The organism is Streptomyces sp. NPDC001194 (genome assembly GCF_042896985.1).
In the GTDB taxonomy this organism is placed as follows: domain Bacteria; phylum Actinomycetota; class Actinomycetes; order Streptomycetales; family Streptomycetaceae; genus Streptomyces.
This window is the reverse complement of the sequence record NZ_JBIAXU010000002.1, coordinates 57,114-112,230: the sequence shown is the minus strand read 5'-3', so window position 1 is coordinate 112,230 and position 55,117 is coordinate 57,114. Positions and strand designations below refer to the sequence as shown.

The window sequence follows — 55,117 nt, the reverse complement described above, 5'->3', positions numbered from 1 at the left end:
GAGCCGGGGTCTCCGGGGCGGCCACGGCGCGGGTCGCACGGCGGCGGGTACGGGCCGGAGCGGCGGCCGGAGCGGCCTCCTCGGCGGCGGGGGCGGCCGGAGCGGCCTCGGCCTCGGTCACCGCGGCGGGGGCGACGGGCGTCCCGCCGGGCGGTCCCGCGGGCCTCGACGCGGCACGGCGACGCCTGCGCGGAGGCAGGTTGTCGCTCGGGCTGCCGCTGTCGGCGCCACCGGTGGTGTTGTTGGTTTCGTTGTTGAGCATGCGGGCGGTTCTCCCGTCACGCTCCCGGGCGCCGCGGCTGACTTCCGGTCCGGCTCGGTTCCGCGCCGATCAGCGCGGAACCGGCCTCCGGGGCGCGTTCGCCACACGGGAGCTGTAGTCCATGGCCGCCGGTTCCGTACGTCTTGTCCGTACGGCCTGGCGGAAGTCTTCAGGTCTGTGCGCGGCCCGACCCAGGTGGCTCCCGAGTGCCAGGGCTGCGCGACGACGACGATCCTTACGCGGCGGGACCTTCCGGCGCCTTCGCGTCGGCTGCTACGGCGGCCGTGGGTGGGGCGGCCGTGACAGCCTCGCGGTCGGGCGCGAGCGGGTCGGTCACCGTGCCGGACTCCTCGTCGAAGAGCCCCTGCGCCAGCCTGGTCACCGCTGCGGGGACCGGCGGCGCCAGGTCGGCCACAGCTTGGAGACCGGACAGGACGTCGTCGGGTCGAACGGCAGGTGTCAGATGCCGAACAACCAGCCGCAGTATCGCACAGGCATTGTCCGGCGTCCTATCAGCCGGCGCGGGAACCGTGACGAGGCTGACCACGGCGCCCCGGGTGTCGAAGGTGCGCATGCCGTTCTTGGTGCGGCGCTGCACCTCCACCGCCTCGGCTGCGAGGAAGGCCTCGACCGCCCGCTGGGCGTCGGCGCCCTCCACACCCTCGAGCCGCAGCTCCCACACGGAGGCGGTCAGCCGGTCGGCGAGCCCGCTGGTGCGGGCCTCGACGGCCTCGGTGATGTCGAGGCCGACCGGCATCGACTCGTCGAGCAGTTCGCGGAGCTTCTCGGGGTCGCGGGGCTCGGCGAGCGCGATCTCCAGGTACTCGGCCTCGCTGCCGGTGCCGGTCGGCGCGGCGTTCGCGTACGACACGCGGGGGTGAGGGGTGAAGCCCGCCGAGTACGCCATGGGCACCTCGGCGCGGCGCAGGGCCCGCTCGAACGCGCGCTGGAAGTCTCGGTGGCTGGTGAACCGGAGGCGGCCGCGCTTGGTGTAGCGCAGTCGGATGCGCTGCACCACCGGTGCGGGGGGCGGGCCTTCGGGCTGTCGCTTGCCCAGTGGTTCTTCTCCTTGTGCGGGGCTCCGCGGCTCGCGCGTCGCCCTGAGGTCCGGTGAGCCGGCGGACCACGCCGTGCCCTCTCGGCTCACCCCTGCTGGTGCAGGGAGCGCTCGGGGGCGGGCGGGTTGCTCGCGGCTGTCGTACTACCCAGAGTACGCGCCCGTGACCTCGCCGGTTCCCGGCCGTCCCCCCCGAACAGCGCCTTTCGCACTTCGGCCCGGACCTCGCGGGCGGTGGTGCGGACGCTGCGCCACACATCCCGTACGACATGTCCGACGGGTGTCAGTACGTACCGGTACACCTGCGCCGCGGGCCGGCCGACGAGCACGCGTCCGACCAGCCGGATCCCGCGCCACAGGGCCGAGGCGATCCGCCCGGCGACGTGCCAGGCCCAGACGAGCACCTGCCCGAGCGGCGCGAGCAGGTACCGGTACAGGGCGGCGGCCAGCCATGCGATGCCGAGCCCGACGGGCCGCAGCAGGTACCGGTAGAGGGCGACCACGAGCCAGGCGAGACCCAGTCCGACGGGCCGCAGCAGGTACCGGAACACCGCGACCGCCAGCCATACGAGGCCGTGCCCGACGGGGGTCAGCACGTACCGGTAGGCCGTCGCGGCGAGCCGGACCGCTCCGCGGCCCACCGGCTCGAGCACGTAGCGCCACAGCGCGGCCCACGGCCAGACGAACAGCGCCATGCCGAGGGCCCAAGCGATCCAGGCGACGCCCTTGGCGAGGGGCGCGAGCAGGTAGCGCATGCCGCCGGGGGCGAGCCAGGCCAGCGCCTCCCCGATCGGACGCAGCACGCAGGCGGTCGTGAACCGTCCGGCCGGCGCCAGCACCTGCCCGTACAGGCCCCGCCACACCCGGGCCGTCCCCTGTCCGACCGGGACGAGCAGGTACCGCCACAGGCCGGTCCAGGGCCAGACGAACACCAGCTTGAGCAGCACGGTCAGCACCCGGCCGAGGCCGCGCAGCACCGGCTCGAGGACGTACACGCGCAAGGGCCCGAGCACGTGCCGCCGAGCGGCCCGCCCGAACGCGACGAGCAGATCCCAAACCACCCGTACGGGCAGTACGACGATCAACGTCACGATCTTGACGGGCACCCGGACGACGCCCACCAGGCATCCTTCGCCGCCGTCACCGGGAGGCCGCTTGTCGAGTTCCATACCCGTAGGACACGGGCGAGGCCCCCATCCGTTGCGGGTGGGGGCCTCTCGTGACTCAAGGGTTACGTCTCTTTACTTCACGACCGTCAGGGGAAGGAGCTTCTTGCCCGTGGGGCCGATCTGGATGTGCGTGTCCATCTGGGGGCAGACGCCGCAGTCGAAGCACGGGGTCCAGCGGCAGTCGTCGACCTCGGTCTCGTCGAGGGCGTCCTGCCAGTCCTCCCAGAGCCAGTCCTTGTCGAGACCGGAGTCCAGGTGGTCCCAGGGCAGGACCTCCTCGTACGTGCGCTCGCGCGTGGTGTACCAGGCCACGTCCACGCCGTAGGCCGGCAGCGTCTTCTCCGCGGCCTCCATCCAGCGGTCGTACGAGAAGTGCTCGCGCCAGCCGTCGAAGCGGCCGCCCGACTCGTACACGGCGCGGATGACGTCGCCGATGCGGCGGTCGCCGCGCGAGAGGAGGCCCTCGACGATGCCCGGCTTGCCGTCGTGGTAGCGGAAGCCGATGGAGCGGCCGTACTTCTTGTCGCCGCGGATCTTGTCGCGCAGCTTCGTCAGGCGCGCGTCCGTCTCCTCGGCCGACAGCTGCGGCGCCCACTGGAACGGGGTGTGCGGCTTGGGCACGAATCCGCCGATCGACACCGTGCAGCGGATGTCGTTCTGGCCGGAGACCTCGCGGCCCTTGGCGATGACGTTGACCGCCATGTCGCCGATCTGGAGCACGTCCTCGTCGGTCTCGGTGGGCAGGCCGCACATGAAGTACAGCTTCACCTGGCGCCAGCCGTTGCCGTACGCGGTGGCGACCGTCCGGATCAGGTCCTCTTCCGAGACCATCTTGTTGATGACCTTGCGCATGCGCTCGGAGCCGCCCTCGGGGGCGAAGGTCAGACCGGAGCGGCGGCCGTTGCGCGTCAGCTCGTTCGCCAGGTCCACGTTGAACGCGTCCACGCGGGTCGACGGCAGGGACAGGCCCACCTTGTCGTCCGTGTAGCGGTCCGCGAGGCCCTTGGCGATCTCGGCGATCTCGGTGTGGTCCGCGGAGGACAGCGAGAGGAGGCCGACCTCCTCGAAACCCGTCGCCTTGAGGCCCTTCTCCACCATCTCGCCGATGCCGGTGATGCTTCGCTCCCGCACGGGGCGCGTGATCATGCCGGCCTGGCAGAAACGGCAGCCGCGGGTGCAGCCGCGGAAGATCTCGACGGACATCCGCTCGTGGACGGTCTCGGCGAGCGGGACCAGCGGCTGCTTCGGGTACGGCCACTCGTCGAGGTCCATGACCGTGTGCTTGGACACGCGGTACGGGACGCCCGACTTGTTCGGCGCGACGCGCGCGATGCGGCCGTCGGGCAGGTAGTCGACGTCGTAGAAGCCCGGCACGTAGACCTGGCCGGTCTTGGCGAGGCGGAAGAGGACCTCTTCGCGCCCGCCCGGACGGCCCTCGGCCTTCCACGTGCGGATGATCTCGGTCATGTCGAGGACGGCCTGCTCGCCGTCGCCGATGACCGCGCAGTCGATGAACTCCGCGATCGGCTCGGGGTTGAAGGCCGCGTGGCCGCCCGCGAGGACGATGGGGTGGTCGACCGTGCGGTTCCTGGCCTCCAACGGGATGCCCGCCAGGTCCAGCGCCGTGAGCATGTTCGTGTAGCCCAGCTCCGTGGAGAAGGACAGGCCGAACACGTCGAAGGCGCCCACGGGGCGGTGGCTGTCCACGGTGAACTGCGGCACCTTGTGCTCGCGCATCAGTTCCTCGAGGTCCGGCCACACGCTGTACGTGCGCTCCGCGAGCACGCCCTCGCGCTCGTTCAGCACCTCGTAAAGGATCATGACGCCCTGGTTGGGCAGCCCCACCTCGTACGCGTCCGGGTACATGAGCGCCCAGCGGACGTCACACGAATCCCACGGCTTGACGGTGGAGTTGAGTTCACCGCCGACGTACTGGATGGGCTTCTGCACATGCGGGAGCAGAGCTTCGAGCTGTGGGAAGACCGACTCGGACATCACGCGACTTTCGTGAAGCTGGCAGGGGGCGACTCTCAAGCGTAACCCGAGGCGCAGCCGCCCCTTGCCGCCGTGATCGCCGCCTAGGCGCCCAGCTCCGCCCGGAGCGCGGGGTCCGAGGCTTGCCCCCATACGTCCGGAAGCTCCCGCTCACCCTGTGCGGCCAGGGCCTCTTCACGGGCGTAGAGCACGCCCCAGGTGAAAGCGGACTCTCCCGCTCCGGCCGCCTGGGCGCCGAGGCCGCGCAAGGCCTCGCGGGCGACGACGCTGTCCTGGTGGTCGCCGAGCAGGCTCTGGACCGATTTCACGGCCTTGGCCAGCTGCTTCGCCGCCTTGCCGAGCTCGGCGGTGGCCGCCTCCGCGGCGTAGCGGGCGCGCTTGGCGGCCTTGCGGGCCTCGTGGAGGGCCAGGTCACGCCCTTCGCCCGGGTCCAGGTCGAGGGCCCCGGCGACGCGGGTGGCGAGCCGTTCGTAGTCCTTGAGGACGGCCTTGGGCAGGGCCTGGGCGGCCGGCTTGGCCGCGCCGGGGAGCAGGGGCGGCTCCGCCAGCAGTGCGTCGAGGGAGTCGAGCAGGGCCGCGTACCGCTTGGCGTCGAGGGCGGCCAGCGCGCGGCGCCGGGTCGCCGAGCGGCGGGCGTTGTTCCACGTCCGCAGGCGGCCGCGGACGGGGCCGACCACGAGGGTGCGGGGCAGCTCGGAGACGTGGGCCTGGATGCGGTCGAAGAGGACTTCCTGGTCGCGGTCGAGGCCGAGCTCGGCGGCCAGCCAGCGGAGCTCCTCGCCGATCGGATCGGTGACGGCGCGGTCGAGGACCTTGCGGAACGTCTTGAAGGCGCTGCGCGTCCGGCGGCAGGCGATCCGCATCTGGTGGACGGAGTCCGGCAGGTTGCGGCGGACCGCCGGGTCCTGGGCGACGAGCGCGTCGCGCTGTTCGCGCAGGTACGAGAGGACCAGCGCGCCCGCGGTGCCCTCGGCTCCGGCGGGCCCGGGCCGCGGCGGCGGCTCGGTGCCCGTCTCGGCGAGTGCCCGGGCGAGCTTGGAGGGGGCGTCGGAGACCTTGAGCCCGGCTTTGCGGAACCTCTTCTCGACGGCGTCGAGGAGCGCGGGGTCGACGCCGTCGGCGAGTTCGACCTCGACCTCCGTCCACGCCGCGGCGGCCTCGTCCCGCTCGGCGCGGACGGCGTCGGTCGACAGCTCCGCGAGGAGCGCGCCTTCGGAGTCGAGGAGGTGGGTCACGCGGCGGGAGGAGAGGAGCCGGACCTGCGGCTCCAGGGCGCCGTCGCGGACGCGGGAGCGGACGAGGGCGGCGAGGGCGCGCGGGAGGGTGTCGCCCAGCGGTGCGGTGACCTCGTCGCGGACGCCCGGGGAGACGGGCAGTTTGAGGTGCCAGCCGGCGTCCGCGCCGCCGGTGCGCCGCCTGAGGGTGAGGCCGTCCGCGGCGAGCCGCTGGTCGGGGGTGTCGTAGTAGACCGCGTCGAGGTCGATGGTGCCCTGGTCGGCGACGGCCGCGATCGCGGCCGTGCCGGTCAGGTCAGGGACTCCGCGGCGCTCGGCCTTGCTCGTCGTGAACTCGAATTTGCGCTCGATCTCGCGTTTCGTGTCCGCCATGCAACGAACTTAGTCCTGAACGGATCACCACGGCAGGGTGAACGGGAAAACGACGGCGGAACCGGCCGAAGATCGGCCCCGCTAGGCCGACATCGGCCGTTGCACCCTGATCGACTGCAGCAGCCCGACCGCCACCCACACCGCGAACATGGACGAGCCTCCGTAGGAGACGAACGGCAGCGGCAGCCCCGCCACCGGCATGATCCCGAGGGTCATCCCGATGTTCTCGAAGGCCTGGAAGGCGAACCAGGCGATGATCCCGGCGCACACGATCGTCCCGTACAGCTCCGTGGTCTCACGGGCGATCATGCAGGCCCGCCAGAGGATGATGCCGAGCAGGACCAGGATCAGACCGGCGCCGAGGAAGCCGAGCTCCTCCCCCGCCACCGTGAAGACGAAGTCGGTCTGCTGCTCGGGCACGAACTGGCCGGTGGTCTGCGAGCCCTTGAAGAGCCCGGAGCCGGTCAGTCCGCCGGAGCCGATCGCGATCCGCGCCTGGTTGGTGTTGTAGCCGACGCCGGCGGGGTCGAGGTCGGGGTTGGCGAAGGCCGCGAAGCGGTTGATCTGGTACTCGTCGAGCACGCCGAGCTGCCAGATCAGGATGGCCCCGGCCGCGCCGGAGCCCATCAGCCCGACCACCCAGCGGTTGGAGGCGCCCGAGGCGAGCAGGACGCCGAGCACGATGACGACCATGACCATGACGGAGCCGAGGTCGGGCATCAGCATGACGATGCCCATCGGCGCGGCGGCCAGGCACAGCGCCTTGACCACGGTGCGGTGGTCGGGGTGGGCGAGGTCGCCCGCGTCCACCCGGGTGGCCAGCAGCATCGCCATGACCAGGATGATCGTGATCTTCACGAACTCGGAGGGCTGGAGCGAGAACCCGCCGCCGATCACGATCCAGGCGTGGGCGCCGTTGATGGTGGCGCCGAGCGGCGTGAGCACGGCGAGGATCAGCACCAGGGAGAGCCCGTACAGGATCGGCACGGCGCCGCGCAGGGTGCGGTGGCCGAGCCAGACGGTGCCGATCATCAGCACGAGGCCGATGCCGGTGTTCAGGGCGTGCCGGACCAGGAAGTAGTACGGGTCGCCCTGGTTGAGCTGGGTGCGGTTGCGGGTCGCCGACCACACCAGCAGGGCGCCGATGAAGGACAGGGCGAGTGCCGAGAGGAGTATCGGCCAGTCGAGCCGGCGCAGCACCGAGTCGCGCGAGGTCAGCTTGGCCATCGCGCCGCGCTCGGGCGCGTACCGGGATACGGAGAACTTGTTCGCGGTCTGCATCGGGGTCTCAGTCCTGCCGCGCGGCGGGCGGGGCGGGGGGACCGGCGAGCGCGGGCGCCGGTTCCTCCGGGGACGGGGGCACGTAGGGCTTGATGTCGGGGGCGTCGATGGTGCCGTCGGGCCCGATGGTGGGGAGCTTCGCCTCCGGCTTGAGCAGGAAGGCCTTTTCGGTGTCCTGCTTGCCGGCCATGTTCAGACCGTAGATGGCGTTGTAGATGTTGCGGACGGCGGGTCCGGAGGCACCCGAACCGGTGCCGCCCTGGGAGATCGTCATCACGATCGTGAAGTCCTCGGTGTACGTGGCGAACCACGAGGTGGTCTGCTTGCCGTAGACCTCGGCGGTACCGGTCTTGGCGTGCATGGGGATCTGCTTCTGCGGCCAGCCGCCGAAGCGCCAGGCGGCGGTGCCGCGGGTGGCGACGCCCTCCAGGGCCTCGTTGATCTTACGGCGGGTGGCCTCCGTCATGGGCAGCTTGCCGTGGGCCTGCGGCGGGATCGGCTCGGTGTGCTTGCCGTCGGCGCTGATGACGGCCTTGCCGATGGTCGGGTTCCACAGGGTGCCGCCGTTGGAGATGGCCGCGTAGATGGTGGCCATCTGGATCGGGGTGACCAGGGTGTCGCCCTGCCCGATGGAGTAGTTGATGGCGTCACCGGCGCGCATGAGGTTGCCTTCGAGGCAGTTCTCGTACGAGAGCAGCTCCACGTAGGTGCCGCCCTTCTTCCCGGTCTTGCACCACATGTCCTTGTTGGCCTGCCAGAACTTCTGCTTCCACTCCCGGTCGGGGACCCGGCCCTTCTCCTCGCCCGGCAGGTCCACGTGGGTCTCGGCGCCGAGGCCGAACTGGTGGGCGGTCTTGTAGAAGATCTCGGCCGGGGGCTTCTTGGGGTGGAGTCCGCCGTCCTTGATCCACTGCTGGTGGCCGAGGGCGTAGAACACGGTGTCGCAGGAGACTTCGAGGGCCCGGCCGAGGGTGATGTTGCCGTGGCCCTGGGACTCGAAGTTCTTGAAGACCTGGCCGCCGATGGCGTAGGAGCTCGGGCAGGGGTAGTCCCCGTCGAAGTCGTACCCGGCGTTGACGGCGGCCGCGGTGGGGATGACCTTGAAGATGGAGCCCGGGGCGGCCTGGCCCTGGATCGCCCGGTTCATCAGCGGGACGTTGGACTCCTTGGCGGTGAGCTTGGCGTAGTCCTTGCCGGAGATCCCGCCGACCCAGACGTTCGGGTCGTAGGTGGGCATGGAGGCCATGGCCACGACCCGGCCCGTCTTGGACTCCAGGACGACCACGGCCCCGGCGTCGGCCTTGTACAGGACGCCGGTGTTGCGGTCGATCTGCTTGCGGGCCTCCAGCATGGCCGCGTTCAGCTCGAACTCGGCGACGCCCTGGACGCGGGCGTCGATGCTGGTCACGAGATGGGCGCCGGCGACCGTCGGGTCGTTCTTGGCCTGGCCCATGACCCGGCCGAGGTTGTCGACCTCGTAGCGGGTGACGCCGGACTTGCCCCGCAGGGTCCGGTCGTACGTCCGCTCCAGGCCGAAGCGGCCGACCTGGTCGGAGCGGAGCAGCGGCGAGTTGGTGTTCTTGGCCTTCTGGATCTCCTCGTCGGTGACCGGGGAGAGGTAGCCCAGCACCTGGCCGGTGTTGGCGCCGCCGGGCGCGGGGTAGCGGCGCACGGCGGTGGGCTCGGCCGTGATGCCGGGGTACTCCTCGGGGCGCTCGCGGATCTGCAGGGCCTGCTGGGTGGTGGCCTCGGTGGTGACGGGGATCGGCTGGTAGGGCGAACCGTTCCAGCAGGGCTTGGGGGTCTGGGAGTCGCAGACCCGGACCTTGTTCATGACGTCCTGGGGCTTCATGTCCAGGACGCCCGAGAGCCGGGTCAGGACGCCCTTGCCCTTGTCCTTCATCTTCATCAGCGCGGTGCGGCTGGCGGAGACGACCAGGCGGGTCTCGTTGTCGGCGAGCGGGACGCCGCGGGCGTCCAGGATCGAGCCGCGGACGGCCGGCTGGACGACCTGCTGGACGTGGTTGCTCTTCGCCTCGTGGTAGTACTCGGCGCCGTTGCGGACCTGGAGGTACCACAGGCGCCCGCCGAGGGTGAGGAGGAAGGAGAGGACGAGCACCTGCATGATCACGAGTCTGATCCGCACGCGGGACGTGCGGCCGGTCTCGGGGGCATTGGTCACGGGAGCTCCTCCCTCACAGCTTCTTGACGCTCTTCACACTCTTGATCGCCTTGACGCCCTTTATCCGGACGGCCTTGTTGGCGCGGCCGCGTGCGAGCCCCCGCCGCAGGCCGCCGCGCTGACTGCCGATGCGCAGCCCGGTGCCGCCGGCGAGCCAGCCGGAGGACACGTCGGCGGCCTGGGCCTGGCCGCCGCCCGCCTCCACGGCCATCGGGTCGTTCTCGGCCCGCCGGGCCAGCGCCATGATGAACGGCACGGTGAAGGGGGCGAGCAGCAGGTCGTAGAGGGTCGCGGTGAACAGCAGCCCGGTGAGCCCGACGTGACGGGCGGCCGTGTCGCCGACGAGCGCGCCCACCCCGGCGTAGAGCAGGGTGGAGCCGATCGCGGCGGCGACGACGGTCAGCATCGGGCCCCAGGCGGAGCGGAACCGCCCGGAGTCGGGGCGGGCCAGCCCGGCGGCGTACCCGATGACGCAGAGCACGAGCGCGTACCGCCCGGCGGCGTGGTCGGCGGGCGGGGCCAGGTCGGCGAGGAGTCCGGCGGCGAAGCCGATGAGCGCGCCGCTGACGTGCCCGTACACGAGGGCGAGGGCGACGACGGTGAGCAGGACCAGGTCGGGTACGGCGCCGGGCAGTTGCAGCCGGCCCAGGACGGAGACCTGGACGACGAGGGCGACCACGACGAGCGTGGCCGAGAGCAGGATCCGGTTGAAGCGCATGGGGGTCAGCTCCTACTCGTCGGCCGGCTTGGCGGGCCCGGTGGCGGACGGCGACGGGGTGACCGTGACGGTGACCGTCGGGGTGGGCTTCACCTCCGGCTTGGGGGGCAGCACGGCGTCGCGCGGGTCCTCGCGCGGCGGCATGACGACGACGCCGACGATGTCCAGCCGCGAGAAGCCGACGAACGGCCGGACCCAGATGGTGCGGGTCAGGTCGCCGCGCGAGGGGTCGACCTTGACGACCTCGCCGATGGGGACGCCGGGCACGAACGGCTTGTTGCCGCGGGAGCCGAAGGTCACGAGCCGGTCGCCCGGGTTGACCTTGGCCTTGCCGTTGAGCATCTGGACGGACAGGGCGCGGTCGCCCTGGCCGGTGGCGAAGCCGAGCTCGCCGGTCTTCTCCAGGCGGGTGCCCACGGTGAAGTCGGGGTCGTTGGCGAGGACGACCGTGGCGGTGTCGGGGCCGACGGTGGCGACCCGGCCGACGAGTCCCTCGCCGTTGAGCACGGTCATGTCGCGCTCGATGCCGTCCTTGCTGCCGGCGTCGATGGTGACGGTCCAGGAGAAGCCCTGGGCCGCTCCTATGGCGATGACCTCGGCGCCCTTGATGCCGTACTGTCCGGCGCCGGCCCGCTTGAGCATCTCGTCGAGCTCGTGGATGCGGCTGCGGGTCTGGTCGTCGCTGCCCAGCTTGGCCTTCAGGGCGGCGTTCTCGCGCTCCAGCGTGGCGATGCGGTTGTGCCGCTCGCCGGAGTCCCGTACGGCTCCTATCGCGTTGGCGACGGGGTCGACGGCTGTCGCGACGCCCTTCTCGACCGGGCCGAAGGCCGCTGCGGCGGCCTGCCGGGCGCCGTCGACCGGAGACTCCTCGCCTGCCCTGATGTCCACCGTGATCAGTGCGAACGCGATGGCGATCAGAAGCACCAGGAGCAGCCGGCTTTCTCGTGTGTCCCTCACGTGCGGCGGCCGTGCCTTCCTCATCGGAAATTCTTTGGTCTGTATATCAACGATCCGCCGCACGGGCGCGGCAGCACCCGTACGGCGGATCCTTGTGTTCCGCATGGCCCCCGGACGGAGGTCTGTGTCAGCGCCGGGGCTGGGCGTCCAGAACCTGCTGGAGTGCCTCGAACTCCTCCACGCACTTGCCGGAGCCGAGGGCGACGGAGTCGAGCGGGTCCTCCGCGATGTGGATCGGCATGCCCGTCTCGCGGCGCAGCCGCTCGTCGAGGCCGCGCAGCAGGGCGCCGCCGCCGGTCAGCACGATGCCGCGGTCCATGATGTCGCCGGAGAGCTCGGGCGGGCACTTGTCGAGCGTCGTCTTGACCGCGTCGACGATGGCGTTGACCGGCTCCTCGATGGCCTTGCGGACCTCGGCGGCCGAGATGACGACCGTCTTGGGCAGGCCGGAGACGAGGTCGCGACCGCGGATCTCGGTGTGCTCGTCCTTGTCGAGGTCGTACGCCGACCCGATGGTGATCTTGATCTGCTCGGCCGTGCGCTCACCGAGGAGGAGCGAGTACTCCTTCTTGATGTGCTGGATGATCGCGTTGTCGAGCTCGTCGCCGGCCACCCGGATGGACTGTGCCGTGACGATTCCGCCGAGGGAGATGACGGCGACCTCGGTGGTGCCGCCGCCGATGTCCACGACCATGTTGCCGGTGGCCTCGTGGACGGGCAGGCCCGAGCCGATGGCGGCGGCCATGGGCTCTTCGATGATGTGCACCTGGCGGGCGCCGGCCTGCGTGGACGCCTCGATGACGGCGCGGCGCTCCACTCCGGTGATGCCGGAGGGGACGCAGACCACGACGCGCGGACGAGCCAGGTAGCGGCGCTTGTGGATCTTGAGGATGAAGTACCGGAGCATACGCTCGGTGATCTCGAAGTCGGCGATCACGCCGTCCTTGAGGGGCCGTACGGCGACGATGTTGCCGGGCGTCCGGCCGATCATCTTCTTCGCCTCGGAGCCGACCGCCAGAATGCCGCCGGTGTTCGTGTTGATGGCGACCACGGACGGCTCGTTCAGGACGATCCCCCGGCCCCTCACGTACACCAGCGTGTTGGCGGTCCCGAGGTCGATCGCCATGTCACGGCCGATGAACGACATGTTGTTCCCCTTGTTCCCCATGAGGAGCGTCTGGCCTTCCAGTTGATAGCGGCTGCTGTCAGGTCGGCGAGGTGGGTGTGTGGGTGGAGGCCCCATCGTAGTGCCGCAAGTATGAACACCGCGCGACGGGACTCCGGCAATCCCGCCGGAACGGAAACCCGCCCCCTTAGTGGTGACGACGTGTCCTGCACATGCGTTCCCGCGTCAGCACGGTAATACCGAAGGGCGACCGAAATTACTTCGGTCGCCCCAGGTCATGAGCGCTATTCGGCTGATGTTACGTCAGGAAGGACTCATCAGAGAGAGGGGAAGAACAGCTTCAGCTCGCGCTCCGCGGACTCCTCGGAGTCCGAGGCGTGGATGAGGTTCTCCCGGGTGATGGTGCCGAAGTCCCCCCGGATGGAGCCGGGCGCCGCGGCGATCGGGTCAGTGGGTCCGGCCAGCTGGCGGACACCCTCGATCGCGCGTTCCCCTTCCACCACGAGGACCACGACCGGGCCGCTCGCCATGAAGCCCATGAGGGGCTCGTAGAAGGGCTTGCCCTTGTGCTCGCCGTAGTGGGTCTCCAGGGTCTCCTGGTCCAGCGTGCGCAGCTCCAGGGCGGGAACGGTCCAGCCGGCCTTCCGCTCGATGCGGCCGATGATCTCGCCGATCAGGCCTCGACGGACGGCGTCGGGCTTGAGGATGACGAGCGTGCGCTGGGTCATGTTGCGGCTCCTTGCGGCATACGGGTGCGGTCCGACGAGGCTACAGGGAGTCAGCGGGGCCCCTGCGCGGAGCCCCGGGCCCCGGGCGCCCGGAACTCCGGCCGGGGCCACTGCTCCGACCGGGGCCGCTCCGGCCGGGGCCACTGCTCCGACCGGGGCCGTGCCGCCTCAGGCCTGGGCCTCGCCCTGCGCCTCGCTCTGGGCCGCCCAGCGCGCCTTGATCACGTCGATCTTGGTGCCGTAGTGCACCGAGCACCACCACAGGCCCGCGAACGCCGCGCCGAGGAAGAACATCATCGGGACGACGAACCCGCTCAGGATCAGCCCGATCTGCAGGGCCCAGCCGATCTGGACCGCGCCCGGGCGCGACAGCATCCCGCACAGCAGCACCGACAGCAGCATGGCGATCCCGCAGACCGTCCACACCGTGGCCTGGGTCAGATCCGGGTTCTTCATGGCGACCAGCCCGGCGAAACCGATCACGAAGAACTCGCCGATCAGCGTCGAAGCACACAGCGTGCGCATCCCTCAGCCCCTCTTCAGCAGCAGGCGGGCCTCGCCCACCGTGATCACGGAACCGGTCACCAGGACCCCGGCCCCTCCGTACTCGGCCTCTTCCTCCGCGAGGGTGATCGCCGCCTCCAGGGCGTCGTCCAGCCGCGGCTCCACCTGCACCCGGTCGGGCCCGAAGACCTCGACCGCCACGGCCGCCAGCTCGTCGGCGGACATCGCCCGGTGGCTGGAGTTCTCCGTGACCACGATTTCCGCGAAGATCGGCTCGAAGGCCTCCAGGACCCCCTTGACGTCCTTGCCCTCGCTCGCCGCCATGACCCCGATCAGCCGGCTGAAGCCGAAGGCCTCGGTCACCGCCTCGGCCGTGACCTGCGCGCCCGCCGGGTTGTGCGCCGCGTCCAGGACGACGGTCGGGCTGCGCCGTACGACCTCCATCCGGCCCGGCGAGGTCACCGAGGCGAAGGCCCGGCGCACGGTCTCCAGGTCCAGCTCCCGCGACTGCTCGGCGCCGACCCCGAAGAAGGCCTCGACGGCCGCCAGCGCCACCGCCGCGTTGTGGGCCATGTGGGCCCCGTACAGCGGCAGGAAGATGCCGTCGTACTCGCCGCCCACGCCGCGCAGCGTCAGCATCTGCCCGCCGACCGCCACCTCGCGCGAGACGACGCCGAACTCCATGCCCTCGCGGGCCACCGTCGCGTCGACCTCGACGGCCTTCTTCAGCAGCACCTGCGCCGCGTCCACCGGCTGCTGCGCCAGGATCACGGTGGCGTCCTGCTTGATGATGCCGCCCTTCTCCTGGGCGATCTCGCCGGGCGTGGAGCCGAGCCGGTCCGTGTGGTCCAGGCTGATCGGGGTGACCACCGCGACCGCGCCGTCGATCACGTTGGTCGCGTCCCAGGTGCCGCCCATGCCGACCTCGACGACGGCCGCGTCCACCGGGGCGTCCGCGAAGGCCGCGTACGCCATGCCGGTGAGCACCTCGAAGAAGGACAGCCGGAACTCCTCGGAGGAGTCGACCATCTCCACGTACGGCTTGATGTCGTAGTACGTCTCGATGAAGCGCTCGGCGCTGATCGGGGCCCCGTCGAGGCTGATCCGCTCGGTGACCGACTGCACGTGCGGGCTGGTGTAGCGGCCGGTGCGCAGCTCGAAGGCGTTCAGCAGGGCCTCGATCATGCGGGCCGTGCTGGTCTTGCCGTTGGTGCCGGTCACGTGGATGGAGGGGTACGCGCGCTGCGGTTCGCCCAGGACGTCCATCAGCGCGGCGATGCGCGTGACGGAGGGCTCCAGCTTGGTCTCGCCCCAGCGGGTGGAAAGCTCCTGCTCCACCTCCTGGAGCAGTCGCGCCACCTCCGGGTCGAGGGGCTGCGACGATGCCGGGTCGCCCTGCGGCGGTCCGGCCTGGGCGCGCAGGGTGCGGCTGCCGGCCTCGATCACCGCCAGGTCGGGGTCGCGGTCGGACTCTTCGGCCACGATCCGCTCGAAGAGATCGGAGGTCTCGTCGCGGTCGTCGGGTCCGTTGCTCTCGGGCTGCTGCTCACTCACGGGGCCAGTCTACGGACGGGGGGCCCGGGGACTTTCTACCCGGCCGTTTCGGGACCTTCGGCGGCCGTTGCGACCGGATCGTTATGCAAGCCTTGCGGACAGGAGATAGGGGAACAAATGCCGCAGGCCAGCACTGACAAGTCCGCTTCCAGCCGCGACATAGGCATCGACCTGGGGACCGCGAACACCCTCGTCTACGCCCGGGGACACGGCATCGTCCTCAATGAGCCGTCCGTGGTGGCCGTGAAGGCGGGCACCACCACGGCCCTGGCCGTGGGGACCGAGGCCAAGGAGACCATCGGCCGCACCCCCGGCTCCATCACCGCGATCCGCCCCCTGAAGGACGGGGTGATCTGCGACTACGAGGCCGCCGAGGAGATGATCCGGCACTTCGTCCGCAAGGCCGTGCCCGGGCGGCGGCCGCGCACCCGGATGGTGGTCTGCGTGCCCTCCGGGGTCACCCCCGTCGAGCGGCGGGCCATCGTCCACGCCTCGACGCGGGCCGGGGCCAGGGCCGTCCACCTGATCGAGGAGCCGATGGCGGCGGCGATCGGCGCGGGCCTGCCCGTGGCCGAGCCGCGCGGCTCGATGGTGGTGGACATCGGCGGCGGCACCACCGAGGTCGCCGTCATCTCGCTCGGCGGGATCGTCACCTCCCGGTCGCTGCGGGTCGGCGGGGACCGACTGGACGGCGCGATCATGGACTACGTGCGCAAGGAGCACGGGCTGCTCGTCGGGGAGCGCACCGCCGAGGACGTCAAGGTCGGCATCGGATCGGCCTGGCCGGTGCCCGACCGGCCGGAACTGGAGACGCGGACCTTCACCGTGCGCGGCCGGGAGCGGGTCGGCGGCATGCCGAAGACGCTGTCGCTGGGGGCCGCGGACGTACGGGCCGCCCTGGACGAGCCGGTCGAGGCGATCATCGCCGCCGTGCGCGCCACCCTGGAGGAGTGCCCGCCCGAGCTGTCGGGCGACGTGATGGAGCACGGCATCGTGCTGACCGGCGGCGGGGCGCTGCTGCCGGGCCTGGACCTGCGGATGGCCTCCGCGACGGGCATCCCGGTCTTCGTCGCCGACGCCCCGCTGGACTGCGTGGCGCTGGGCTCGGGCAGGTGCGTGGAGGACCTGGACACGCTGAACAGCCTGCTGGTCCCGGCGAAGGCCTGAGGGCCGAGGGGGCGGTGGTGCGGCTACGCCCTGGGGAGGGTGGCCACGACCGTGTACGAGTCCTCCGTGCGCGTCGTGGTCAGGGATCCGCCCAGGCTGCGCACGCGCTCGGACATGCTCGCCGTACCCGAGCCCGCCGAGACGGGGGCGCGCGCCGGCGTCCGGACGGGCAGGCCGTTGCGGACCGCGATCCGCAGCTGCGGGCCGTCCGCCTCGATCGACACGTCGATGGTCTCCCCGCAGGCGTGCTTGGCCGCGTTGGTCAGGCATTCCTGCACCACCCGGTAGACGGCGGCCTGGCGCAGCGGCGACAGTCCGTGCACCTGCGGATCGAGGGCCAGCCGTACGGGCGAACCGGCGCGGCCGCTCTCCTCCGCGAGGGCCGGCAGCCCCTCCACCCCCGGGGTCGAGGCCCGCTCCCCGCGCTGCACGATGATCTCGTTGAGCACCAGGTGGGCCCGGCGCGCGGTGTCGGCCAGCTCCTCGAAGTCCTTCGCGTACGCCGTCTCGCGCGCCCGCGTCGACAGCACCTCCGAGCGCACCGTCAGCAGGGTCAGCTCCCGGCCGACGAAGTCGTGGACGTCGCGGGCCACCGAGGTGCGCTCCTGCTGGACCGCCTGGAACACCGCCGACTCGGCGCGCCGGGCGGTCAGCTCGCCCACCAGGTCGTGCCGGTAGGCGGCGATGCCGACGGCCGAGGCGAGCACTCCGATCGGCACGACGAGGCTCAGGAACGAGCTGAGCGTCTGGGCCCGCGGTTCGGGCCAGCCCGGGACGCTGAAGACGATCAGCGCGAAGGCCACGTACCCGAGGGTGGCCAGGACGGCCGGCCGCCGCCCCCGGTAGCGGCCGACCGAGTAGAGCGCGAACTGGATCAGCGTCAGCTCGTGCAGCCAGCCGATGAAGAGCAGCGCGGTGAGGTACGAGACCCAGGGCGCCCGGCGGCGCACGACCAGGCTCGAGCACCCGGCGGCGAGCACGACGGCGGCCATCGGACCACTGAGCGAGTTGTCGGCGGCGGCCAGCCCCGGCAGGTCCAGCGCCATCAGCCCCAGGCAGCTGAGTGCGGTGAGCACGTCAAGCGCCCGGGGTGACCCGGCCCAGCTCGCGGCGAGCCGGCGACCGGCGGCCGCGGCCCGGTGGAGCGCCGAGGCGACGGGCGGGACGTACATGCCTTCCATCATCCGTGTTCGGCGAGGGGTATCGGATCAGCCAACCCGGCTGAAATCGTGATGTGTGACACTCCGGACAACTCGGGGCACATCACTTCAGAGTTTCGGATCGGCTCCCGGGCCCGCGTAGTCCGATCCGAAGCAGGAGCGGATCTCCCGCTCGGTGTCCGGGCGCCCCGCGAAGTTGAGCCGGGAGTCCTCCTCCTTCGGCGCGGCCTTGGGGTCGGCGTTGAACGAAACCGACCACCAGTACACGCCGGTCATCTTCCGCTCCCGGACGACCTGGCAGACCGCCTTGTACCAGTTGGCCTGCACGCCCGGGTTCAGCTTGCGCCGCGCGTAGAAGTCGCCGGGTGCGTGGTACGCCCCGTCCATGGCGCTGATGCCCGCCTCGGCGAGCACGATCCGCGACAGCGGGCCCTTGGTCTTCTTGTCCAGCCAGGTGTTCCAGCCGTCGACGAGCTGGTCCACGGGGGCGTCGTCGGGGACCTTGACCGGGAAGTACGCGTCGACGCCGAGCCGCTCGACGGGCACGTCGATGTGGCCCCCCACGTAGTTGTCCCAGTTGGCGTCGTAGGACACCTCGCCCTTGAACCGCTTCTCGGCCGTCGCGATGAGGCCCTTCCAGCCCGGGTCGCCCTCCATGGAATTCAGCTCGGTGCCGATCACGAACGTCGCCGCCTTCTGCCGCTGGGCCACGTCGAGGTAAGGGCCGAGCAGGGCCTCGTACGAATCGAACCAGGCCTCCTTGTCCGTCGGCTTGATGTTGCCGCGCCACCCCTCCGGCGGCACGAGCACGACCTCGTCCAGCGTCGGGCGGACGGTGGTGCGCAGTCCGGCCTCGTGGAAGACGCGCAGCACCGTCTCCAGGTGCTCGGGCGTCGGGGTGCTGCGGCCGGCCGCGAGCTTCGTCGAGGTGCGCCCCTCCGTGTAGAAGGGGAAGGAGACGGAGACGGCGTTGGCCTTCAGCCCGACGAGGTAGGCGGCCTGCTTGCGCGCCTGCTTCTCGATGTGCGCGTCGTCGTGGTCCTTCTTGTCCTCCCAGAAGATCTGGACACCCCATTCGGGCATGCCGGCCTTCCAGGGCCTGTCCACCTTCGGCGCGGGCCCCGCGGGCAGGGCCTCCTCGGTCTCCTCGGTCTCCTCGGCCGCGCTCGCGCCGTCGGTGGGGGCGCCGCCGTGGGCCGTGGCGCGGACGGGACCGGAAGCGGAGTCGCGCAGGACCAGGGCCGGCTCCAGGGAGCCCGGCCTCCAGCGCAGGGGATGGTCTCCGACCACGAACGGCAGGCCTATGACCAGGGAGGTCACGGTCACCGGCAGGATCGCGAGCAGGGGGACCTTGGAACGCCCGGCCGCCTTCCCGTTCTTGTTCCCGTTCTCGTTCTCGTTCTCGTTCTCGTACTTCGTCTCGTCGTGCAGCTGGTCGTTCACGAGGGGGCTCTCGGTTTCTCAGGCGGGCTTGGCGATGACGACGAACTTGTTCTCTTCGCGCTTGATGAACTTGATCAGGCCGCGCAGGCCGCCGAGCCCTTCCATCACGGAGAACACCGGGATGAGGGCGAGCACGACGATCGGCTCCCACCAGCGCCGCCGGCCGTTCGCCGAGACCAGGGCGTTGAGCCGCAGCCCTTCCCAGTACGTCCAGATGACGTACGCGAAGTTGATCGCCCACATGATCACGACGGTCTGGGCCACCGGCGAGGTGTTGAAGTCGCCGATGAGCCAGGCCACGAACAGCACGGTCGCGACGTGCTGGAGCGGGCCGAAGACCCAGGTGGCCACGCAGAGCAGCAGGAACCAGCGGTACCGGAACGGCACCGTGCGGTTGAAGCAGAGGGCCACCAGCCCCCACGCCCAGCGCTCGCGCTGCTTCACGAAGTCCCTGGTGGTGGCCGGGGAGGCGCCGTAGCAACGGCCGTTGAACCAGTCGCTGCGGCCGGGGTACGTGCGGCAGAACGTCAGCGCCAGCTGCGCGTCCTCGACGATGGCCTTCGGGCCGAAGTCCCAGCCGATGGTGGCCTCGATGGAGGCACGGAGCAGCAGCAGCTCACCGTGCACGCCGGCGACCGGCGTGCCGAGACCGGTCAGGGCGCGGAAGCGGGCTATGTCGTCGGCGGGGCGGACCGCGTCGGCGAGCCAGGTGAAGCGGTTCACGGCGTTCTCGCGCGGGTAGGCGAGGATGCCCTGCGCCATGTGCTTGCCCTCGGCGCCCGCCCGCCGCTGGCGGTTGACGAACTGGGCCATCGACGCGGCGGTGTCGGGGCCGACTCCGGTGTCGTCGTCCATGTGCAGCACCCAGATGTCGTCCAGGGCCTCGCCCTCGTCGATCCGCAGTTCGTGCGCGTAGTGGTTGGCGCGGGCCTTGAACCGGGTCCCGTTCGCCGTCTCGTAGGTCTTGGGCACCGTGACCACGCGGATCAGGGGGTTCATCGCGGCCAGGCCGTCGATCTGCTCGGTCGCCTCACAGCCCTCCTCCGTGAGGACGTCGACCCGCATGAGCGGAAAGTACGGGGGCAGGTGCTCCACGTAGCTGAGGACCGACCGCTCCAGCGCCGGGTAGGTGTCGTGGCGGCCGATCGTCGGCACGAGCACGATGAGGAAGTCCTCGTCCACCGGGGTCGGGGGGACCATCTCGTGCGATTTGCGCAGCCGGCGGCGGATCAGCAGGGCGCCCTGCAGACCGACCATGACGCCTATGCCGGGCAGCGACCAGACGACGGACAGGGTCCAGCCCAGCGGGGTCGGGTTCGGCTTGAACGACCACAGGCCGAAGGCGGCGAGGAGCAGGAAGGGCAGCAGGAAGGGGAGCACGCCGGGCTTCCACTCGGCATGGCGCTGCACCAGTTTCGCATCGCGCCGGGTGGCGGGCGCGACCTCTTGGACGGGGGCGGAAGTCATGGAGGTAGTCATTCGGGGTTCCTGCTACTGCTGTTGCTGCTGAGGCGGCGGCGACTGCTGGGCCGGGGGCTGCGGCGGCCAGGCGGGCTGGCCGCCGTACGGGCCCGGACCGTAACCGGGTTGGGGCTGCTGGGGCGGGTAGGGCTGGGGCTGCGGCTGCCCGTAGCCCGTCTGCGGCAACTGCGGCCCGGGCTGAGGCGGGTAGGCCTGCGGGACCCCGAACCCGTGGGACGGCTGGGGCGATTGCTGCCGCGGTGCCTGCGGCGGCACCTGCTGCGCCAGCCGGGCTTCGTTGGCCTGCCGGGTCCACGGGTTGACCGGCGGCTGCCACGCTTCGTACGCCGCGAAGTCCCGCAGCAGCAGGACGATGAGGGCGCAGGTCACCACGGCCCCGACGGCGAAGGTCGCCAGCTTCAGCCCGCCCTGGACGGTCGTGGTGAAGTACTCGGCCTGCTTGTCGTCGAAGAGCGCACCCGACAGACTGCGCACCCGGTTGTAGCCTTCGATGGCGGCGCCGCCGATGATGATGCCCCGCCCGAGGGTGTTCCCGCGCAGGACGAGCAGTCCGCCCGCCACGTAGACGACGCCCCAGTTGAGGTTGAACGTCTCTGCGGTTCCGGAGCCGTCGCCCGTGCCGTAGTACACGATGCCCTGGAGGAAGTCGGCGACGCCGACCTGCCAGAAGCAGTTGTACAGGGCCCACAGGAGCAGGATGCCCGCCCAGCCCATGGCCACGAAGGCGGCCACACGGTGGGCGCGTGGCGTTGACGCGCTCAACTTCACTCCTCTTCGAATGTTCCGTCGTGCAAGGCGAGCCATTGCACGCCCACGGGGCCGGATTCCCGGCCGCCGGTGATCGTCTTGGGGTCGTCGTACGTCCGGCGCACATCGGCGTCCGAGTTCTTCGCCGTGAGCCCGTCGCCCCACACCGTCCACAGCACCCACGGGGCCTGGTCGAGGGTCGTGCGCTGCGCCGCGCCCAGCGGCACGTGGAAGGACTCCGCGAGGATCCGCGGCTTCCCGTAGTCCGCGAGCCCGCGGTGCCAGGTCGATGTCCAGCCGCCCGGGTCGAAGGGGTGGTCCGGCGTCCCGCTGTAGTCGTCGACCCCGACCACGTCCACGTACTCGCCGCCCGGGTAGAAGTCCCAGGGCTCGCTGCCGTGGACCCCGTCCCAGGCGGTGGGGGCCCATGTGAAGATCAGGTTGTGCAGTCCGCGGGAACCCACCAGGTAGTGGTGGAGCAGCTTCCAGAGGGCCGTGTACTGCCGGGGTTCGAGCCCTGCCCACCAGAAGCTCTGCTCCCCGCCGAGCGAGTTCATCTCGTGGTACGGGCGCAGCAGTACGGGGACGTCGTGCGCGGCCAGATGGCCGAGGTGGTCCGCGAGGAAGGACAGGTCGAGCAGGAGCGCCGCGTGCTCGGCGGTACCGGGGGTGAGCACCCGGTCGATCCAGCCGGGGTCCTTCGCGGAGGGCGCGTTGCGGCGCAGCGTCTGGTCGTAGCTCTTGACGGGGCTGCCCGGCCACGGCTGGTGGAACGACATGCCGACCAGGCCTGCGGGTGCTCCCCCGTTCTCCGGGAGCACGGTCTTGGTGCCGTCCCAGAGGCGTTCCGTGCCGGTCGGGTTGTACGAGCCGTCGTCCTCGCGGGGCAGTCCGTGCCAGACGCCGAGAGCCAGGTCCACGACGTCGTTCGTGTAGGTCCAGAACTCGCGGCGGGCGGGCCAGGCGGCGCGCGAGTAGTCCCTCGGCTCCCCCACGCCCCAGCCCTGCTGCTGGTAGCCGGGCCCCAGGTCGAGTTCGAGGAAGGCCGGCAGCTTTCCGGTGATGTCCCGGGGCTTGCGGTAGTAGTAGCCGGGAGGTTTGGGGCCGCTGTGGTCGCCGTACTCGGGGTTGTACCGCTCGTTGTGCACCTCGGCGTGCTGGCCCATGAGGGTCCCGCGGCGACGGCCGGCCCGGGCGTCCGTCTCCAGGGCGACCAGGAGCCGGTAGACGGCCTGGGCCGTCTTGGAGGCCTTCGGGTCCCGGGACAGCAGATCCTTCTGGAGACCCGCGGCCGGTGCGCGCGAGGTGCTGAACGCTGCCACTCCGGCGAGTGCGCCGCCCGTGGCCGCGGTGACGGCCGCCCCCAGGAGGAGGTTGCGGCGCTTCAGCGCGCCGTTTAAGGGATTTAAGGGATGTAAGGGGTTTAACGCCCCGCGAGTCTGCACGTCACGACGCCACACTCCGAGACCCCCCTCGGTCGACAGCCGGCAGGCAACGGCCCCTGAGGGTTGTGCCGAACCTCTGGGGCCGGATTCACCCTACGCGTCGGCCCCCGGGCAATGTGCTCGGGGGCCGATGGTTCACCTTTTGTTACACGGCACTTGTCGCGTGGTGCGTGTTACGCGGCGGGCAGCGTGTCCAGCTGGGTCCGGATCCGGGCGATGTCCGCCTCGGCCTTGGCCAGTCGGCCCTTGATCTTGTCCACGACGTTGTCCGGGGCCTTGGCCAGGAAGGCCTCGTTCCCGAGCTTCGCCTCGGCCTGCTGCTTCTCCTTCTCCGCGGCCGCGAGGTCCTTGGAGAGCCGCTTGCGCTCGGCGGCCACGTCGATCGTGCCCGACAGGTCGAGCGCGACCGTGGCACCGGCGACCGGCAGGGTGGCGGTGGCCGTGAAGCCCTCGCCCTCCGGCTGGAGGCGCAGCAGCTGGCGCATCGCCGCCTCGTGCGCGGCCAGCGCCGTACCGGTCAGGTCCAGGCGGGCCGGGACCTTCTGGCCGTCCTGGAGGCCCTGCTCCTTGCGGAAGCGGCGGACCTCGGTGACGACGGCCTGGACGCTCCCGATCTCCGCCTCTGCGGCCTCGTCGCGGAAGCCGCTGTCCTTGGGCCACTCGGCGATGACCAGCGACTCGCGGCCCGTCAGCGTGGTCCACAGCGTCTCGGTGACGAACGGGACCACCGGGTGCAGCAGCCGCAGCATCACGTCGATGACCTCGCCCAGCACCCGGCCGGAGACCTTGGCCTGCTCGCCGCCCGCGAAGAACGTCGTCTTCGACAGCTCGACGTACCAGTCGAAGACCTCGTCCCACGCGAAGTGGTACAGCGCCTCGCTGAGCTTGGAGAACTGGAAGTCCTCGTAGTACGCGTCGACCTGCGCGACCGTCTTGTTCAGACGGGACAGGATCCAGCGGTCCGTGGCGGACAGCTGCTCGACCGGCGGCAGGTCGCCCTCGATCGTCGCGCCGTTCATCAGCGCGAAGCGCGTGGCGTTCCAGATCTTGTTGGCGAACTTGCTGGACGCCTGGACCCAGTCCTCGCCGATCGGCACGTCGGTGCCCGGGTTGGCGCCCTTGGCCAGGGTGAAGCGGACGGCGTCGGAGCCGTACTTGTCCATCCAGTCCAGCGGGTCGACGACGTTGCCGAAGGACTTCGACATCTTCTTGCCGCGCTCGTCGCGGACCAGGCCGGTCAGCGCGATGGTCTTGAACGGGGCCTCGCCGTCCATGGCGTACAGGCCGAACATCATCATCCGGGCGACCCAGAAGAAGATGATGTCGTGGCCGGTGACCAGGACGTCGGTGGAGTAGAACTTCGCCAGGTCCGGGGTCTTCTCCGGCCAGCCGAGCGTGGAGAACGGCCACAGGCCGGAGGAGAACCAGGTGTCGAGGACGTCGGTGTCCTGGTGCCAGCCCTCGCCGGTGGGCGCCTCGTCGTCCGGGCCGACGCACACGACCTCGCCGTCCGGGCCGTACCAGACCGGAATGCGGTGGCCCCACCACAGCTGGCGCGAGATGCACCAGTCGTTGAGGTTGTCGACCCAGTCGAAGTAGCGCTTCTCCATCTCCTTCGGGTGGATCGTGACCCGGTCATCGCGGACCGCGTCACCGGCGGCCTTGGCGAGGGTCTCGACCTTGACCCACCACTGCAGCGACAGGCGCGGCTCGACGGTGGTGGAGCAGCGGGAGCAGTGCCCGACGGAGTGCAGGTACGGGCGCTTCTCGGCGACGATCCGGCCCTGCTCCCGCAGCGCGCCGACGACCGCGGAGCGGGCCTCGAAGCGGTCCAGGCCGAGGAAGGGGCCGTGGACGGTGATGTTGCCGTGCTCGTCCATGATCGTCATGTTGGGCAGGCCGTGGCGCTGCCCGATGGCGAAGTCGTTCGGGTCGTGCGCCGGGGTCACCTTGACGCAGCCGGTGCCGAACTCCGGGTCGACGTGCGTGTCGGCGACGACCGGGATGGAGCGGTCGGTGAGCGGCAGCTTGATGAGCTTGCCGACGAGGTGCTTGTAGCGCTCGTCGTCCGGGTGGACGGCGATCGCCGTGTCTCCGAGCATCGTCTCGGCGCGCGTGGTGGCGACGACGAGGGTGTCCTCGCCCTCGCCGTACTTGATCGAGACGAGCTCGCCCGCGTCCTCCTGGTACTCCACCTCGATGTCGGAGATGGCCGTGAGGCAGCGGGGGCACCAGTTGATGATGCGCTCGGCGCGGTAGATCAGCTCGTCGTCGTAGAGCTTCTTGAAGATCGTCTGGACGGCCTTGGAGAGGCCCTCGTCCATGGTGAAGCGCTCACGGGACCAGTCGACGCCGTCGCCGAGACGGCGCATCTGGCCGAGGATCTTGCCGCCGTACTCTTCCTTCCACTGCCAGACGCGCTCGACGAACTCCTCGCGGCCCAGGTCGTGGCGGGACTTGCCCTCCTCGGCGAGCTGCTGCTCGACCTTGTTCTGGGTGGCGATGCCGGCGTGGTCCATGCCGGGCAGCCACAGCGACTCGTAACCCTGCATCCGCTTGCGGCGGGTGAGGGCGTCCATGAGCGTGTGCTGGAAGGCGTGGCCCAGGTGCAGGGAGCCGGTGACGTTCGGCGGCGGGATGACGATGGTGTACGCGGGCTTCTCGCTCGCGGGGTCGGCCGTGAAGTAGCCACGCTCTACCCAGCGCTCGTAGAGCTTCCCCTCTACCTCGGCCGGCGCGTAGGCGGTCGGCAGTTCGGAGTCGGGGCTGCTGGGTGTCTGCGTGTTCTCGGTCACGAGGCACAGTTTAGAGCCGTAACAGTCCAGCTATGAAACCGGTAATCCGGGGGCCCGGCGGCCTGCGGGGGATCGGCTTCCGACAGGATGTCTGAAACGCATAAGGATTCCTGAAGGGGGACGCGGGCATGAGCTACAACCAGCCGGGACCGTACGGGGGCCAGCCGCCGCAGCAGCCGGGACCGTACGGGGGCCAGCCTCCCCAGCAGCCGGGACCGTACGGGCAGCCCGCCCCGCAGCCCGGCTACGGCTACCCCCAGCAGCCCCCGCCGCCGGGCATGCCCCCGCAGGGCTACCCCCAGCAGCCCCAGCCGGGCTACGGCTACCCGCAGCAGCCCACGTACGGCATGCAGCCGCAGCCGCCGAAGAAGTCCAAGGCCGGTGTGGTGATCGCCGTGATCGTCGCGGTGGCGGTCATAGCGGGCGGCGGCTGGTACTTCACGAAGGGCGGCGGCGCCTCCGGCTCGGTCTCGTCCGCCACCAAGGGCTACAAGCTGGTCGCCCCGGCGACGGTGGACGACTTCAAGAAGAACCCGAACTACAAGGAGAAGCCCCTCAGCGACAAGGACCGCCAGGAGCTGGAGGCCATCGGCATCAAGAACCCCACCAGGGTCGCCATGGACTACAGCTCGGGCGACCCGGCCAACGCGCTGACGACCAAGGGCCTGAGCTTCCAGGGTGTGTACGGCGAGCTCGCGGATCCCGAGAAGTCGGTGGACGCCTACTTCGCCACCGCCAAGCTCAACGCCGGCAAGGACAAGTCCGCGACGGTCGACATGATCGGCACCCCGAAGTCGATGTCCCCCTCCGGGTTCAGCGGCGCCGTGATGAAGTGCCAGGAAATGAAGATCACCTCGACGAGCACCACGGCGTCGAAGGGTCCGAAGGAGCTGACCCTTCCGATCTGCATCTGGGGTGACTACAGCACCCTGACCATGGTCAGCGCCTCCGACGCCGCCTCCATCCTGGCGGGCAAGCCGGGCTACACCCTGGAGCAGACCGCCGACCTGACGGCGAAGGTCTACAACACCGCCCGCGTCAAGGCCTGATCGCACGCGGCCGACTCGGCACAGATCGCAAAGTGCGGAGTCGGCCGATTCCACTCCGTTACGCCTTGGAGCAGGCCTCGGAGGCATGTTCCGAGCGGACCCCGATGCCGGTCAGGCCCCAGTAGCAGCCCATCCAGGCACCCGGGTTGGAGTAGTCGGCGCCGAACTTACAGGCCGCCTCCGCCTTCGGGCCGACGACGTAGCCGTGATCTATCAGGGAAAACTGGCAGTCACCCTGATCTGCGGACGCAGGGGAGGCCACCAGGATCGGTAAGGCGGCTGCGGCAACTGCGGCGGTCAGAATGGCAGCCGTGCGCTTCTTCACGTTCATGTCTCGCTCCTGTCGACAAAGACGGTTCGAGACAAAGCGGATCAAGAAGTCGGTGCGCCACGCCAGGCCAACCGGAAAGGCTGTCCGATAGTCGGTCGAACAAGTCCTGAAAACGCGAAGGGGCGCCCCGGATGTCCGGGGCGCCCCTTCGCGTGCGTCGTGTCGGTTACGCCGACTTCTCCTGCGGACCCTGGTCCTTCGGGACGATGCGGGGGACCAGCGTCGGGTTCACGTTCGAGCGGACGACGTCCGCGGTGATGACCACGCGGGCCACGTCCTTGCGGGACGGGACCTCGTACATCACCGACATGAGGACCTCTTCCATGATGGCGCGCAGCCCTCGCGCACCCGTCTGGCGGAGGATCGCCTGGTCCGCGATGGCCTCCAGCGCCTCGCGCTCGAAGTCCAGCTCGACGCCGTCGAGTTCGAAGAGCCGCTGGTACTGCTTCACCAGCGCGTTGCGCGGCTCCACCAGGATCTGCAGCAGCGCCTCGCGGTCCAGGTTGTGCACCGAGGTGATGACGGGGAGGCGGCCGATGAACTCGGGGATCATCCCGAACTTCACCAGGTCCTCCGGCATGACCTCCTGGAACTGGTCGCTCGCCTCGATCTCGCGCTTCGAGCGGATCGTCGCCCCGAAGCCGATGCCCTTGGCGCCGGCCCGCGACTCGATGATCTTCTCCAGGCCCGCGAAGGCACCGCCCACGATGAACAGCACGTTCGTCGTGTCGATCTGGATGAACTCCTGGTGCGGGTGCTTGCGGCCGCCCTGCGGCGGGACCGACGCCGTCGTGCCCTCAAGGATCTTCAGGAGGGCCTGCTGCACGCCCTCGCCGCTGACGTCGCGCGTGATCGACGGGTTCTCGCTCTTGCGGGCGACCTTGTCGATCTCGTCGATGTAGATGATCCCGGTCTCGGCCTTCTTGACGTCGTAGTCGGCCGCCTGGATCAGCTTGAGCAGGATGTTCTCGACGTCCTCGCCCACGTACCCGGCCTCCGTCAGCGCCGTCGCGTCGGCGATGGCGAACGGGACGTTGAGCATGCGCGCGAGCGTCTGGGCCAGCAGCGTCTTGCCGGAGCCCGTCGGGCCCAGCAGCAGGATGTTGGACTTCGCGAGCTCGATCGCGTCGTCGCGGCCCTGCGCGCCGCCGTTCTCGCCGGCCTGGACGCGCTTGTAGTGGTTGTACACCGCCACCGAGAGGGCCTTCTTCGCCGGCTCCTGGCCGACGACGTAGCTCTCCAGGAACTCGTAGATCTCACGAGGCTTGGGGAGTTCCTCCCACCGGACCTCGGAGGTCTCCGCGAGCTCCTCCTCGATGATCTCGTTGCAGAGGTCGATGCACTCGTCGCAGATGTACACACCGGGTCCTGCGATGAGCTTCTTCACCTGCTTCTGGCTCTTTCCGCAGAACGAGCACTTGAGCAGGTCGCCGCCGTCACCGATGCGTGCCACGAGGTGCTTCCCCTTCGCCTGGGAGACGCCTGGTTCAGCGCTCCTGGTGCCTCATATCCGACGGTACCTTGCCGGGGGCCCCGTACGGGGCCCCCTTGACGTGGTTCACATCGCCGAATGTGACGACGTGCCCACGCCAACTGGTGGCAAGGATCAGTGGGAGTTCTTGCGGGTCGAGACGATCTGGTCGATCAGGCCGTACGCGAGCGCGTCCTCGGCCGTCAGGATCTTGTCGCGCTCGATGTCCTCGCGGATCTTCTCGATCGGCGTGGTCGAGTGCTTGGCCAGCATGGTCTCCAGCTGGTCACGCATGCGCAGGATCTCCCTGGCCGCGATCTCCAGGTCGGAGAGCTGCTCGCGGCCGGTGCCGCCGGACGGCTGGTGGATCAGCACGCGGGCGTTCGGCAGTGCCATGCGCTTGCCGGGGGTGCCGGCGGCCAGCAGGACGGCGGCGGCGGAGGCCGCCTGGCCCATGCAGACCGTCTGGATGTCCGGCTTCACGAACTGCATCGTGTCGTAGATGGCCGTCAGCGCGGTGAAGGAGCCGCCGGGGCTGTTGATGTAGATCGAGATGTCGCGGTCCGGGTCCATCGACTCCAGGCACAGCAGCTGCGCCATGACGTCGTTGGCGGAGGCGTCGTCGATCTGCACGCCGAGGAAGATCACGCGCTCCTCGAAGAGCTTCGCGTACGGGTCGTACTCGCGCACGCCCTGCGAGGTGCGCTCGACGAAGCGCGGGACGACGTAGCGGTTGTCCACCGGCATGCCGGTGTGGAGGCCGCTCGCGGGAGAGAGGTTGTTCATGTGCATCTGGGTGTTCACCATCCTGGTGGCGTTCTGCGGGCTGGGGCTTGCCGGGTGCGGGCGGGCGTACGGGGCCTCGTACGAGGTCCCGCGCGCCGGGGCCGGGATCAGGCCCCGGTGCCGCCGCCGCCCGGGACCAGCGACGCGGCGGAGATGATCTCGTCGATGAGGCCGTACTCCTTGGCCTCCTCCGCGGTGAACCAGCGGTCGCGGTCGCCGTCGCGGATGATCGCCTCCACGGTCTGGCCGGAGTGGTGGGCGGTGATCTCGGCCATGCGCTGCTTCGTGCGCAGCAGGTACTCGGCCTGGATCTTGATGTCCGAGGCGGTGCCGCCGATGCCGGCGGAGCCCTGGTGCATCAGGATGTCCGTGTTCGGGAGCGCGAAGCGCTTGCCCTGGGCACCGCCGGTGAGCAGGAACTGGCCCATGGAGGCCGCCATGCCCATGCCGATGGTGACGACGTCGTTCGGGATGTACTGCATGGTGTCGTAGACCGCCATGCCCGCCGTCACCGAGCCGCCGGGGCTGTTGATGTACAGGTAGATGTCCTTCTCCGGCTCCGCGGCCAGGAGGAGGAGCTGCGCCGTGATCTTGTTCGCGATGTCGTCGTCGACCTGCTGGCCGAGGAAGATGATGCGCTCGCCGAGCAGCCGGTTGTAGACATGGTCGCCGAGGCCGCCACCGATGGACGGCTCACCCGCGGCGTAAGGCTTCAGATTCGTCACGTATCCACCTGCTCGTCTCCGACGGCCACTTGCCGTCTCAGCGTCTCGTTCTGGGGCGCGGACCGGCCGGGGCGGCGGTGGCCGCCGGCGTCCGAGTACTCCCGTGCCCTCGTATTCATGGACCCTAACGCGCAGGTCGGACAACGCCATCCCGCTTCCCGAACTGTTCGCTCGGAGCGCAAGGTCCGCGGGGGCTCCGAGACGGCGGAAAGGCCCGTACACACGGCGGTGTACGGGCCTTCCCGATGCTGCTCAGCGGGCGGCGCGCAGGGCGGCGCCCAGGGTGTTACTTGGCCTCTTCGGCGTCACCCTCGACAGCGGCCTCGACGGTCTCGGCGGCCGTCTCGACCTCGTCCTCGTCGTCGGAGAGGTCCACGACCTCACCGTTGGTGTCGACGACCTTGGCGGCCTCGACGACGACCGCGAGGGCCTTGCCGCGGGCGACCTCGCCGACGAGCATCGGCACCTGGCCACCCTCGACGACGGCCTGGGCGAACTGGTCGGGGGACATGCCGGAGGAGGCAGCGCGGCGCATGAGGTGCTCGGTGAGCTCCTCCTGGTCGACGCCCAGCTTCTCCTTGTTGACGAGCGCGTCCAGGACGAACTGGGTCTTGATGCCCTTGATCGCCTGGTCCTTGGTCTCGGCGTCGAACTCCTCGACCGTCTTGCCCTGGAACTCCAGGTACTTCTCGATGGTGAGGCCCATCTGGCCGAGCTGGTGGTGCTCCAGGTTGTGCTTGCGGGTGTTGACCTCGTCCTCGAGCAGCTTCTCGGGGATCGGCACCTCGACGAGCTCCAGCAGCTTCTCCAGGACGCGCTCCTGGGCCTGCGTGGCCTGGTCGTACTGCTTCATGTTCTCGAGGCGCTTGCGGCTGTCCGCCTTGAGGTCCTCGAGGGTGTCGAACTCGCTCGCCATCTGCGCGAACTCGTCGTCCAGCTCCGGGAGCTCCTTGGCGGAGACCTTGGTGACCTTGACGGTGACCTCGGCGTCCTTGCCCTCGGCGGAGCCGCCCTTCAGCTGGGAGGTGAAGGTGGCCTCGCCACCGGCCTCCAGGCCCTTGACGGCCTCGTCGATGCCGTCGAGGAGCTCGCCCGAGCCGATGGTGTACGCGACGTCGGAGGCGACGCCGTCGGGCAGCACCTCGCCGTCGACCTTGGCCTCCAGGTCGATGGTGACGACGTCACCCTCGGCGGCGGCGCGCTCGACGTCGTTCGTGGACGCGAAGCGGCCGCGCAGCTGCTCGACCGACTTGTCGACGTCCTCTTCGGAAACCTCGACCGCGTCGACCTCGACCTCGATGCCGGAGTAGTCCGGGATCTCGATCTCGGGGCGGACGTCCACCTCGGCGGTGAAGGCCAGCAGCTCGCCGTCCTTCAGCTCCGTGATGTCGACCTCGGGCTGGCCCAGCGGGTTCAGGTCGGCCTCGTTGACCGCCTCGGTGTAGAACTTCGGGAGGGCGTCGTTGACGGCCTCCTCCAGCACCGCACCGCGACCGAAGCGCTGGTCGATGACCCGGGCGGGGATCTTGCCCTTGCGGAAGCCCTTCACCGTGACCTGCTGGTTGATCTTCTTGTACGCCGCGTCGAGGCTGTCCTTGAGCTCCTCGAAGGGCACCTCAACAGTGAGCCGAACCCGAGTCGGGTTCAGGGTCTCCACGGCGCTCTTCACGGTTCGGTCTCCTTGTGGCTGACTGCTTGGGGTTCTGCGTCCACGCTGCGATTCAGCGGTTCGGCGGATTCGGCCCGGTACATCAGACACACGGGCACGCAGCTTGCATAGTAACCGCAAGCGGCAATCAGCCCACAACGCGATCTTGTGATGGCGATGCTGGTGGTCGGGGTGGCCGGATTCGAACCGACGACCTTCCGCTCCCAAAGCGGACGCGCTACCAAGCTGCGCCACACCCCGTCGGTGCGACACGTAGGGTACATGGCCGGAGACCCTCTGATGCGCGGGGTTTTGAGCGAACGATTCAGGACGCCGCCCCGCGCCCCCGCAATGGGGTGTGCACTCCCCCGGCCCGACCCGCTAGGATGCTGTCCGTGCCGCGGCCCCCCGGACCTGCGGCGCACGCGTTGCGGGCGTAGCTCAATGGTAGAGCCCTAGTCTTCCAAACTAGCTACGCGGGTTCGATTCCCGTCGCCCGCTCTCTACGGCTCAGGGCCAGGTCAGAGGACGTTTCCTCGACCTGGCCCTGATGCGTTTCCGGGGCCCGGGATCAGTCCCGCGTGTCCCCCGCGTGCCCCTTGCCCTTAGGCGTGTCCTTCCGCGTGCCCTTCGTGCCCTGCACGAGCTTGCTCAGCGCATCGGCGATCAACCGGTCCCGGTCGGCGCTGGCATGCTGATAGATCAGCGCGGCACGGGCGGTGCTGTGGCCCATCCTCGCCATCAACTCCCGCGTGCTAGCGCCGGTTGACGCGGCCAGAGTGTTGCCCGTGTGCCGCAGATCATGGAAATGCAGCCCCTTGATCCCGGCCTTCCGGCACGCCTTGTGCCACAGCAGGTTGAAGTGGTTGCGCCGAGGAGTCGCCCCCTTGGCCCCGATGAACACGCGCCCGTCGGCCCCGCCCTCGGCGTACGTCTCCAGGTGGTGCCGGATCTCCGGCACGATCACCCCAGGAATGGAGACAGTCCGCTTTCCTGCCGCACTCTTGGGCGCTTTGATCTCCCGCTGCCCGTTCTCCAGCTCGGCGACGGCACGCCGAACCCGGAGGGTCCCGTGGTCCAGGTCGATGTCCCGCCGATGCAGCCCGATCAGCTCGCCCCACCGCAGCCCGAGGAAGCCGGCCATCAGGACGAGGACCCGAAACCGGGGCTGAATGGCTCCGGCCAGGGCATAGACCTCCTGCACGGTGGCGGTCGGCCGCTCGGGGGTGTGCACGGTGCTGGCCCCTTTGATCTGGCACGGATTCCGCCTGATCATCTGATCGGACAGAGCGGTCCCCAGGATGGCCCTGAGCAGGGCGTATGCCTTGGCCACGGTGGTCGGCCCGGTCCCTCCGGCCAGTTTGTCGGCCCGCCAACGCCGTACGAGTGGTGCCGAAATCTCCGCCACGTTGACGGCGCCGAAGACGGGGTCGAGGTGGTGCTTGAGCAGCGACCGGTACAACTGCCGGGTGGTGCTGGTCAGCTCCCGCTCTTTGATCCACGCGACGGCGTACGTCCCGAAGGCGACCTTCCCGGCGTCGGGATCCTGCCAGTCGCCACGTCGCATCTCGGTCTGCTTGTCGGCGAGCCAGTCGTCAGCGTCCCTCTTCGTACGGAACGTCTCGGGTGCGGGACGGAGCTGTCCGTCCGGGCCGAGGTACCGGGCCTGGTACCGGCCGGAAGGCAGCTTTCGGACCCGTCCGAACTGGCGGCGCTTCCCGGCCATCAGGCAGCCACCCCCAACCGGCGACGGCGCGGCTCGATGGTGTTCGCGCTGATGAACGCCTGGACGGCGCTCTCGGGGATCCGAACGTGACGCCCGACCTTCACGTAAGTGATCCGCCGCTCCTCGACCAGCCTGCGAGGAAACCTCACGGTGGTCCCGAGCAGCTCGGCGACCTGGACGACGGACAGGTACCGCTCATTCATGCTGCTCCCCCTTCAGGGCTTCGCGGGCGGTCTCCCGGTTGAGCTGGATGTCGCGGGCGATGGTGGCGGCGAGGACCGACTCGCCCGGGCTGTGGCCGTGGCCGGCGTACTGCCATGAGGTGAGGACGAGCACGGTGTCCGGCTCGAAGTCGTCCAGGCCGCGCGCCTCCCGTTCCTGGGCGGCGCGGTAGTCGGCGCGGGTCTGGCGTAAGGCACCGAGGGTGGTCGAGTAGGAGCGTGACTTCGTCGAGAAGTGGCCGCGGAAGCCGAGCATGTGCGACCAGGCGGCGAGGCGCCGGTCCGGGTAGAGCGGATCGAGGTCGAGGCAAGCCGAGATCAGCCGGGCGGTGTGGTCCGGCACGTCAAGGAGCACCAGGGCCTCGCGATTCCCGACGCGCCGATCGAGCGTCCCGGTGTTCTCGGCCGCCTTGGTCGCGTACTTGGCGACGTACGAGGCCACGGCCTGCTCGGTGATGTTGGAGCCGTCCCCGAACGCCTTGATCGGCCGTATGTCGAGCTGCGTACCCCAGCTGAAGGACCGGGCAGGCTGGTCCCCTGCTGCCGGCACGCTGACAGAGGTGTACGAGTGCGCGGCGGCGGCACGGATCGAGGCGGTCAGGAGTTCCGTCGTGGCCCAGGCAGGCGGCGGACTGTCCGGCCCGGCGGGACCGTCGACCCGTATGACGGCGTGGAAGTGGATCGCCCCGCGCTTCTGGAACTCGGCGACTTTCCCGTACGAGAGCCGGGCCACCTCCTTCAGCTCCCGTTGGGTCAGCCCGGCGTACGCGGCGATCTCGCGCCGCAGTCGGGTGGTGAAGCGCTGCCAGAGCTGTCCGGCGTGGTTGTTGAAGAGGACGGCGCCCGCGTAGTCGTACGTGGCCGGGTCGAGCGCGGTACCGAGCTCGGCGGCGTCTTCCAGGTGGTGCTTGCCACAGCGGCAGGCACGACCGGCGGGCCGGTTGTGGACCGGGCCGAAGGACGGCGCGGTAAGGGTGGCGAAGACCCGGGGGTGTTCGCGGACGGTGGCCGGGATGTCCCGGCGTTCGTCGCCCGCGAGACCGGCCCGGATCAGGTGGTACGTGTCTCCGGCGTACGTCCAGGCGCAGGCCGGGCAACGGGAGGCGCGGCGGTTGCCGCAGGCGATCCGCAGTCGGCCACCGGGCTCGTTCTGGGTCGAGTAACGGTGCAGGGTCTCACCGGAGGTCTTGTCCTTGGAGACGGTCCAGCCGGTGATGTGGATCGGGTCGGAGCAGCCGCCCGTACGGCGGATCTGGTCCTCCCAGCGGGCGTAGTCGGGGGCCGCGGCCACCTTCAGCATTTCGCCGAGGAGGCCCGGGGCGGGGTGGGGCCGGGACATGATGGAGCTTCCTTCCGGATCTTCTGGTTCGGGCAGGAGCACGGCGCCGGGACGGCGGAGACTTGGCGGTTGAGGCCGTCCCGGGGCCGGTCAGCGGTGGTGCTGGCCGTTGAGCAGCGAACGCAGGACGACGGCGCAGACGGCGACCGAGGCGCCGGTGATGGCGACGGCCAGGAGCATCGAGACGAGTACGGCGCCGACAACGAGGACCAGGCCCGCGCCACCGGCGACGGCGGCGACGAGGCCGGCCGGAGTGAGGCGGACAGCGGGCAGCTGCACACGGGACGTCGGCTGAACCGGGGCGTGGTGGCAGTCGCATGCGGGAGCCGCATCCGGGTGGTGGGGTTCAACGGCGGTGGTCGACTGGTCGAGCGGGATGACGAGGCCGGTCGGGAGCGGGTTGACCGGGATCTTCGGCCGGATCATGTGGTTCTCCTTCCGGGGCGGGTTACTTGCTGATCGCGGTGTCGATGGCCGGGGCGAGGAAGCTGTCCGCGAGGAGGAAGCCGCCGAGGAGGATCACGGCGACGAGCCACAGCGGCGGGCGGATGAGCTTGTAGCCGAGAACTCCGACGACGATCAGGGCGAGCCAGAGCGGAACATCCACGGCGGTGTGTCCTTCAGGTCAGTTGATGCGGCAGCGGTGGGAGCGGGCGGCGAGCTGGGCGGCGGCGGAGCTCGCGTAGTCGGCGGACCAGCCGCAGCCGTCGGCAGTGCACACGGCGGCGTGCTTGGTACGACCGCGGTTGTCGCGGTAAGTGCCGATCTGGACCGGGCCGATCTTCATGAGCGAGTGGAACGAGTTGCGGACGGGCATCGAGCTCTCCCCTCAGACGAGCTGGACGGCGATGGCCTCTGCCATCGGAAGCGGGACGCCGAGCCGGGCGCGCAGGGTCTCGGTGTCGATCTCCGAGCCGGTGCGGGTGCGGTGATCGGCGGCGAGCTTCTGGGCGTGAGCGACGAGGGCGGGCGGAGCGATGACAGCCGGCACCTCCTGAACCGGCGCGGGCAGTGCCGGAGCGGGTTCAGGCTCGTCAGGCGGTTCCCGCTCAAGCACGGGGCCAGGTACAGAAGCCGATTCGGACGGGGCGGACTGGGCCGCATGCGGGTGGACGAGCAGAGTCCCGCCGAGGAAGGCGAGCGCCGGCCATCCGGCGACGAGGATCCGCAGCCAGCCCGGGACGTGGGCCAGGTCGAGGAGTCCGGCCGTGGCGACGTTCGCGCCGAGCGACGCGGCCAGGGCGACGGTGAACCAGGTCCACGCGGGACCGGTCGACTCCCCCGCATCCCGGAGGCTGCGAAGTCGGCGCCAAGCGGCGACGAGAAGCAGGTCCACGCTGACCGGGTAGGCCCAGGCTTTCCATCCGTCCTGCCCTGCCGCTTCGGCGAGGTCGTGCAGGTGGGCGAAGGACAGGGCCCCCGCGATGACTGCTTGGACGAGAACGGCGTCCGGGCGGACGAGGCGGGCCACGTGCTTCACCTCCTTTCGGGCATGGGTCGGGTAGGGACTTGGCGCGAGAGGTCACGCCGACCGAGTGGGGCAGGTGCCTACGGCAGGACAGTCCCGCTGAGAACGCGGGCAGGCAGCACGGGCCGGAACGGATCCAACTCCGGGATCTTCGGCGTGCGGTACGCATGCGCGTTGCAGACGTCCACGGCGTGGCGGAGCGTCGTGTGCGGCGTACGGATGCGGCTCCAGCCGCCGGAGGAGTCGCCGACTACGGCGGTGCCGGGCCGGTCCTTGTCGATCTGGATGGCGGCGAGCACGGCCTCGGAGGAGATGTCGCCGAAGGCCATGTTGGCCGAGGTCTCGTCGTTGACGCGGTGGGCGGTACGGCCGGTGAGCTGGGCGCGGAGCATGGTGATGCCCTTGCCGAGTTCGGAGCCGAAGCGCTGGCCGCAGATCTCCAGGTGGATGCCGGCGGCGCGGCCGAGCTGAGAGAGCCGTACGAGGTGGGTGACGATCTGATCCCGCCGGACCTCCTCCTTCTTGGTCGCGGCGAGCGCCAGCTCGGCGACCTCATCCACGAGCAGCACGACAGGCATCGGGCGCAGATGTTCAGGCAGGTCCCAGATGTCGGCGGTGATCTCCACATCCGGCAGATCCGCGCTGACCCGCTGTTCTGCACGTATGACTTGGTAGACCCGGTCCATGTACTGGACTAGGGCGGCGAGCAGGTCAGCGGCCGTATCGGGGTTGTCGGCCAAAGCCGTGAACCGCCTCGCAAGGGGCGCGAGTTCGACGCCGTTCTTGCAGTCGATACCGACCAGAGCGACGTCACACGGCGCAAGACCGGCGACCAAGTTGCGCTGATACACGGACTTCCCGGACTTCGTGGCACCCACGTTCAGCGCATGCGGGACCGACCGGTAGTCGCGATGATGCACGGCCCCGTCCTCCCGCAGAGCAACAGGAACCCGAAGTACCCCAGAAGCCGGACCAGGAGCAGGCATCCGAACCTCCCGCAGGACGTCGTAGCCGGTCATCCGCAGCTCAACGATTCCGGAGCGGATCTCCTGCGCAGCGACGGCGTGGAGAACGAAGGAGTGCCGGAGGCGGTCCGAGGCGGCCGAGAAGTCGAACGCGTCCTGCCCGGACCGAATCTTGAGGCGGAGCACCAGGCCAGTGCGGGTGGGGCGGATCCGCAGGATCCGGGGCGACCGGGATTCCGGCGCGGGACGGTAGGTCAGCCGGGCCAGTGCCAGGCGCCAGCGCGAGGGCGGGACAGTGAGCCCGCAGGCATCCATGACCGACCGGTAGCGGGCCAAGACGCGGACCGCAGCACAGGTGACCCCGAAGGTCACCCAGTACCAGCCGGGACGGTACCGCCGCAGGACGAGCGCGACGGCGATGATCAGCAGCGGCAGGACGACCCATAAGGCGTCCATGATCAGGCGGCCTTCGGCGTGGAGGCGGCCTGGACGAGCGAGGTCACCGCGACGGCGCGGAAGCTGATGCCGTGCCGCTTCTGGCCGTTGAACTCGTTCTCCCAAGGGCGGGCAACGAGTCCGGTCAGTCCGACCGGTGTGCCCATCACGAGCTCGCCGGTGATGCCGGTCTCGGGGACGGTGACGGAGAGGACCTCGGCATCGCCGTAGGCGGCGAAGAGTACGTCCACGGTCATCATGCGAACGCCGGTCTCGGGGTCGGTGGCGATCTCGCCGGTACGGCGGTCCTTGACCTTGGCGGTCGGCGGCTGGGCCACCATCACCATGGCGGCGGAGGTGTCGACGGGGATCTGACGCACAGAAGATCACTCCTCTATAGGGGTTGGACTCCTTCACTCATGTACATGAGTGACATGAAGAAGAGTGCCTGACTCCTATACATGAGTCAACCCGCTGCGGAAGAAAACTCGCAGCGGGCTGTGGCTAGTTGAGGAGCCGTCAGTCGCGCGCAGGGATCCGGTACTCGAATACGAACTGGTCAGCGGCCATGAGGGTGTCGCAGACCTCCACCACGCGACCCGCCTCCGTCACCGCATCTCGCACCAGGTGCACGACCGGCGCGCCAGGGCTCAGCGCCAGCTCGGACGTCTCAGCCTTGGAAGCCGGCCGGGCCTGAAGCGTCTCAACGAACTCGGCGAAGACATGCCCATGCTCCTCAAGCCGGGCATAGATCCCACCGCCACCAGGATTCTCGGCGAACAGCTCAGGGATGTCCTTCACAACGTCCCACGGCAGGTACGAGCTCGCGGTCTCCACCGGGGTCCCGTTCCGGAAGTACAGCCGCCGCCGGGCAAGCACCTGCGTGCCGACCTCGACCCCAAGCCGTCCGGCAATCTCCTCCGGGGCCTCCATGGGCCCGATGAACAGCACGCTCACCTTGGCTTCGGCGCCAGACTGCGCGGACTCGGCAAGGTAGGCCGCTCGCCCCTCCTGCCGATGCGTACGCCGAAACCGATCAGACGACCGGTGCCGCACGGGCGGCCGGGCCTTAACAATCGACCCCTTGCCGTGCCGGGTCTCCACGAGCCCACTGGCCCGCACCTCGACCATGGCCTTGCGGATGGTCCCGCCAGAGACCCCATACCGGTCCACGAGCTCGGACTCACTCGGCACCATGTCGCCGGCACCCAGCACCCCGGCCCGGATCTGCTGGATGATCTCGTCGGCGATCTGGACGTACCTCGGTACGGCCTTGCCACCTCCCACTGCGGTTCCCATAGTCCTTCTCTTCCTCCTATGCTCCTGTACATGAGTACGGGTTCCCCGCAGCACAAGTCAACGCCACTGCATTCCGTGTCCGTGGCCGGGGCCGTGCTGCGCGAGGACGGCCGACTCCTGGCGATCCGACGAGCGGACAACGGCACTTGGGAGCTCCCGGGCGGAGTCCTGGAACTCACCGAGTCCCCGGAAGCCGGCGTCCGCCGCGAGGTTCTGGAGGAAACCGGCATCGAGGTAGAGGTCAACGACCTGACCGGGGTCTACAAGAACACCACCCGCGGCATCGTCGCCCTGGTCTTCCGCTGCAAGCCCTCCGGCGGCACGGAACGCACCTCCAACGAGTCGACCGAAGTCGCATGGCTCACCCCTGAAGAGGTAGCGGCCCGCATGTCCGAGGTCTACGCGATCCGCCTCCTGGACGCCCTGGACGACGCGGGCCCCCACGTCCGCAGCCACGACGGCCGAACCCTCACCCCTGCTCACTGAAAACGCATACGTTGACCACTGCCCTCGCCCTGAACTTCGAACGTACCTCCACGCGTGGAGACCACAACGATCTCCGTCTGAGCATCGCCACTCACCGTCACGTCTGCGATTCGTACTACTTCGCTATCGACGAGTCCCCGGCAGCCGCAGGCGCAGGCCTCGGAACCAAACTCGGACGTTTGTTGGAGCAGTGGAACGAGCAGGTCTCCGACCTCATGGGGTCCGGCGGCACTGCCTACCTGCCCTACGACTTCTCGGACCAGTGCACGGCATGGCTCCGCGTCTCATCGTCGGACGGACAGGCAGCCCTCGTTCAGGCCGGCTGGAGCCACATCGAGGCCTGGGGCATCGAGCCGTCCAACTATGCCACCACTGCTTCCAGAGTCACCGACTTCGCCCCGATCGAGGGCGCCCAGATCGAGTGCTCACTAGCCGATTTGAGCACCCACATCGAAGCGAACCGCGCTGCCCTGATAACGACGGGCCCATAGCGCGATAAGAGTTTCCCTACTTCATCAAGGCACCCGCCGCGCACAGCGCGGCGCGCGCGGCCCGTCGCCCGGGCCTGCGCTCCTGTCTCCGCCCCGCTCCAGCCCGGCCGCCGGCCGCACGCCTACGGCTCGGGTTGATGGGTTACACCGCCCAGCCTGTCGATCACCTCTGAGCCGTTGCAGGACCCCCGCAGGTCCGAGGCCGTCCATCAAGGCCAAGCGACTCAGCGCGCGTTCAAACACGGCAACCGTCACATGGCATGCGTGACCGGGAGCGCTGCCGACTGCGGCCGGGACGGGATACCAAAAAGACGGCCAGCGGCGAGGGAGGGGTGACCTCTTGCGCACGGCCGGCCGACTGCCGGGGACGAGTTGGGCCGGGCGCCGTACCCCCGCCGTCACGGATGACGGGCACGTGAGGCGAACGCACCACCGGGAATGGGCTGGCGGGGAGCAGCTGCTGCCGCGATGCGGCCGCGGCCGGTGTGGTCGCTCCGCGTCGGTACCGGTCTCGTCGTGGCTGATGAGCGCGTCGTTCAGTCGTCTTCCGGCAGCCCCCTGATCACTCCGGACCGGATCCCGGGCAGGACACCAGCCAAGCTGCTCCGCCGACTGTCGGCCAAAAGCATGCCCCCAACCAGACTAAAAGCGGAATCCAAAAATTCCGCCATCTTCAATATCATCCGTCAGGCTCGGCTCACGAATAAACTGCGACGCGCCAAACCCCAAGCGGACGGCCTTGGAAAGATCGTCCGAGTTGAGGGTAGCAATGTATTGCATACCCTCCTCATCACTCACCTCAGCGGCTAGACTGAGCGCTTTAGCGAGTTGACGCTCATCAACGCCGTCAAATAGATGACTGTCATGGATCAGGAAATCTGGACCGCGGTTATGGCGGTGGGCAAGCACAGAGAGGGCGAGATCGAAGCAAAAGATCACCATGTTTCCGATTCCGCGGCTGTTGTCACTTCGGATATACGGCGTAATCTGCAGGTTCTCACGGCCCGCTTCAATTCGAAGATACGCTTCCCGTTCTCCGTAAAGCTCTCGCGCGAAACGTGAAAATAGAAGCGTTGCTTCAGCCTGCTGTTCCCGCCGCTCATTGAGATCTGTTGCTACTGCTTGCTGCTGATGCAGTCGCTGCGCCGTGATCTGCCGCCCACTCGCCTCAAGTGCCTGCGCAGCTTCATACCGGTGACGCAAGGCCTCCACATTTGCCCGCTCTCGGGCCAAAGCCTGTTGCAGTGCCGTGAGTGCCTCCAGCGCTCCACCCTCATTCAGCGTGCGCAGTAGGAGCGCTTGCTGTTCTCCAATCCTGGCCCTCTCCGCTCGCCGCTCCGCCAAGCGTAGAGTCAAAGTTTCGATCTCAGCCTCAAGGAATTGCCTGCGATTCCGGACTACGGACCGATGGAACGTGCGAACATCATCGAATCGGCGCCGAACTTGATCACCAAGCACAATTCCTAGCTCATGGTATGCGGACTCCAGATAGTCCACGGCCACATCACTGGCCTCGGTAACAGCCTGCTGCAACTCCTCAAGATTATTTTGATCAATTACATCCTCTTGAGAAAGTTGCTTAATACGTCGCGCTAGCGAGTCGGCTTCCTGCTTTACCCGTTCATATTCAGGAACAACCTGGAATGTAGAGGTCTGCTCTTCTACGCGCCGCAGCTGTGCCTCCGCCAGAGTAATCTGACCCCGGAGGTCTGCAGTTGATCCGACGATGCGACCCCATACAGGATCATTCACTGCCTTGCTCAGCTGTGTGCGAGTGGCTTTCTGCGCAGCCAGTCGCCGATATCCATCCGCTAGCTGATAGTCAAGCCCGAGGAGATACGCGAGGTTAGTGGCGGCATCAGCCTTTTTTTGCTTTGAAAAACTCTCCGTCGCTTGGTTAAAGCCATGCGCAGATACCCGCCTCGCCAGGAAGGACAACATCGTCCGCCCATTAACCCCTTCGCTATCCGTTCGGATGCCGAACAGGTCCCGCTCGATGAGCCTGTTCCACTCATCGAGGGAAATCTCAGTAGGTTCCTCGAACGAGAAGGTCGTTCGCTCGGCCTCAGGTCGAACATCGGGATTGATACGGACGATGCCCGACCGGCTCGCCTTCCGCTCCACGGAGAAGCTGCCCGCCGTATGAGGCCAATCCATCTCCAAGCCGAACGTGATGTTGCGCAGCTCCTTCGCCGCCACCAGCGACCGCTTGTCAGCTCGCGCCCCAAGAAGGAAATGGATCAGCTCGATGAGACTCGATTTACCTGCACTGTTACGACTGTCAGTCCCTGAGGAGGAATTTCTCTTTTCCGCGACAATAAGATTCAGTCCAGCCGTAAACGAGGCAGTTTTAAAGCGGGGATCATCTGCCCTAAGCCGGTGCAGCATCATTCCTCCTCACAACAAGCAAGTCCTGGTGCAGCTCAACAGCTCCGAGACTGTATAGGACATCCAAAGATAGAACGAACCACTCAAACGACACAGGAGCGAAGTGGCTATTTTCACTGCGCCATTGCTTCAAGCGTGCCCACGCCTGGCTAACAGTTCTCGGCTCCTCAAGTTGCATTAGGATCTGCGCACCAACAGCGAGCAGGCATCTGTCAGGAGAAATCCCTTTGGTTGGTGTAATCATGCCGAGACTCCTAGCGCGTGAGCGGACCAACCCGGCGGAGGAGTTTCGAAGATGTCGCATCGATCAAAGAAATGCGCCAGCACTACCCAGGCAGCCCGGTGAACTTTGGGATGATGACGCTGGTTTCCCAAAACATACATCTCAAGTTGCCACAAGACTTCTTCCGGCTCACCCCATTCCCCCTTCAGCTGCTCATAGTAGATGCGGAATCCTTCGGCGACCTCATCATGTTCCAGTTCGCGAAAGGATCCGGTATAGAACGCCTCAACCAAATGAGCTTGCCGCCGGCCCTTTTGGAGATCTTCACGCGCCTCTTCGTCGAGACGGTTGTAGTCCATCTTCGTGGGGGGAACATCGTTCATTGAGATCAGCGGGTCAGATTTCGCCCTTAGCTCCCTCAGGTGCTTCAACAGCGGCGAGAGATCCTCCATCCCGATCCCGTACACCACGGGGCGCACAGGTATCTCGCAATCAAGGATATCTTCTGCTGCCTCTAGGTCTAGTCGCATACACTCTTGCCACAGCCGCCTGATGCCAATTTGCTCAAAATCAAGTTCAGGATCATCGGTCTTTGCGGCGGCCAACAAAGATGAAATCTCTGGATGCATCCCCCGACGGTCGCTGTGGACAAAGACGAATGTACTGAACTCCCCCCGACGCTTCTCCTTGGCTTTCTTCAGATCTGAAGAAAACTTCGCCTTAATTTCGCCTGCCGATTTCGAGCCCTGCGGCGCGTAACACGCATACAGTTTACGATCATGTAGCGACAGTCCATCGGATCCCTGATCCCCCAACTTGCCATGCGTTCGCACGTCAAGAAAATCTGGATACCGCGCGCACATCAGGTTGTGAAAAAAGTCTTCGAACGCGGTCTCATACAATTCACCCATGCGTTCGAGAAAGCGAACCCGCGCGAACAGACGCTGCTCGTGACTCATCCTCATAAAGCCCCCCTCACCCTGAGAGAGCAACGGTAGCCGTTCGTGATCCGCAGAGGAACCCGCCCGAACAACGCCGACACCCCGACTCCAAGCGCAGCGTGCCTCTGCACCACCAGCTGACCGCCGAGACAGCTCGAAGTGCGAGTCCAGGTCTACCTACGTAGTTGGGCAGCCCGGGCTGGAGTCTGCGAACTACGTATAGACCAGCCTGACAGCATTGGCAGGTCCTAGGGCTCTGAGTCCCTACCCGTTGTCCCTGGTCAGCGAGGCAGCTGGCCCGGACGGAGACGAGTACGCCCAGACGTTTGCCGCGGTGGAGAGTGTGTCGCCTGGCCTCGAACACCGTGAACGACTCCCACGAACGGACGACCGGGGGTGCTGTGTCGCTACATCGGCGAAACTCGGCCGGCACGACGTCGACGTTGTGGAAGGCCAGCCGACGGCGGGCAAGGGTGGCCGCCCGCATGCCAGGGCCGGATGCCGCTTCGGGATCCAGGCCGCGCGCGAACGGGGGCAGAGGGCACTTCGCGCTGAGAACTTCCTTGGAGGGATGGCCTGTTGTCATGGCGGCGGCATACAGTCCGATAGGTGCGCTACGGACAGAAGATGCTACTGCCGCCCCCTGGGGCGTTCGCCAACGAGAAGGCACTTTCCACATTTGTCCTGAGCAAGATGGAGCAGTGGTTCCACATCGAGGAACAGGTCCCGGGTCAGTACTGGACGGGCGAGCGAACGCGCATAGACGCTGTACTGAAGCCTCGTGATCCAGAGCCGTGGCTCGACCCTGACCCGGCGTTCGGCGTCGAGTTCAAGAATCTCTTTCCAACCTCCAGCGTGGGTGACCGATACGGATGGGTTGATCAAGCAGTCGGATACACCCACTGTAAATGGGAGGGGCACGGAAGGCTGGCTATCTTCCTGTGTCCGTCTCCTCTGTCACAGCTCTTGGCCAGGGCCGATGACATCGAGACCGCCCGCCAGCGACGAGTCAGCCCCGACATGCTGGAACAGGAGCGAGAACGCGTTCGCCAGTACGGGCGAAGCTTCGGCAAGGAGTACTCCGATGCACACGTTGAACGAGAGGCACTGGAGGCTCATCGACGTCGGATCGGCGCAATGACCTACAAGGAGTTCACCGCCCGCGCTGACGGATACGCCAATGCCGAGGAGCGACAACGTGAACATGATCTCCGCGTTGCCGACGAGCTGACCCATCTACTCGGGCAGCTCAACGTTGGTGAGCTCATGCCTTACGAGGGCAGCGGGTGGACGCTCACCCGGTCGGGAGAGAAGTTATGGAGCGAGCGGCATGGCATGTCGGGCCGCCGATGCAGTCTCCTCCCCAGGATCGGCTCCCAGAGGCGGCCGGGCTCCTAAGCCGACGGTTGGCGCGGCCTATCCGTGGACCGACGACTGGTGAACTTCCGCCTCCAAGCCTCTGAGCTGCTGAAACGCGTGGGACGCACGGGGCCTCCGGAGCCGCGTGCGCCATGCGAGAGCGGCCCCAGGCTGAGTCTGGGGCCGCTTCGTTGCCTCGTCCAAGTTCTGCTAGCTGAGGTGCGCTGGGAGCCCTTCGGGGTGGACGAGGCGGTCGCCGCGGCTGGCCGCTACGCGGAGTGTGTCTCGGAGGGCTGCGGTCAGGTCTGTTGCCAGGAGTCGGAGCTCCTCTGGGTCTGAGTCCTCGGCGGCGAGGACTTCGAGGGCGTGATCCAAGAGCTCGGCTCCCAGTTCGAGCTGCATGTCTTCGGCGTGGTCGGCAAGGCGGGACAGATAGCCGTCGGCGTCGTCGGTGCTCAGGTAGCAGGGCTTGTCGTCGGGGCCAGTCCAGGGGAGAAGGCGCAATCCGTTGCTCGGCGTCATTCCGTTGGGGTTCCCTCGTCGGTCGTGAGGCGGGTGGTGAAGAGTGCGTCCGCTCTGTCGCTGGGGAGGACTACGAGGGCCGCCTCGACCACGCGGCCGACGGTGTCGGTCGCCACGCGGGTGAGTGAGAGGACCGGCAGGGAAGTGCTGATCCGAAGGGTCGTTGACTCCTCTTGGGTGGGGAGACGGGCGCCGAGTCGCTCTTGGACTTCGGACACTGGTGGGCGGGGGTCTGCCAAGCGCGCTTGTATCTGCTCCAGCGAGGGACAGTCGGCCGGCGCCAGGTCTCGGGGGACGTAGATGCGGGCCAGGCTGTGAGGCGCCTTCCCGTCGTGGGTCACGTAGAGGAGCTCGGTCAGCGGGCTGAGGGGCGGGACGTTCAGGAGGGCGGGCAGGTCGCCGTGCGCTTCGAGGTTCGTGGTCCGGACAGTTGCTCGGAGGCGTGGGATTGGTGATGCGCCGACGCCTCCGACGTACGTGAATCTGCGGAGAGGGCGGCGGACGTAGTTGCCGCTGCCGTGGATCTTCTCCACCAGGCCTTCGCCTTGGAGGAGTGCGAGGGCGCTGCGGAGTGTTGGTGTGCTAACCGTGTAGCGGGTGGCGAGTTGGGCCTCGGAGGGGAGGCGTTCGCCAGCCTTGAAGTGGCCCGTTGAGATCTGGTGTCGGAGATCGTCGGCGATGGCGCGGCTGCGGGAAGGCACGGGGCAGGTCACCACTTCCCCATCAGCCGCAGGGCGATGAGTCGGCTCCTGGTGTGAATCGTCAGCGCTTCGCCCGTCTGGAAGAGCAGCCGCTTGGCGCCGGCGGGGAGTTGGACGAGGTCGGCTACGCGGCACGGTTGGCCGCCGATCTGGATGACGTCGCCGCGCTGGACGCTGTCTGAGGTGATCTCGACGCTCGTGACGCGCGCGCCGCTGGGGGCCCTCACTGGTTCGCCTGCCGCGGTTCCGACGGTTCGTTCGGGGTGTGGCAGGAGCAGGCGCACGCCTCGTAGATCACAGGGACGCCGACGGGCGCCGTGGCTGGGGACGACTGAGCACATTCGGAGTGGGTGCCGATCGCGCACGCGCTCGACTGGTAGGTCAGCCTCGCGTGCGTGGCATAAGAGAGTGCGGGGAGGTGCGGCCCACTGGTGTAGGCGTCGGGAGGGCCCGTACGGTTGTGCACGCTGATCAGCTCCTATCGCTGACGGCCAGGTCCCCGGACATCGCCCGTCGCGGGGACCGCTTTGTTTACGGCGGCCCAGAGGGTGCGGCCGGTCAAGCTGCTGGCGACGAGCCCGAATCGGTCGGCCTCCGCCACCACTTCCAAGACCTCCCGCCACGATTCGGCGGGCAGCGCTTCCGGCACCTCCGCCTCGATCGACGTGTACGTGACGTGCGGCTCCACGCGCGTGGTCAGTCCGAGGGCCGACAACCGGGCGGCGAGATCCTTGGCCCTTGCTTCTGAAGCGGGCACAGGGCCTCCGTCGCCGACTGAACACGTTGGGTAAAGCTAGTTAACTAGATTAGAGCTAGTGGACTAGATTTTCCACATGCCTGAGCAGCCGCCTTATCTCCGCATCGCCGACGTCCTGCGGCAGCGGATCGCGGAGCACGTGTGGACGGCCGGAGATCGACTGCCGTCGCGTGCCCAGATCGCCGAGGAGTGCGGAGTCGGCGAGAACGTGGTCCGTCGAGCGCAGGAGCTCCTGATCTCCCAGGGTGTGCTGGAGGGGCGTGCAGGGTCCGGGACGTACGTGGCCGAGCCGCGGCAGCGTGTGCGAGTGGTTCGTTCCTCGGCCAGGGAGCAGCCGGACGGCTCCCCGTTCCGCGCGGACATGCGGGCGCTGGGCAAGCAGGGGAACTGGGAGAGCCGGACCGAAGCGAAGGTGCCGGCCCCGGCCGAGATCGCTGCGCGGCTTGGCATCGCCGAGGGCGACCTGTGCGTGCGTACGGTCTACGAGTTCCTCGCTGATGGTCGGCCGGTGCAGCTGTCGACGAGTTGGGAGCCGTACGAGCTGACCGGCGGCACGCTCGTTGTGCTGCCGGAGGGCGGTCCGCATGCGGGAGTCGGCGTCGTGAACCGGATGGCCGCGATCGGGATCACGGTCAGCCATGCCGTGGAGCAGCCGGAACCGCGGCAGGCGAGCGCCGAGGAAGCATCGCTCCTCGGGATCCAGAAGGCCGCTCTGGTCACGCACATCCGGCGGACGTACTACAGCGACCAGGGACGGCCCGTGGAGACGGCAGACATCGTCATCCCCGCCGCGCTGTGCGAGGTCGTCTACGAGATCCCTGTCGGCCGCTAGAGCGGCTGGCGGAGGACGGAAGGGCACCGCCTTGGACGCGGAGCGAGAGGCTCGCATAGCGGAGGTAGCCGCGAGAGCGCGGCCGGTGTGGGCGGAGGACCGTGACGGCGGGGCTCTGCAGGAGTTCTTGAAGGAGCTCGGCTGTGACGGCGTGGACGCGGTCATGGTGACCAGGCAGGTGGTCGGATGCAGTCTCGGCGAGGCTCAGGAAATGTTCCTCACCGCACCCTGCCGGGCCTCGGAGCTCGCCTTCCACAATGCGTTCATGGAAGCCCTTGAGCGGTCTCAGGGCGACGCCTGACCCCTCCGGACCACTCCTGACTTGGGTGGGGCCCCGTCCTGCATTCGTACGCCAGCACAGGCGATCAGGGCGCCACCGTCTTCCGTGAGTAAGAACGTGTAAATCCACGACCCGTCGGAGGCTTTGACCTGCCCGATACGGATGGGCTCAGCGCGCTCACGGAGCAGTTCTACCGCTCGTTCCCATCCCAGGGTCTCGGCGCCCTTCCGCTGCATGCACCGATGCCGGATCGCGAAGGTGCCTGCATGGCCGTCCGAAAGCCTGGGCCCGGCCTCCAATACGAAGTAGTCGGCGCAGTCGGCAAGGGCCGCCAGAGCAGCCTTGGAGGCCGCGTCGTCGCCGGCCAGTAGCCGCATCAGCTCATGTCGTTCCATGGTCAGCCCTCCCCGCCTGAATCCTGGTGGATCGCGGCAAGGCGCCGCAACGCCGTTAGGATCCGCGGCATGACCAGCAGCGCGCCTGCCTGCCCGGAGTGCAGCCAAGCCATGAAGTTCGGCGGATTTGTGCTCTGTGGCCGGGAGGACGACGGCGAACGGGTCTGCCGGTCGCTGTGGAAGTGCCCCGCTCGGCATGTCTGGTGGCACTGGGCCGACCGGCCGGACGAGGCCCTGGAGGCGTGCCCGATACCGGAGGCGTTCCGCTGACATCCGTGTCCGCACGCGTGCCCTTCGTGTGCCCGATCAGACGGCGCATGGTGGGGAACCACGGTCATCTGCGGTGGGCGCTCGGCTCGCGTGCAGGTCAGGGGCTTGGCCGGTCGAGGTGGGAGTGCGTACGCGATCTTCCAAACTAGCTACGCGGGTTCGATTCCCGTCGCCCGCTCTGAAGCACGAAGGGCCAGGTCAGAGGATGTTTCCTCCGCCTGGCCCTTCGTCGTTGCGGGAGTGGGCGGGCGGTCAGTAGTGGACCGAGGTGCAGGTGACCGTGGTCTTGCCGTCGGCCGTCTTGACCACGTACTTCGCTCCGGTCAGGCCGCCGAGGTCGAACCTGCCCGACTTGTCGATGGGGACCGAGCCCGAGCTGGAGCCGGAGTAGGTCACCGTCGTGCCGGCGGGGAATCCCTCGCCCCACACGTGGTACTTGCCGGCTGAATCCACTTCGACGTTGCACTTCGCGGCCGCGGGGGCGGCGGTGGTCGAGGCGTGTGCGGCGACGGCGGGGCCCAGCGCGAGGGCGGGGGCCGCCAAGAGCGCGAGTGCTGCAAGACGACGTGTCCGGTTCATCATGCGACCTGCCTTGGAAGATGACGGTGCGGCCGGTGAGGCGTCACGGCTCCGATACGCGCCTTTCATCGTATCGTCCGGTTTGTCCGGCGGCATCTCGCGGACGGTCTTGACGGCGCCGGGGGCAGGTTGTGTACTCCCCGCATGTCGGGGGCGGGTGGGGCTCGGGAGTACGTCGAGACGCGACTGGGGCAGTACCAGGCGTGGTACGACCGCAAGGCCGTGCGGAGCAAAACCATCCACTTACGGATGCGGACGCTTTCGGTCGTCGGCGGCGCGCTCGTGCCCGTACTGGTCAACCTCGACGTGCCGTTCGCGCGGATCACCGCCACCGCGCTCAGCGTGCTCGTGGTCGTCTCCGTCTCCGTCTCCCTCGAGAGCGTGTACCGCTTCCGTGAGCAGTGGAAGAACTACCGGTCGACCGAGCAGTTGCTGGGGCACGAGCGGATCTACTTCGAGACCGGGGTCGGCCCGTACGCCGGACTGTCCGCGGCCGACGCGTTCACGCTGCTCGTGTCCCGGGTGGAGCGGGCGATCGCCAACGAGAATTCGGCCACCCTCAACGTCATGACGCTGGGCGGCCAGGTGAACGCGGACCTGGAGTGCCGGCGGGCGGCCGGCACTCCCTGAGCCCCGCGGCTAGAGCTTGATTCCCGCGATGGTGTCCGCGAGGGAGTTGAGGAAGCGGTTGACGTCCGGCGCGATGGAGCTGGACGCCAGGAAGAAGCCGAAGAGGACCGCGACGATGGCGGGGCCGGCCTTGATGTGGTTGCCACGGATCAGCACCACCAGGATGACCGCCAACAGAACCACCACTGACAGCGAAATGGCCACTACTGATCACACCTTCGGTCGTCCCCTGGTCGGCCTGGGGCACACGGCCACGCGCACCCCCACATGGACCATCCTCCCACCAACGGGCCCCGGCTATCCGTCCCGTGGCCAATCGGCATCGGCGCTTTCCCGCCAACCGGCCATGCGCCGGGCATATTTCGGACGTGGGGCCCGGGTCAGGGCGTGGTGAGGCCGAGGAGGGAGCGGACATACGCGTACTTCGCGGACAGCCGGTCCCGGGTGGGGCCGTCCAGTACGGAGAGCCTCGAGGGGTCCGCGTTGTGCGCCAGATCGGCCTCCTTGACCAGGAGCGCGCCCGGGGTGGCCAGGATCCGGGCCGCGTACTCCTCCACCGGCTCACCGGCGCGCTTGGTGACCGCCAGCACCATGTCCTTGACCGGCTGGGGCAGGGCGGCGGAATCCAGCCACTCGCGGCTCAGCGCGTCGTCCTCGACGGCGTCGTGCAGCCAGGCCGCCGCCTGCTGCTCCGGGCTGCCGCCGCGGACGCGGACTCCCTCGGCCACCGCCGCGAGGTGCTCGGCGTACGGCCGGCCCGCCTTGTCGGTCTGGCCCTCGTGCGCGGAGCACGCCAGTGCCTCGACCTCCATCAGGGTCAGCGGTTGCTGCTGCCCTTGTGTCATGCCGTTCCCTTCGCCGCCGTACGGAGGGCCTGCGCGGCCCGGCGCACATCCGCCCGCGTCGTACGCCAGTTGGAGAACGCCGCGCGCAGGGCGGGGGTTCCCGCGTAGACGGTCGGGGTGACGAAGACCTCGCCCTGCGCCGCCTCGCGCAGGGCCGCGAGGCGGGCCGCGGTGGGGTCCTCGGCGAGGGTGAAGCAGACGACGTTGAGGCGGACCGGGGCGAGGAGGCGGAAGGAAGGGTCCTGCTCCAGCGCGGCGCCGAAGGCCCGGGCACAGGCGATGTCGCGCTCGACGATCTCCCGGTGGCCCGCGCGGCCGTACGCGCGCAGGGTGAACCAGGCGGCGAGGGCGCGCAGCCGGTGCGAGTTCTCGGGGGTGAGGTGGACGAGGTCGGGGTGCTCGCCCAGGGGGCCGAGGTAGGCGGCGGCGTTCTGGAAGACGCGGGCCTGGAGGTCTTGGCGGCGGGTGAACTGGACGGCGCTGTCGTAGGGGACGTTCAGCCACTTGTGCAGGTCGACGCAGACGGAGTCGGAGGCGTCGAGGCCGTCGGCGAGGTGGGCGTGTTCCGGGGAGAGCGCGGCGAAGGCCCCGAAGGCGGCGTCGGTGTGGAGCCAGAACGCGTGGCGTTCGCGGAGGGCGGCGATGGCGCGGAGGTCGTCGAAGTCCACGGTGTTGACGGTGCCGGCGTTGGCGACGACCACGGCCGGTCCGGGCGTGTCGGCGAGGGCGCGCTCGAGGGCGGCGGGGTCGACGGCCTCCCGGCCGGGGAGGGTGGGGACGGCGACGAGCGAGGCGCGGCCGAGTCCGAGCACGGAGAGGGCCTTGGCGATGGAGGAGTGCGGGGCTCCGGAGAGGACGCGGACCGGGCCGAGCGCCGCAGCGCCGTCCTCGGACGGTGAGACGCCGAGGCGTTCACCGAGCCACTCGCGGGCGATGGCGAGGCCGGTGGTGTTGGACATGGTGGCGCCGCTGACGAAGGTTCCGGTGTGGGCGTCGGTGAGGCCGAAGAGCTCGCGGAGCCAGCCGACGGTCTCGCGTTCGAGGTCCTGGCCGGCGCCGTCCAGGGCGGAGTTGGAGTTCTGGTCGTGGACGGCGGTCAGCCAGTCGCCCGCGAGGGCGGCGGGGGTGGCGCCGCCGGTGACGAAGCCGAGGTAGCGGGGGCCGGCGGAGGCGGACAGCCGCGGCGCCCAGCGCTCCGCGAAGGCGGCGAGGGCCGATTCCGTGCCGCAGGCGTGCTCCGGCAGGGGCTCGGGGGCGCGCGGGGGTCCGGCGGGCGGTACGACGGGACGGGCGTCCAGGGCTTCGAGGGCGTCGGCGGCGGCGTCGCGGGCCGCCTCCAGGAGCTCGGGGAGGCGGGCGAGGTCGGTGGCGAGCGTGCGGTCCATGGGGGCACGGTAGGGACCCGCCGGGCCCGGCGGACCGGCCAATCGGGGGTGATTGGCCCGGCTTCCCGGCCGCGCGGCCGCGCGGTGCTCCGGCCGCGCCCCGCTCCTCGCGCCCCGCTCCTCGTGCCTCGCAGGGCGGTGGGGCCCGGCGGGACGGGAGTTGGGCGGCGTAGGGTCGGGGGATGACTCGGTGGGTGGTGGGGGTTGCCGGAGCGGTGGTCGTGGCGGGAGCGGTGGCGGGGTGTGATGTGCCGCCTGCGCCCCCTGCCGCGCCCGGGCCCAGTGTGCTGAGGCCCCCCGCGCCCACGGTCGCGCCCACCGCCGCGGCCTCCCCTCCCGCGGCCGCGGCGGCGCCCGCGTGCCCCGAGGGTGGGGTGCGGCTGCTCGAAGGGCCCGGGGACGCCGCCATGGGGCTGCGCGTCGCCGACGTCCAGCTCGTCAACTGCGGTACGCAGCCGTACGTACTCGAGGGCTATCCGGAGATCCGGCTGCTGGACAGGAAGCGGGCGCCGGTCGAGGTGACCGTCGTCCACGGAGCGGACGGGATCACCGGCGCGCCGACCGGCGTGGAGGGCGTCCCGCAGAGGATCGAGCTCCAGCCGGGCCGGGCGGCCTCCCTCGCCATGGTGTGGCGGAACCTGGTGACCGACTCCACGGTGCCCGCGGCCGAGGGGTGGGTGCTGGACGTGACCCCGCGGCCCGGTGCGCCCCGGCTGGAGCTGGAGCTCCGCCACTCCGTCGACCTCGGGAACACCGGGAAGCTCGGGATCAGCCCCTGGAAGGCGGCGACCCGGTGACCATCGGGGTCAACGGCCTTTCCCGGGGCCTCCCGGCCTGACCGGCAAGACACCTGGGGCGTGTCCGCGAAGTGGCCCCGGCCGCCCGCGGGGCAGGCGGGACTTCGCGGGCACCCCCTAGCCGGAGCGGCCGGCCCGTCGCAGGCTCCAGCGGGCCGGGAGGGCCGTGGCCGCCAGGCCCAGGACGAGGGCCGCCGCCGCGAAGGAGGCGTACAGCGCCGGCGGGATGTGCGGGGGCGCGCCGGTCAGGGCCCTGGTCAGCGGGAACAGCGTGGCCAGGGCGATCGCGGTGCCCAGCGTGACGCCCGCGCCGCCGATCAGCAGTGCCTCCCAGCGGAGCATCCGCAGCACCTGGCGCCGGGTCGAGCCGACGAGCCGCAGCATCCGCAGCTCGCCGCGGCGGTCGAGGACGGTCATCACCAGGGTGTTGGCGGCGGCCACGGCGGCGAAGCCGCCGAGGACGGCCGCCATGACGGTGTTGGCCCAGGCGTTGATCTCGCGTTCCGTGTTCCGTGCGGTGGTCCACTCCGAGCCGGACACGGCGCCCACCAGCCCTGCCGGGACCGGCCCCCGGACCAGCAGCTCGGTGGCCCGCCCCGCCGTGGTGTGGCCGGTGAGGTCGGCGGCCGGGAGGGTGACCTGGCCGAGGCCGAGGCCCCGGGTGTAGACGGCCACGATCTCGGGCGTCGCCGGGGTCCCGTCGGGAAGGCGCAGTTCGACGCGGTCGCCGACCCCGAGGCGGGCGGACTCCGCGAGGCTGCGGTCCACGGCGACCGTGCCCGGGCGCAGCGCCGCGAGGCCGCCCTCGCGTACGTCCAGGTCCTGGACGGTGGTGACGTCGCCCGCGACGCCCTGTGCCGAGACGGACTGGAGCCGCTGCTCGGCGCCCTTGCCGAGCAGCGCGAGGACGGAGGTGCGGGTGAGCGCGACTCCCCCGCGCGCGTCGCTCGGCGGGTCGGTGATCACGTGGTCGGCGAGCAGTCCGGCCGCCTGCTGCTGCCGGGTGGCCTCTTCCTCGCTGGTGTGCAGGAAGACCAGGGTCGAGGAGAAGGCCATGGCGAGGACGATCGGGGTGATCGCGGAGGCGAGCCGGCGGGCGTGGGCCCGGGAGTTGGCGGCGGCGAGCGAGCCGGAGGCCCCGCCGGCGCGCAGCGGGAGGCCGAGTACGGCGGCGCAGGCGCGGGCGATCAGCGGTCCGAGGAGGGCCACGGCCAGCATGAAGAGCATGACCACGCCGAGCGCGGCGTTGGCTGCCTCCTCCCCGGCGGAGGTGGCGGCCAGGCCCGCGCAGGCGATCCCGCCGGCCAGGGCGGCGATGCCCAGGGGCGTACGGATCCACCCCGGCCCGAGGCGTTCCACGGCGGCCGCGGCCAGCGCCTGGCCGGGCCGGATCCGGGCGGGCCTGCGGGCGGCGGCCCAGCCCGCGAGCAGCGCGGTGACGAGGCCGGTGCCGGCGGCCGTGGCGAGCGGGATCCAGGAGACGGCGAGCTCGACGCCGTCCGGGATCGCGCCCTTGGCCTGGAGCTGCCCGAACCACCAGGCGGCGAGGCCGATGCCGGGTACGCAGCCCAGCACACCCGCGGCGGGCGCGACGAGCAGGGCTTCGGTGGCGACGATGCGGCGGATCTGCCGCGGGGTGGCTCCGACGGCGCGCAGCAGGGCGAACTCGCGGGAGCGCTGCCCGACGGAGAGCGCGACCGTACCGGCGGCGGTGAACACGGCGACGAGGGTGGCGGTGCCCCCGAAGGAGCCGCCGATGCCCGTCAGCAGCTCCTTGGCGCCCGCGAGCGCCGGGTCCACGGCGCGGGCGGCGCCGGTCAGCACCTGGGCGCGGTCGCCGACGGCGGCGCGCACCGCCTCCGGGTCGGCGTCGAACAGGACGACGGCGTCGAGGGCGCCGGGGTGTCCGGACAGGGCGCGGGCCTCGGCGTCGGAGAACCGGACTCCGGCGCCATCGGTGCGTCCCACGACCCGGAACTCCCGCTTCCCGACCGGGGTGTCGAGCACCACCCGGTCCCCCGCGAGCCCCGTGCCCGTACCCACGACGACCTCGCCCGGAGTCCCCGGGGCCCGGCCGGCCGTGAGCGCCGCACCCGTGAAGGCCGACGCGCCCCAGCCCGAGGCCTCCACGGAGCCCGCGTCCGCCCGTACGGGGAACACCACGTCGGGGACGGCCCGGCCGAGCGGGGCGAGGCGGTCCAGCAGGGCGGCGTCGACCCTGGCCCGCTCCGGGACCGGTACCGCTTCCTCGTAGGTGCCTTCGCCGGTGCCCGCCTGCCGGCGGACGTGCTGGTCGGCGGCGACGACCACGGGCGCCTGGGCGTACCGGGTCGGAGCGAGTCCCGCGCGAACCCCGCTCTCCAGCAGGATCCCGCAGGCGGAGACGATGGCGAC

General features: G+C 69.4%; 57 protein-coding genes and 2 tRNA genes (1 of these 59 running past the window's edge). 11 read left to right on the top strand and 48 right to left on the bottom strand.

Translation table 11 applies throughout. The annotated features are described in order from the left end of the window. The 13 genes from ACFY1T_RS05210 to ACFY1T_RS05150 all read right to left on the bottom strand — a co-directional run. A partial coding sequence (locus ACFY1T_RS05210; protein ID WP_390787420.1) for a hypothetical protein occupies nt 1-262 on the bottom strand: 262 nt, incomplete at its 3' end. Nucleotides 263-497: 235 nt separating this feature from the next. Next, nucleotides 498-1,277, bottom strand: coding sequence for a TIGR03936 family radical SAM-associated protein (locus ACFY1T_RS05205; RefSeq protein ID WP_030862383.1), 780 nt, complete (start codon nt 1,275-1,277; stop codon nt 498-500). 128 nt (nt 1,278-1,405) lie between these two features. Beyond that, entirely contained in the window at nt 1,406-2,488 is a 1,083-nt protein-coding gene (locus ACFY1T_RS05200) for a hypothetical protein (RefSeq protein WP_390787042.1), read from the bottom strand. 72 nt (nt 2,489-2,560) lie between these two features. Next, complete coding sequence (locus tag ACFY1T_RS05195) at nt 2,561-4,486, bottom strand: TIGR03960 family B12-binding radical SAM protein (protein ID WP_327132048.1); 1,926 nt, start codon at nt 4,484-4,486, stop codon at nt 2,561-2,563. A gap of 80 nt (nt 4,487-4,566) precedes the next feature. Then, nucleotides 4,567-6,090 (bottom strand): CHAD domain-containing protein, encoded by a 1,524-nt coding sequence (locus ACFY1T_RS05190; protein ID WP_390787041.1) that lies wholly within the window; start codon nt 6,088-6,090, stop codon nt 4,567-4,569. 81 nt (nt 6,091-6,171) lie between these two features. Beyond that, complete coding sequence (gene rodA / locus ACFY1T_RS05185) at nt 6,172-7,371, bottom strand: rod shape-determining protein RodA (protein WP_030862371.1); 1,200 nt, start codon at nt 7,369-7,371, stop codon at nt 6,172-6,174. A 7-nt stretch (nt 7,372-7,378) separates the two neighbouring features. After that, nucleotides 7,379-9,553 carry a penicillin-binding protein 2 gene (gene mrdA / locus ACFY1T_RS05180; RefSeq protein WP_390787040.1) on the bottom strand — a complete coding sequence of 725 codons (2,175 nt, stop codon included), beginning with the start codon at nt 9,551-9,553 and terminating at the stop codon, nt 7,379-7,381. A 13-nt stretch (nt 9,554-9,566) separates the two neighbouring features. After that, nucleotides 9,567-10,271: a rod shape-determining protein MreD gene (mreD, locus tag ACFY1T_RS05175; protein WP_030862365.1), complete on the bottom strand. Its 705-nt coding sequence runs from the start codon at nt 10,269-10,271 to the stop codon at nt 9,567-9,569. 12 nt (nt 10,272-10,283) lie between these two features. Beyond that, the gene (gene mreC, locus ACFY1T_RS05170; protein ID WP_390787039.1) at nt 10,284-11,228 is read right to left on the bottom strand and encodes a rod shape-determining protein MreC; all 945 of its coding nucleotides are present in this window, start codon (nt 11,226-11,228) and stop codon (nt 10,284-10,286) included. 127 nt (nt 11,229-11,355) lie between these two features. Then, nucleotides 11,356-12,375: a rod shape-determining protein gene (locus ACFY1T_RS05165; RefSeq protein ID WP_008738981.1), complete on the bottom strand. Its 1,020-nt coding sequence runs from the start codon at nt 12,373-12,375 to the stop codon at nt 11,356-11,358. 296 nt (nt 12,376-12,671) lie between these two features. Then, the gene (ndk, locus tag ACFY1T_RS05160; protein ID WP_030862361.1) at nt 12,672-13,082 is read right to left on the bottom strand and encodes a nucleoside-diphosphate kinase; all 411 of its coding nucleotides are present in this window, start codon (nt 13,080-13,082) and stop codon (nt 12,672-12,674) included. A gap of 168 nt (nt 13,083-13,250) precedes the next feature. After that, nucleotides 13,251-13,607, bottom strand: coding sequence for a DUF4233 domain-containing protein (locus ACFY1T_RS05155; RefSeq protein ID WP_030862357.1), 357 nt, complete (start codon nt 13,605-13,607; stop codon nt 13,251-13,253). 3 nt (nt 13,608-13,610) lie between these two features. After that, complete coding sequence (locus ACFY1T_RS05150; RefSeq protein WP_390787038.1) at nt 13,611-15,140, bottom strand: bifunctional folylpolyglutamate synthase/dihydrofolate synthase; 1,530 nt, start codon at nt 15,138-15,140, stop codon at nt 13,611-13,613. A gap of 117 nt (nt 15,141-15,257) precedes the next feature. Here ACFY1T_RS05150 and ACFY1T_RS05145 point away from each other — a divergent pair, with 117 nt between their 5' ends. Further along, on the top strand, nt 15,258-16,307 hold the full coding sequence (locus tag ACFY1T_RS05145) for a rod shape-determining protein (RefSeq protein ID WP_390787037.1): 1,050 nt from the start codon (nt 15,258-15,260) through the stop codon (nt 16,305-16,307). A 23-nt stretch (nt 16,308-16,330) separates the two neighbouring features. Here ACFY1T_RS05145 and ACFY1T_RS05140 read toward each other — a convergent pair whose 3' ends face one another. The 6 genes from ACFY1T_RS05140 to ACFY1T_RS05115 all read right to left on the bottom strand — a co-directional run bounded on the left by ACFY1T_RS05140 (nt 16,331) and on the right by ACFY1T_RS05115 (nt 25,379). Next, nucleotides 16,331-17,479: a sensor histidine kinase gene (locus ACFY1T_RS05140; RefSeq protein WP_390787036.1), complete on the bottom strand. Its 1,149-nt coding sequence runs from the start codon at nt 17,477-17,479 to the stop codon at nt 16,331-16,333. Between the two features lie 96 nt (nt 17,480-17,575). After that, nucleotides 17,576-18,910 carry a glycoside hydrolase family 113 gene (locus tag ACFY1T_RS05135; protein WP_390787035.1) on the bottom strand — a complete coding sequence of 445 codons (1,335 nt, stop codon included), beginning with the start codon at nt 18,908-18,910 and terminating at the stop codon, nt 17,576-17,578. A gap of 18 nt (nt 18,911-18,928) precedes the next feature. Beyond that, nucleotides 18,929-20,389 (bottom strand): glycosyltransferase family 2 protein, encoded by a 1,461-nt coding sequence (locus ACFY1T_RS05130; protein WP_390787034.1) that lies wholly within the window; start codon nt 20,387-20,389, stop codon nt 18,929-18,931. Nucleotides 20,390-20,401: 12 nt separating this feature from the next. Continuing rightward, entirely contained in the window at nt 20,402-21,154 is a 753-nt protein-coding gene (locus ACFY1T_RS05125; RefSeq protein WP_390787033.1) for a hypothetical protein, read from the bottom strand. Nucleotides 21,155-21,156: 2 nt separating this feature from the next. Further along, nucleotides 21,157-22,461, bottom strand: a complete 1,305-nt coding sequence (locus tag ACFY1T_RS05120; RefSeq protein WP_390787032.1) for a glycosyl hydrolase — start codon at nt 22,459-22,461, stop codon at nt 21,157-21,159. A gap of 296 nt (nt 22,462-22,757) precedes the next feature. Next, entirely contained in the window at nt 22,758-25,379 is a 2,622-nt protein-coding gene (locus tag ACFY1T_RS05115; protein ID WP_390787031.1) for a valine--tRNA ligase, read from the bottom strand. 128 nt (nt 25,380-25,507) lie between these two features. On the opposite strand from ACFY1T_RS05115, the gene ACFY1T_RS05110 reads away from it, so the two are divergent. Further along, entirely contained in the window at nt 25,508-26,428 is a 921-nt protein-coding gene (locus tag ACFY1T_RS05110) for a hypothetical protein (RefSeq protein ID WP_390787030.1), read from the top strand. A 58-nt stretch (nt 26,429-26,486) separates the two neighbouring features. On the opposite strand, the gene ACFY1T_RS05105 is transcribed toward ACFY1T_RS05110, so the two are convergent. The 6 genes from ACFY1T_RS05105 to ACFY1T_RS05080 form a co-directional block, all read right to left on the bottom strand. Beyond that, nucleotides 26,487-26,759, bottom strand: a complete 273-nt coding sequence (locus tag ACFY1T_RS05105) for a hypothetical protein (RefSeq protein WP_390787029.1) — start codon at nt 26,757-26,759, stop codon at nt 26,487-26,489. Between the two features lie 166 nt (nt 26,760-26,925). Beyond that, entirely contained in the window at nt 26,926-28,212 is a 1,287-nt protein-coding gene (clpX, locus tag ACFY1T_RS05100) for an ATP-dependent Clp protease ATP-binding subunit ClpX (protein WP_030297265.1), read from the bottom strand. A gap of 153 nt (nt 28,213-28,365) precedes the next feature. Further along, nucleotides 28,366-29,037 (bottom strand): ATP-dependent Clp protease proteolytic subunit, encoded by a 672-nt coding sequence (locus ACFY1T_RS05095; protein ID WP_030862325.1) that lies wholly within the window; start codon nt 29,035-29,037, stop codon nt 28,366-28,368. An 86-nt stretch (nt 29,038-29,123) separates the two neighbouring features. Then, nucleotides 29,124-29,741: an ATP-dependent Clp protease proteolytic subunit gene (locus tag ACFY1T_RS05090; protein ID WP_030862323.1), complete on the bottom strand. Its 618-nt coding sequence runs from the start codon at nt 29,739-29,741 to the stop codon at nt 29,124-29,126. A gap of 286 nt (nt 29,742-30,027) precedes the next feature. Further along, nucleotides 30,028-31,410, bottom strand: a complete 1,383-nt coding sequence (gene tig, locus ACFY1T_RS05085; RefSeq protein ID WP_390787028.1) for a trigger factor — start codon at nt 31,408-31,410, stop codon at nt 30,028-30,030. 163 nt (nt 31,411-31,573) lie between these two features. Next, nucleotides 31,574-31,650: transfer RNA gene (locus ACFY1T_RS05080), tRNA-Pro, on the bottom strand. 169 nt (nt 31,651-31,819) lie between these two features. Here ACFY1T_RS05080 and ACFY1T_RS05075 point away from each other — a divergent pair. After that, a tRNA-Gly gene (locus ACFY1T_RS05075) sits at nt 31,820-31,890 on the top strand. Nucleotides 31,891-31,960: 70 nt separating this feature from the next. Here ACFY1T_RS05075 and ACFY1T_RS05070 read toward each other — a convergent pair. From ACFY1T_RS05070 to ACFY1T_RS05025, 10 genes are all read right to left on the bottom strand, one after another. Further along, the gene (locus ACFY1T_RS05070; RefSeq protein WP_390787027.1) at nt 31,961-33,115 is read right to left on the bottom strand and encodes a tyrosine-type recombinase/integrase; all 1,155 of its coding nucleotides are present in this window, start codon (nt 33,113-33,115) and stop codon (nt 31,961-31,963) included. After that, the gene (locus ACFY1T_RS05065) at nt 33,115-33,318 is read right to left on the bottom strand and encodes an excisionase family DNA-binding protein (RefSeq protein WP_386164474.1); all 204 of its coding nucleotides are present in this window, start codon (nt 33,316-33,318) and stop codon (nt 33,115-33,117) included. The genes ACFY1T_RS05070 and ACFY1T_RS05065 overlap by 1 nt, the downstream gene beginning before the upstream one ends. Then, nucleotides 33,311-34,675: a replication initiator protein RepSA gene (repSA, locus tag ACFY1T_RS05060; RefSeq protein WP_390787026.1), complete on the bottom strand. Its 1,365-nt coding sequence runs from the start codon at nt 34,673-34,675 to the stop codon at nt 33,311-33,313. The genes ACFY1T_RS05065 and repSA overlap by 8 nt, the downstream gene beginning before the upstream one ends. Nucleotides 34,676-34,765: 90 nt before the next feature. Then, a complete protein-coding gene (locus tag ACFY1T_RS05055; RefSeq protein ID WP_390787025.1) occupies nt 34,766-35,101 on the bottom strand; it encodes a SpdD-like protein in 336 nt (111 codons plus the stop codon). A 22-nt stretch (nt 35,102-35,123) separates the two neighbouring features. Beyond that, nucleotides 35,124-35,282 (bottom strand): hypothetical protein, encoded by a 159-nt coding sequence (locus ACFY1T_RS05050; RefSeq protein ID WP_386164477.1) that lies wholly within the window; start codon nt 35,280-35,282, stop codon nt 35,124-35,126. Between the two features lie 18 nt (nt 35,283-35,300). Continuing rightward, nucleotides 35,301-35,492: a mobile element transfer protein gene (locus ACFY1T_RS05045; RefSeq protein ID WP_030862311.1), complete on the bottom strand. Its 192-nt coding sequence runs from the start codon at nt 35,490-35,492 to the stop codon at nt 35,301-35,303. A 12-nt stretch (nt 35,493-35,504) separates the two neighbouring features. Beyond that, nucleotides 35,505-36,146, bottom strand: coding sequence for a DUF2637 domain-containing protein (locus tag ACFY1T_RS05040; RefSeq protein ID WP_390787024.1), 642 nt, complete (start codon nt 36,144-36,146; stop codon nt 35,505-35,507). 77 nt (nt 36,147-36,223) lie between these two features. Then, nucleotides 36,224-37,564 carry an FtsK/SpoIIIE domain-containing protein gene (locus tag ACFY1T_RS05035; protein ID WP_390787023.1) on the bottom strand — a complete coding sequence of 447 codons (1,341 nt, stop codon included), beginning with the start codon at nt 37,562-37,564 and terminating at the stop codon, nt 36,224-36,226. A 2-nt stretch (nt 37,565-37,566) separates the two neighbouring features. Further along, a complete protein-coding gene (locus ACFY1T_RS05030) occupies nt 37,567-37,923 on the bottom strand; it encodes a hypothetical protein (protein ID WP_048479347.1) in 357 nt (118 codons plus the stop codon). Between the two features lie 139 nt (nt 37,924-38,062). Continuing rightward, the gene (locus ACFY1T_RS05025) at nt 38,063-38,842 is read right to left on the bottom strand and encodes a GntR family transcriptional regulator (protein ID WP_390787022.1); all 780 of its coding nucleotides are present in this window, start codon (nt 38,840-38,842) and stop codon (nt 38,063-38,065) included. An 18-nt stretch (nt 38,843-38,860) separates the two neighbouring features. Here ACFY1T_RS05025 and ACFY1T_RS05020 point away from each other — a divergent pair, with 18 nt between their 5' ends. Together ACFY1T_RS05020 and ACFY1T_RS05015 are read left to right on the top strand one after the other, a co-directional pair. Further along, the gene (locus ACFY1T_RS05020; RefSeq protein ID WP_390787021.1) at nt 38,861-39,328 is read left to right on the top strand and encodes an NUDIX hydrolase; all 468 of its coding nucleotides are present in this window, start codon (nt 38,861-38,863) and stop codon (nt 39,326-39,328) included. Between the two features lie 11 nt (nt 39,329-39,339). Then, a complete protein-coding gene (locus ACFY1T_RS05015; RefSeq protein ID WP_390787020.1) occupies nt 39,340-39,819 on the top strand; it encodes a hypothetical protein in 480 nt (159 codons plus the stop codon). Nucleotides 39,820-40,461: 642 nt separating this feature from the next. On the opposite strand, the gene ACFY1T_RS05010 is transcribed toward ACFY1T_RS05015, so the two are convergent. The 3 genes from ACFY1T_RS05010 to ACFY1T_RS05000 are packed head-to-tail and all read right to left on the bottom strand — an operon-like array spanning nt 40,462 to nt 43,389. After that, nucleotides 40,462-42,210, bottom strand: coding sequence for an ABC-three component system protein (locus ACFY1T_RS05010; RefSeq protein WP_390787019.1), 1,749 nt, complete (start codon nt 42,208-42,210; stop codon nt 40,462-40,464). After that, nucleotides 42,191-42,451: an ABC-three component system middle component 6 gene (locus ACFY1T_RS05005; RefSeq protein ID WP_390787018.1), complete on the bottom strand. Its 261-nt coding sequence runs from the start codon at nt 42,449-42,451 to the stop codon at nt 42,191-42,193. The genes ACFY1T_RS05010 and ACFY1T_RS05005 overlap by 20 nt, the downstream gene beginning before the upstream one ends. Then, a complete protein-coding gene (locus ACFY1T_RS05000; RefSeq protein WP_390787017.1) occupies nt 42,448-43,389 on the bottom strand; it encodes an ABC-three component system protein in 942 nt (313 codons plus the stop codon). Before ACFY1T_RS05000 ends, ACFY1T_RS05005 begins: the two co-directional genes overlap by 4 nt. Nucleotides 43,390-43,980: 591 nt before the next feature. On the opposite strand from ACFY1T_RS05000, the gene ACFY1T_RS04995 reads away from it, so the two are divergent. After that, nucleotides 43,981-44,769 (top strand): hypothetical protein, encoded by a 789-nt coding sequence (locus tag ACFY1T_RS04995; RefSeq protein WP_390787016.1) that lies wholly within the window; start codon nt 43,981-43,983, stop codon nt 44,767-44,769. Nucleotides 44,770-44,940: 171 nt separating this feature from the next. Here ACFY1T_RS04995 and ACFY1T_RS04990 read toward each other — a convergent pair whose 3' ends face one another. The 4 genes from ACFY1T_RS04990 to ACFY1T_RS04975 form a co-directional block, all read right to left on the bottom strand. Further along, a complete protein-coding gene (locus ACFY1T_RS04990) occupies nt 44,941-45,252 on the bottom strand; it encodes a hypothetical protein (RefSeq protein WP_390787015.1) in 312 nt (103 codons plus the stop codon). Further along, entirely contained in the window at nt 45,249-45,953 is a 705-nt protein-coding gene (locus ACFY1T_RS04985) for a GntR family transcriptional regulator (RefSeq protein ID WP_390787014.1), read from the bottom strand. The genes ACFY1T_RS04990 and ACFY1T_RS04985 overlap by 4 nt, the downstream gene beginning before the upstream one ends. An 8-nt stretch (nt 45,954-45,961) precedes the next feature. Beyond that, on the bottom strand, nt 45,962-46,180 hold the full coding sequence (locus tag ACFY1T_RS04980) for a hypothetical protein (protein ID WP_390787013.1): 219 nt from the start codon (nt 46,178-46,180) through the stop codon (nt 45,962-45,964). 251 nt (nt 46,181-46,431) lie between these two features. Then, the gene (locus tag ACFY1T_RS04975) at nt 46,432-46,710 is read right to left on the bottom strand and encodes a hypothetical protein (RefSeq protein ID WP_390787012.1); all 279 of its coding nucleotides are present in this window, start codon (nt 46,708-46,710) and stop codon (nt 46,432-46,434) included. Between the two features lie 76 nt (nt 46,711-46,786). Here ACFY1T_RS04975 and ACFY1T_RS04970 point away from each other — a divergent pair, with 76 nt between their 5' ends. Next, the gene (locus ACFY1T_RS04970; RefSeq protein WP_383496592.1) at nt 46,787-47,542 is read left to right on the top strand and encodes a GntR family transcriptional regulator; all 756 of its coding nucleotides are present in this window, start codon (nt 46,787-46,789) and stop codon (nt 47,540-47,542) included. Nucleotides 47,543-47,669: 127 nt separating this feature from the next. After that, complete coding sequence (locus ACFY1T_RS04965; RefSeq protein ID WP_390787011.1) at nt 47,670-47,843, top strand: hypothetical protein; 174 nt, start codon at nt 47,670-47,672, stop codon at nt 47,841-47,843. Here ACFY1T_RS04965 and ACFY1T_RS04960 read toward each other — a convergent pair. Continuing rightward, entirely contained in the window at nt 47,828-48,217 is a 390-nt protein-coding gene (locus tag ACFY1T_RS04960) for a hypothetical protein (protein ID WP_390787010.1), read from the bottom strand. The two genes, ACFY1T_RS04965 and ACFY1T_RS04960, sit on opposite strands and share 16 nt — an antisense overlap. A 69-nt stretch (nt 48,218-48,286) precedes the next feature. Here ACFY1T_RS04960 and ACFY1T_RS04955 point away from each other — a divergent pair, with 69 nt between their 5' ends. Continuing rightward, on the top strand, nt 48,287-48,487 hold the full coding sequence (locus ACFY1T_RS04955; protein WP_390787009.1) for a dehydrogenase: 201 nt from the start codon (nt 48,287-48,289) through the stop codon (nt 48,485-48,487). 252 nt (nt 48,488-48,739) lie between these two features. On the opposite strand, the gene ACFY1T_RS04950 is transcribed toward ACFY1T_RS04955, so the two are convergent. After that, nucleotides 48,740-49,069, bottom strand: a complete 330-nt coding sequence (locus ACFY1T_RS04950) for a hypothetical protein (protein WP_390787008.1) — start codon at nt 49,067-49,069, stop codon at nt 48,740-48,742. Nucleotides 49,070-49,210: 141 nt separating this feature from the next. Here ACFY1T_RS04950 and ACFY1T_RS04945 point away from each other — a divergent pair, with 141 nt between their 5' ends. Further along, entirely contained in the window at nt 49,211-49,696 is a 486-nt protein-coding gene (locus tag ACFY1T_RS04945) for a DUF4231 domain-containing protein (RefSeq protein WP_390787007.1), read from the top strand. Between the two features lie 9 nt (nt 49,697-49,705). On the opposite strand, the gene ACFY1T_RS04940 is transcribed toward ACFY1T_RS04945, so the two are convergent. From ACFY1T_RS04940 to ACFY1T_RS04930, 3 genes are all read right to left on the bottom strand, one after another. Further along, complete coding sequence (locus ACFY1T_RS04940) at nt 49,706-49,900, bottom strand: hypothetical protein (RefSeq protein ID WP_030159386.1); 195 nt, start codon at nt 49,898-49,900, stop codon at nt 49,706-49,708. Between the two features lie 176 nt (nt 49,901-50,076). Further along, nucleotides 50,077-50,541 carry an HD domain-containing protein gene (locus ACFY1T_RS04935; protein ID WP_390787006.1) on the bottom strand — a complete coding sequence of 155 codons (465 nt, stop codon included), beginning with the start codon at nt 50,539-50,541 and terminating at the stop codon, nt 50,077-50,079. Then, nucleotides 50,538-51,926, bottom strand: coding sequence for a pyridoxal phosphate-dependent decarboxylase family protein (locus ACFY1T_RS04930; RefSeq protein ID WP_390787005.1), 1,389 nt, complete (start codon nt 51,924-51,926; stop codon nt 50,538-50,540). The genes ACFY1T_RS04935 and ACFY1T_RS04930 overlap by 4 nt, the downstream gene beginning before the upstream one ends. A 182-nt stretch (nt 51,927-52,108) precedes the next feature. Here ACFY1T_RS04930 and ACFY1T_RS04925 point away from each other — a divergent pair, with 182 nt between their 5' ends. Continuing rightward, nucleotides 52,109-52,723 (top strand): DUF4232 domain-containing protein, encoded by a 615-nt coding sequence (locus ACFY1T_RS04925; RefSeq protein WP_390787004.1) that lies wholly within the window; start codon nt 52,109-52,111, stop codon nt 52,721-52,723. A 117-nt stretch (nt 52,724-52,840) separates the two neighbouring features. Here the strand turns inward: ACFY1T_RS04925 and ACFY1T_RS04920 are convergent, their stop codons facing one another. Beyond that, nucleotides 52,841-55,117, bottom strand: partial view of an FtsX-like permease family protein gene (locus tag ACFY1T_RS04920; RefSeq protein WP_390787003.1) — the 3' portion only. Its footprint extends 90 nt past the window's final position; 2,277 of the gene's 2,367 nt are visible here — the last part of the coding sequence; its start codon lies off the right edge, out of view; the stop codon is at nt 52,841-52,843.

Bases quoted from the DNA above. Each gene is read 5' to 3' on its own strand.
- ACFY1T_RS05065 (WP_386164474.1), bottom strand. From the start codon at position 33,318: ATGAATGAGCGGTACCTGTCCGTCGTCCAGGTCGCCGAGCTGCTCGGG.
- ACFY1T_RS05045 (WP_030862311.1), bottom strand. From the start codon at position 35,492: ATGCCCGTCCGCAACTCGTTCCACTCGCTCATGAAGATCGGCCCGGTC.
- ACFY1T_RS05035 (WP_390787023.1), bottom strand. From the start codon at position 37,564: ATGGACGCCTTATGGGTCGTCCTGCCGCTGCTGATCATCGCCGTCGCG.
- mreD (WP_030862365.1), bottom strand. From the start codon at position 10,271: ATGCGCTTCAACCGGATCCTGCTCTCGGCCACGCTCGTCGTGGTCGCC.
- ACFY1T_RS05095 (WP_030862325.1), bottom strand. From the start codon at position 29,037: ATGGTGAACACCCAGATGCACATGAACAACCTCTCTCCCGCGAGCGGC.
- ACFY1T_RS04960 (WP_390787010.1), bottom strand. From the start codon at position 48,217: ATGGAACGACATGAGCTGATGCGGCTACTGGCCGGCGACGACGCGGCC.
- ACFY1T_RS04970 (WP_383496592.1), top strand. From the start codon at position 46,787: ATGCCTGAGCAGCCGCCTTATCTCCGCATCGCCGACGTCCTGCGGCAG.
- ACFY1T_RS04930 (WP_390787005.1), bottom strand. From the start codon at position 51,926: ATGGACCGCACGCTCGCCACCGACCTCGCCCGCCTCCCCGAGCTCCTG.
- ACFY1T_RS04955 (WP_390787009.1), top strand. From the start codon at position 48,287: ATGACCAGCAGCGCGCCTGCCTGCCCGGAGTGCAGCCAAGCCATGAAG.
- rodA (WP_030862371.1), bottom strand. From the start codon at position 7,371: ATGCAGACCGCGAACAAGTTCTCCGTATCCCGGTACGCGCCCGAGCGC.
- ACFY1T_RS05190 (WP_390787041.1), bottom strand. From the start codon at position 6,090: ATGGCGGACACGAAACGCGAGATCGAGCGCAAATTCGAGTTCACGACG.
- ACFY1T_RS05000 (WP_390787017.1), bottom strand. From the start codon at position 43,389: ATGAGTCACGAGCAGCGTCTGTTCGCGCGGGTTCGCTTTCTCGAACGC.
- ACFY1T_RS05070 (WP_390787027.1), bottom strand. From the start codon at position 33,115: ATGGCCGGGAAGCGCCGCCAGTTCGGACGGGTCCGAAAGCTGCCTTCC.
- ACFY1T_RS05140 (WP_390787036.1), bottom strand. From the start codon at position 17,479: ATGTACGTCCCGCCCGTCGCCTCGGCGCTCCACCGGGCCGCGGCCGCC.
- ACFY1T_RS04990 (WP_390787015.1), bottom strand. From the start codon at position 45,252: ATGACGCCGAGCAACGGATTGCGCCTTCTCCCCTGGACTGGCCCCGAC.
- ACFY1T_RS04935 (WP_390787006.1), bottom strand. From the start codon at position 50,541: ATGACACAAGGGCAGCAGCAACCGCTGACCCTGATGGAGGTCGAGGCA.
- ACFY1T_RS05200 (WP_390787042.1), bottom strand. From the start codon at position 2,488: ATGGAACTCGACAAGCGGCCTCCCGGTGACGGCGGCGAAGGATGCCTG.
- ACFY1T_RS05165 (WP_008738981.1), bottom strand. From the start codon at position 12,375: ATGTCGTTCATCGGCCGTGACATGGCGATCGACCTCGGGACCGCCAAC.
- ACFY1T_RS05105 (WP_390787029.1), bottom strand. From the start codon at position 26,759: ATGAACGTGAAGAAGCGCACGGCTGCCATTCTGACCGCCGCAGTTGCC.
- ACFY1T_RS05020 (WP_390787021.1), top strand. From the start codon at position 38,861: ATGCTCCTGTACATGAGTACGGGTTCCCCGCAGCACAAGTCAACGCCA.
- repSA (WP_390787026.1), bottom strand. From the start codon at position 34,675: ATGTCCCGGCCCCACCCCGCCCCGGGCCTCCTCGGCGAAATGCTGAAG.
- ACFY1T_RS05025 (WP_390787022.1), bottom strand. From the start codon at position 38,842: ATGGGAACCGCAGTGGGAGGTGGCAAGGCCGTACCGAGGTACGTCCAG.
- ACFY1T_RS05005 (WP_390787018.1), bottom strand. From the start codon at position 42,451: ATGATTACACCAACCAAAGGGATTTCTCCTGACAGATGCCTGCTCGCT.
- ACFY1T_RS05010 (WP_390787019.1), bottom strand. From the start codon at position 42,210: ATGATGCTGCACCGGCTTAGGGCAGATGATCCCCGCTTTAAAACTGCC.
- ACFY1T_RS04945 (WP_390787007.1), top strand. From the start codon at position 49,211: ATGTCGGGGGCGGGTGGGGCTCGGGAGTACGTCGAGACGCGACTGGGG.
- ACFY1T_RS05145 (WP_390787037.1), top strand. From the start codon at position 15,258: ATGCCGCAGGCCAGCACTGACAAGTCCGCTTCCAGCCGCGACATAGGC.
- ACFY1T_RS04925 (WP_390787004.1), top strand. From the start codon at position 52,109: ATGACTCGGTGGGTGGTGGGGGTTGCCGGAGCGGTGGTCGTGGCGGGA.
- ACFY1T_RS05110 (WP_390787030.1), top strand. From the start codon at position 25,508: ATGAGCTACAACCAGCCGGGACCGTACGGGGGCCAGCCGCCGCAGCAG.
- ACFY1T_RS04950 (WP_390787008.1), bottom strand. From the start codon at position 49,069: ATGATGAACCGGACACGTCGTCTTGCAGCACTCGCGCTCTTGGCGGCC.
- ACFY1T_RS05155 (WP_030862357.1), bottom strand. From the start codon at position 13,607: ATGCGCACGCTGTGTGCTTCGACGCTGATCGGCGAGTTCTTCGTGATC.
- ndk (WP_030862361.1), bottom strand. From the start codon at position 13,082: ATGACCCAGCGCACGCTCGTCATCCTCAAGCCCGACGCCGTCCGTCGA.
- ACFY1T_RS05130 (WP_390787034.1), bottom strand. From the start codon at position 20,389: ATGACTACCTCCATGACTTCCGCCCCCGTCCAAGAGGTCGCGCCCGCC.
- ACFY1T_RS05055 (WP_390787025.1), bottom strand. From the start codon at position 35,101: ATGATCCGGCCGAAGATCCCGGTCAACCCGCTCCCGACCGGCCTCGTC.